This is a genomic window from Lelliottia jeotgali (assembly GCF_016771845.1).
Taxonomy (GTDB): domain Bacteria; phylum Pseudomonadota; class Gammaproteobacteria; order Enterobacterales; family Enterobacteriaceae; genus Enterobacter; species Enterobacter jeotgali.
Genome location: NZ_JAENMQ010000008.1, coordinates 1 through 57671, shown reverse-complemented (window position 1 = coordinate 57671; position 57671 = coordinate 1). Strand labels below are relative to the sequence as shown.

At 53.8% G+C, this 57671-nt stretch carries 53 protein-coding genes and 1 tRNA gene (1 of these 54 running past the window's edge); 26 read left to right on the top strand and 28 right to left on the bottom strand.

Annotated features, from left to right (window positions below):
- From rsmE to ruvX, 4 genes are all read left to right on the top strand, one after another.
- Positions 1-265, top strand: the final stretch of a protein-coding gene (gene rsmE / locus JBO43_RS15225) for a 16S rRNA (uracil(1498)-N(3))-methyltransferase (RefSeq protein WP_095283292.1). 467 nt of this gene lie to the left of the window's left edge; the window shows 265 of its 732 coding nt (coding positions 468-732); its start codon lies beyond the left edge, outside the window; it ends in the stop codon at positions 263-265.
- 20 nt (positions 266-285) lie between these two features.
- The gene (gene gshB, locus JBO43_RS15220; protein WP_095283293.1) at positions 286-1233 is read left to right on the top strand and encodes a glutathione synthase; all 948 of its coding nucleotides are present in this window, start codon (positions 286-288) and stop codon (positions 1231-1233) included.
- A 218-nt stretch (positions 1234-1451) separates the two neighbouring features.
- Positions 1452-2012, top strand: coding sequence for a YqgE/AlgH family protein (locus JBO43_RS15215; protein WP_103946638.1), 561 nt, complete (start codon positions 1452-1454; stop codon positions 2010-2012).
- Positions 2012-2428, top strand: coding sequence for a Holliday junction resolvase RuvX (gene ruvX / locus JBO43_RS15210; protein WP_095283295.1), 417 nt, complete (start codon positions 2012-2014; stop codon positions 2426-2428). Before JBO43_RS15215 ends, ruvX begins: the two co-directional genes overlap by 1 nt.
- 5 nt (positions 2429-2433) lie before the next feature.
- Here ruvX and JBO43_RS15205 read toward each other — a convergent pair whose 3' ends face one another.
- The gene (locus JBO43_RS15205) at positions 2434-3414 is read right to left on the bottom strand and encodes a type IV pilus twitching motility protein PilT (protein WP_202674655.1); all 981 of its coding nucleotides are present in this window, start codon (positions 3412-3414) and stop codon (positions 2434-2436) included.
- 18 nt (positions 3415-3432) lie between these two features.
- On the opposite strand from JBO43_RS15205, the gene JBO43_RS15200 reads away from it, so the two are divergent.
- The 6 genes from JBO43_RS15200 (at position 3433) to JBO43_RS15175 (ending at position 7176) form a co-directional block, all read left to right on the top strand.
- Positions 3433-4137: a YggS family pyridoxal phosphate-dependent enzyme gene (locus JBO43_RS15200; RefSeq protein WP_202674654.1), complete on the top strand. Its 705-nt coding sequence runs from the start codon at positions 3433-3435 to the stop codon at positions 4135-4137.
- An 18-nt stretch (positions 4138-4155) separates the two neighbouring features.
- On the top strand, positions 4156-4722 hold the full coding sequence (locus JBO43_RS15195; protein WP_095283298.1) for a YggT family protein: 567 nt from the start codon (positions 4156-4158) through the stop codon (positions 4720-4722).
- Entirely contained in the window at positions 4719-5015 is a 297-nt protein-coding gene (yggU, locus tag JBO43_RS15190) for a DUF167 family protein YggU (protein WP_202674653.1), read from the top strand. The genes JBO43_RS15195 and yggU overlap by 4 nt, the downstream gene beginning before the upstream one ends.
- A gap of 3 nt (positions 5016-5018) precedes the next feature.
- Positions 5019-5612: an XTP/dITP diphosphatase gene (locus JBO43_RS15185; protein WP_103946642.1), complete on the top strand. Its 594-nt coding sequence runs from the start codon at positions 5019-5021 to the stop codon at positions 5610-5612.
- Positions 5605-6747 carry a radical SAM family heme chaperone HemW gene (hemW, locus tag JBO43_RS15180; protein ID WP_202674652.1) on the top strand — a complete coding sequence of 381 codons (1143 nt, stop codon included), beginning with the start codon at positions 5605-5607 and terminating at the stop codon, positions 6745-6747. Before JBO43_RS15185 ends, hemW begins: the two co-directional genes overlap by 8 nt.
- A gap of 63 nt (positions 6748-6810) precedes the next feature.
- Positions 6811-7176, top strand: coding sequence for an endonuclease domain-containing protein (locus JBO43_RS15175; RefSeq protein ID WP_202674651.1), 366 nt, complete (start codon positions 6811-6813; stop codon positions 7174-7176).
- 165 nt (positions 7177-7341) lie between these two features.
- Here JBO43_RS15175 and JBO43_RS15170 read toward each other — a convergent pair whose 3' ends face one another.
- The 3 genes from JBO43_RS15170 to trmB are packed head-to-tail and all read right to left on the bottom strand — an operon-like array spanning position 7342 to position 9153.
- Complete coding sequence (locus JBO43_RS15170; protein WP_095283304.1) at positions 7342-8061, bottom strand: YggN family protein; 720 nt, start codon at positions 8059-8061, stop codon at positions 7342-7344.
- Between the two features lie 49 nt (positions 8062-8110).
- Complete coding sequence (locus tag JBO43_RS15165; RefSeq protein WP_095283305.1) at positions 8111-8437, bottom strand: YggL family protein; 327 nt, start codon at positions 8435-8437, stop codon at positions 8111-8113.
- Complete coding sequence (trmB, locus tag JBO43_RS15160; RefSeq protein ID WP_103946646.1) at positions 8434-9153, bottom strand: tRNA (guanosine(46)-N7)-methyltransferase TrmB; 720 nt, start codon at positions 9151-9153, stop codon at positions 8434-8436. Before trmB ends, JBO43_RS15165 begins: the two co-directional genes overlap by 4 nt.
- Before the next feature lie 144 nt (positions 9154-9297).
- On the opposite strand from trmB, the gene mutY reads away from it, so the two are divergent.
- The 5 genes from mutY to JBO43_RS15135 all read left to right on the top strand — a co-directional run bounded on the left by mutY (position 9298) and on the right by JBO43_RS15135 (position 14253).
- Complete coding sequence (gene mutY, locus JBO43_RS15155) at positions 9298-10350, top strand: A/G-specific adenine glycosylase (RefSeq protein WP_202674650.1); 1053 nt, start codon at positions 9298-9300, stop codon at positions 10348-10350.
- A gap of 26 nt (positions 10351-10376) precedes the next feature.
- Positions 10377-10649 carry an oxidative damage protection protein gene (locus tag JBO43_RS15150; protein WP_095283308.1) on the top strand — a complete coding sequence of 91 codons (273 nt, stop codon included), beginning with the start codon at positions 10377-10379 and terminating at the stop codon, positions 10647-10649.
- 122 nt (positions 10650-10771) lie between these two features.
- On the top strand, positions 10772-11848 hold the full coding sequence (gene mltC / locus JBO43_RS15145; protein ID WP_095283309.1) for a membrane-bound lytic murein transglycosylase MltC: 1077 nt from the start codon (positions 10772-10774) through the stop codon (positions 11846-11848).
- A gap of 315 nt (positions 11849-12163) precedes the next feature.
- Positions 12164-13420 (top strand): nucleoside permease, encoded by a 1257-nt coding sequence (locus tag JBO43_RS15140; RefSeq protein WP_095283310.1) that lies wholly within the window; start codon positions 12164-12166, stop codon positions 13418-13420.
- Positions 13421-13620: 200 nt separating this feature from the next.
- Complete coding sequence (locus JBO43_RS15135; protein ID WP_243402237.1) at positions 13621-14253, top strand: class I SAM-dependent methyltransferase; 633 nt, start codon at positions 13621-13623, stop codon at positions 14251-14253.
- 39 nt (positions 14254-14292) lie between these two features.
- On the opposite strand, the gene citG is transcribed toward JBO43_RS15135, so the two are convergent.
- From citG to JBO43_RS15095, 8 genes are read right to left on the bottom strand one after another with little or no spacing between them, the layout of a single operon-like run.
- Complete coding sequence (citG, locus tag JBO43_RS15130) at positions 14293-15093, bottom strand: triphosphoribosyl-dephospho-CoA synthase CitG (protein ID WP_202674649.1); 801 nt, start codon at positions 15091-15093, stop codon at positions 14293-14295.
- Positions 15071-15610 (bottom strand): citrate lyase holo-[acyl-carrier protein] synthase, encoded by a 540-nt coding sequence (gene citX, locus JBO43_RS15125; protein WP_202674648.1) that lies wholly within the window; start codon positions 15608-15610, stop codon positions 15071-15073. Before citX ends, citG begins: the two co-directional genes overlap by 23 nt.
- Before the next feature lie 2 nt (positions 15611-15612).
- Complete coding sequence (gene citF, locus JBO43_RS15120; RefSeq protein ID WP_202674647.1) at positions 15613-17133, bottom strand: citrate lyase subunit alpha; 1521 nt, start codon at positions 17131-17133, stop codon at positions 15613-15615.
- Between the two features lie 10 nt (positions 17134-17143).
- Positions 17144-18019, bottom strand: a complete 876-nt coding sequence (citE, locus tag JBO43_RS15115; protein WP_202674646.1) for a citrate (pro-3S)-lyase subunit beta — start codon at positions 18017-18019, stop codon at positions 17144-17146.
- On the bottom strand, positions 18016-18309 hold the full coding sequence (citD, locus tag JBO43_RS15110; RefSeq protein ID WP_103948146.1) for a citrate lyase acyl carrier protein: 294 nt from the start codon (positions 18307-18309) through the stop codon (positions 18016-18018). The genes citE and citD overlap by 4 nt, the downstream gene beginning before the upstream one ends.
- A 16-nt stretch (positions 18310-18325) precedes the next feature.
- Positions 18326-19351 carry a [citrate (pro-3S)-lyase] ligase gene (gene citC, locus JBO43_RS15105; protein WP_202674645.1) on the bottom strand — a complete coding sequence of 342 codons (1026 nt, stop codon included), beginning with the start codon at positions 19349-19351 and terminating at the stop codon, positions 18326-18328.
- A 13-nt stretch (positions 19352-19364) separates the two neighbouring features.
- Positions 19365-20228, bottom strand: a complete 864-nt coding sequence (locus JBO43_RS15100) for a fumarylacetoacetate hydrolase family protein (protein ID WP_202674644.1) — start codon at positions 20226-20228, stop codon at positions 19365-19367.
- Between the two features lie 17 nt (positions 20229-20245).
- Positions 20246-21607 carry a 2-hydroxycarboxylate transporter family protein gene (locus tag JBO43_RS15095; protein ID WP_095283318.1) on the bottom strand — a complete coding sequence of 454 codons (1362 nt, stop codon included), beginning with the start codon at positions 21605-21607 and terminating at the stop codon, positions 20246-20248.
- Between the two features lie 346 nt (positions 21608-21953).
- Here JBO43_RS15095 and JBO43_RS15090 point away from each other — a divergent pair, with 346 nt between their 5' ends.
- Positions 21954-23591: an ATP-binding protein gene (locus JBO43_RS15090; RefSeq protein WP_202674643.1), complete on the top strand. Its 1638-nt coding sequence runs from the start codon at positions 21954-21956 to the stop codon at positions 23589-23591.
- Positions 23581-24273: a response regulator gene (locus JBO43_RS15085; protein ID WP_095283320.1), complete on the top strand. Its 693-nt coding sequence runs from the start codon at positions 23581-23583 to the stop codon at positions 24271-24273. Before JBO43_RS15090 ends, JBO43_RS15085 begins: the two co-directional genes overlap by 11 nt.
- Before the next feature lie 94 nt (positions 24274-24367).
- Here JBO43_RS15085 and JBO43_RS15080 read toward each other — a convergent pair whose 3' ends face one another.
- Positions 24368-26503, bottom strand: coding sequence for an ornithine decarboxylase (locus tag JBO43_RS15080; protein ID WP_202674642.1), 2136 nt, complete (start codon positions 26501-26503; stop codon positions 24368-24370).
- Positions 26504-26693: 190 nt separating this feature from the next.
- On the opposite strand from JBO43_RS15080, the gene JBO43_RS15075 reads away from it, so the two are divergent.
- The 3 genes from JBO43_RS15075 to JBO43_RS15065 all read left to right on the top strand — a co-directional run bounded on the left by JBO43_RS15075 (position 26694) and on the right by JBO43_RS15065 (position 28640).
- Positions 26694-27407 (top strand): DUF554 domain-containing protein, encoded by a 714-nt coding sequence (locus tag JBO43_RS15075; protein ID WP_174349012.1) that lies wholly within the window; start codon positions 26694-26696, stop codon positions 27405-27407.
- 95 nt (positions 27408-27502) lie between these two features.
- Positions 27503-27578: transfer RNA gene (locus JBO43_RS15070), tRNA-Phe, on the top strand.
- A gap of 288 nt (positions 27579-27866) precedes the next feature.
- Entirely contained in the window at positions 27867-28640 is a 774-nt protein-coding gene (locus JBO43_RS15065; RefSeq protein WP_202674641.1) for a lipoprotein YafT, read from the top strand.
- 150 nt (positions 28641-28790) lie between these two features.
- Here JBO43_RS15065 and JBO43_RS15060 read toward each other — a convergent pair whose 3' ends face one another.
- The 15 genes from JBO43_RS15060 to tssB form a co-directional block, all read right to left on the bottom strand.
- Positions 28791-29270, bottom strand: a complete 480-nt coding sequence (locus JBO43_RS15060; RefSeq protein ID WP_103948140.1) for an Hcp family type VI secretion system effector — start codon at positions 29268-29270, stop codon at positions 28791-28793.
- A gap of 21 nt (positions 29271-29291) precedes the next feature.
- Positions 29292-30632 (bottom strand): VasL domain-containing protein, encoded by a 1341-nt coding sequence (locus tag JBO43_RS15055; RefSeq protein ID WP_202674640.1) that lies wholly within the window; start codon positions 30630-30632, stop codon positions 29292-29294.
- A 10-nt stretch (positions 30633-30642) separates the two neighbouring features.
- Positions 30643-34107, bottom strand: a complete 3465-nt coding sequence (gene tssM / locus JBO43_RS15050) for a type VI secretion system membrane subunit TssM (RefSeq protein WP_202674639.1) — start codon at positions 34105-34107, stop codon at positions 30643-30645.
- Between the two features lie 75 nt (positions 34108-34182).
- On the bottom strand, positions 34183-35577 hold the full coding sequence (gene tssA, locus JBO43_RS15045) for a type VI secretion system protein TssA (RefSeq protein ID WP_202674638.1): 1395 nt from the start codon (positions 35575-35577) through the stop codon (positions 34183-34185).
- Positions 35577-36266 carry a type VI secretion system-associated protein VasI gene (gene vasI, locus JBO43_RS15040; RefSeq protein ID WP_202674637.1) on the bottom strand — a complete coding sequence of 230 codons (690 nt, stop codon included), beginning with the start codon at positions 36264-36266 and terminating at the stop codon, positions 35577-35579. Before vasI ends, tssA begins: the two co-directional genes overlap by 1 nt.
- Complete coding sequence (gene tssH / locus JBO43_RS15035) at positions 36263-38887, bottom strand: type VI secretion system ATPase TssH (RefSeq protein ID WP_202674636.1); 2625 nt, start codon at positions 38885-38887, stop codon at positions 36263-36265. The genes vasI and tssH overlap by 4 nt, the downstream gene beginning before the upstream one ends.
- A gap of 8 nt (positions 38888-38895) precedes the next feature.
- Positions 38896-39651 (bottom strand): type IVB secretion system protein IcmH/DotU, encoded by a 756-nt coding sequence (gene icmH, locus JBO43_RS15030; RefSeq protein WP_202674695.1) that lies wholly within the window; start codon positions 39649-39651, stop codon positions 38896-38898.
- 43 nt (positions 39652-39694) lie between these two features.
- Positions 39695-41038 (bottom strand): type VI secretion system baseplate subunit TssK, encoded by a 1344-nt coding sequence (tssK, locus tag JBO43_RS15025; protein WP_202674635.1) that lies wholly within the window; start codon positions 41036-41038, stop codon positions 39695-39697.
- Between the two features lie 2 nt (positions 41039-41040).
- Positions 41041-41565 carry a type VI secretion system lipoprotein TssJ gene (gene tssJ, locus JBO43_RS15020; RefSeq protein ID WP_202674634.1) on the bottom strand — a complete coding sequence of 175 codons (525 nt, stop codon included), beginning with the start codon at positions 41563-41565 and terminating at the stop codon, positions 41041-41043.
- On the bottom strand, positions 41562-42848 hold the full coding sequence (gene tagH / locus JBO43_RS15015; RefSeq protein WP_331251899.1) for a type VI secretion system-associated FHA domain protein TagH: 1287 nt from the start codon (positions 42846-42848) through the stop codon (positions 41562-41564). Before tagH ends, tssJ begins: the two co-directional genes overlap by 4 nt.
- A 16-nt stretch (positions 42849-42864) precedes the next feature.
- Complete coding sequence (tssG, locus tag JBO43_RS15010) at positions 42865-43908, bottom strand: type VI secretion system baseplate subunit TssG (protein WP_202674632.1); 1044 nt, start codon at positions 43906-43908, stop codon at positions 42865-42867.
- The gene (gene tssF, locus JBO43_RS15005) at positions 43875-45698 is read right to left on the bottom strand and encodes a type VI secretion system baseplate subunit TssF (protein ID WP_202674631.1); all 1824 of its coding nucleotides are present in this window, start codon (positions 45696-45698) and stop codon (positions 43875-43877) included. Before tssF ends, tssG begins: the two co-directional genes overlap by 34 nt.
- A 4-nt stretch (positions 45699-45702) precedes the next feature.
- A complete protein-coding gene (gene tssE / locus JBO43_RS15000) occupies positions 45703-46122 on the bottom strand; it encodes a type VI secretion system baseplate subunit TssE (protein WP_202674694.1) in 420 nt (139 codons plus the stop codon).
- 8 nt (positions 46123-46130) lie between these two features.
- Complete coding sequence (gene tssC, locus JBO43_RS14995) at positions 46131-47615, bottom strand: type VI secretion system contractile sheath large subunit (RefSeq protein WP_202674630.1); 1485 nt, start codon at positions 47613-47615, stop codon at positions 46131-46133.
- A 20-nt stretch (positions 47616-47635) separates the two neighbouring features.
- Entirely contained in the window at positions 47636-48136 is a 501-nt protein-coding gene (gene tssB / locus JBO43_RS14990; protein WP_202674629.1) for a type VI secretion system contractile sheath small subunit, read from the bottom strand.
- A gap of 647 nt (positions 48137-48783) precedes the next feature.
- Between tssB and JBO43_RS14985 the strand changes: the two genes are divergently transcribed.
- The 6 genes from JBO43_RS14985 to JBO43_RS14960 form a co-directional block, all read left to right on the top strand.
- Positions 48784-49302 (top strand): Hcp family type VI secretion system effector, encoded by a 519-nt coding sequence (locus JBO43_RS14985; protein ID WP_202674628.1) that lies wholly within the window; start codon positions 48784-48786, stop codon positions 49300-49302.
- A 333-nt stretch (positions 49303-49635) separates the two neighbouring features.
- On the top strand, positions 49636-49896 hold the full coding sequence (locus JBO43_RS23005; RefSeq protein ID WP_237730075.1) for a hypothetical protein: 261 nt from the start codon (positions 49636-49638) through the stop codon (positions 49894-49896).
- A gap of 251 nt (positions 49897-50147) precedes the next feature.
- A complete protein-coding gene (locus JBO43_RS14975; RefSeq protein WP_202674627.1) occupies positions 50148-50909 on the top strand; it encodes a DUF4225 domain-containing protein in 762 nt (253 codons plus the stop codon).
- Positions 50910-51406: 497 nt separating this feature from the next.
- Positions 51407-53398 (top strand): type VI secretion system Vgr family protein, encoded by a 1992-nt coding sequence (gene tssI / locus JBO43_RS14970; protein ID WP_202674626.1) that lies wholly within the window; start codon positions 51407-51409, stop codon positions 53396-53398.
- Between the two features lie 10 nt (positions 53399-53408).
- Positions 53409-54599, top strand: coding sequence for a DUF2169 family type VI secretion system accessory protein (locus JBO43_RS14965; RefSeq protein ID WP_202674625.1), 1191 nt, complete (start codon positions 53409-53411; stop codon positions 54597-54599).
- Positions 54590-57671: PAAR-like domain-containing protein (locus JBO43_RS14960; RefSeq protein WP_237730074.1), on the top strand; the 3082-nt coding region annotated here is incomplete at its 3' end. The genes JBO43_RS14965 and JBO43_RS14960, both read left to right, overlap by 10 nt.

Sequence of the window (57671 nt, the reverse complement as noted above, 5' to 3'; positions counted from 1 at the left end):
AGAGGCGTGGTGCGCTGAAGAAGAGAGCGGCCTGAAGCTCAATCTTCACCCGCGTGCCAGCGCCAGCATCAACACGCTGCCGCTGCCGGTCGAGCGCGTGCGTTTGCTGATTGGCCCAGAAGGCGGGCTGTCGACGGATGAAATTGCCATGACCGCACGTTATCAATTTACTGATATTCTGTTGGGACCTCGCGTTCTGCGCACTGAGACAACGGCACTCACTGCCATCACCGCACTGCAGGTGCGTTTTGGCGATCTGGGTTGAAGCATTAACGGAGAAGAACAATGATCAAGCTCGGCATCGTGATGGACCCCATCGCAAGCATTAACATCAAGAAAGATTCCAGCTTCGCTATGCTGCTGGAAGCACAGCGTCGCGGCTACCAGCTCCATTACATGGAAATGGCCGATCTTTACCTGAACAACGGTGAAGCCCGCGCCCGCACGCGCATCGTTAACGTCGAGCAAAATTACGATAAATGGTACGAGTTCGGTTCTGAGCAGGATATTCCGCTTGCCGATCTCGACGTGATCCTGATGCGTAAAGATCCTCCGTTCGACACCGAATTCATCTACTGCACCTATATCCTTGAGCGCGCGGAAGAGAAAGGCACGCTGATCGTTAACAAACCGCAGAGCCTGCGCGACTGTAACGAGAAGCTGTATACCGCCTGGTTCTCCGACCTGACGCCAGAAACACTCGTCACGCGCAACAAAGCGCAGCTGAAAGCCTTCTGGCAGAAGCACGGCGATATCATCCTCAAGCCGCTGGACGGCATGGGCGGCGCGTCGATCTTCCGCGTGAAAGAAGGCGACCCGAACCTCGGTGTGATCGCTGAAACGCTGACCGAGCACGGCACCCGCTACTGCATGGCGCAGAACTACATTCCTGCAATCGTGGATGGCGACAAACGCGTGCTGGTGGTCGACGGCGAGCCGGTCCCTTACTGCCTGGCACGTATTCCTCAGGGCGGCGAAACCCGTGGTAATCTGGCTGCCGGTGGCCGTGGCGAACCGCGTCCACTGACCGACAGCGACTGGGAAATTGCCCGCCGCGTTGGCCCAATGCTGAAAGCCAAAGGGCTGATTTTCGTCGGCCTGGATATCATCGGTGATCGCCTGACGGAAGTGAACGTCACCAGCCCGACCTGTATCCGCGAAATCGAAGCTGAGTTCCCGGTATCCATTACCGGCATGCTGATGGACGCGATCGAAAAACGTCTCAAGCAGTAACGAACTCATCACGAAGTATTTATCCCCTAAATAATTCGAGTTGCAGGAAGGCGGCAAGTGAGTGAATCCCCAGGAGCTTACTAGAGTAAGTGACTGGGGTGAGCGAGCGCAGCCAACGCACATGCAGCTTGAAGTATGACGGGGATAGTGACAAGGCTCAGGATTGTCCGCATACTGGGCCTTGTCGCTTTTTAAACCAGGAATCAGAACCTCTGACAATGAATTTACAGCATCACTTTCTTATTGCCATGCCTGCTCTCCAGGACCCGATTTTCCGTCGTTCGGTCGTTTATATCTGTGAATACAGCGAAGACGGCGCGATGGGGATTATCATCAACAAACCGCTGGAAAATCTGCAAATCGAGGGCATTCTTGAGAAGCTCAAGATCACCCCGGAAGACCGCGCCCCGGAGATCCGTCTTGATAAGCCAGTGATGCTCGGCGGCCCGCTGGCAGAAGATCGTGGTTTTATCCTGCATACGCCTCCGGGTTTTTCCTCCAGCATTCGCGTCTCCGATAACACGGTTATCACCACCTCACGCGACGTGCTGGAAACCCTGGGCACGCACAATCAGCCTTCCGAAGTGCTGGTCGCGCTGGGCTACTCTTCCTGGGAGAAAGGCCAGCTGGAGCAGGAAATTCTCGACAACGCGTGGCTCACCGCCCCTGCTGACCTGAACATTCTGTTTAAAACGCCGATTGCCGACAGATGGCGTGAAGCGGCTAAACTCATTGGTATCGACATCCAGACCATGCCTGGCGTAGCGGGGCACGCATAATGAGCGGAACCCTTCTTGGCTTTGATTTTGGTACCAAAAGTATCGGCGTGGCGATTGGTCAACGCATCACGGGCACCGCGCGTCCACTGACGGCGATTAAAGCCCAGGATGGTACGCCTGACTGGACGCTTATCGAACGCCTGCTGAAAGAGTGGCAACCCGAAGCCGTCATCGTCGGCCTGCCGCTCAACATGGACGGTACCGAACAACCGCTCACCGCCCGTGCGCGCAAATTTGCCAATAAGATTCATGGCCGATTTGGTGTCGTCGTCAAACTGCACGATGAGCGTCTGAGCACCGTCGAAGCCCGTGCCGGTTTGTTTGAACATGGCGGATTCCGCGCCCTGAACAAAGGTAGCGTCGATTCGGCGTCGGCGGTGATTATCCTCGAAAGCTTCTTCGAGCAAGGGTTTTAACTCCGCTAAAGCCTTCCCTGCGCTTTGCGCTCGGCAAGGCTTTGGTCGAAGTTCTGCATCCCCACCTGCTGCCCGGTCTGAATAACACCGGGCAACTGCCACGTTTTCCCCTCACGAATCAGATTCGCTGACCCCGGTGTGTTGACCAGCATTTCGAAAAGCGCCACGCGCCCGCCCTGCACATCCCGCACCAGTTTCTGTGCCAGCACGGCGCGCAAACTTCCTGCCAGCTGGTTACGTACCGGATCTTTCTCTTCCGCCGGAAAGGTATCCACCAGCCGTTCAATGGCCTGAGATGCCCCGCGCGTATGCAGTGTCGCCAGCACGAGATGCCCGGTTTCCGCTGCCGTCAGCGCCAGCCGGATGGTTTCGCTGTCGCGCAGTTCGCCCAGTAAAATGACATCCGGATCTTCACGTAGCGCCGCCCGTAGCGCCTGAGCAAAAGTGGTGCAGTGCAGCCCAATTTCCCGCTGCTGGATCAGGCATCGCTTGCTTTGATAGACATACTCCACCGGATCTTCCAGCGTCAGAATATGCCCGTCAGTGTGGTGGTTGAGATAATCCACCATCGCTGCCAGCGTCGTAGATTTACCGCTGCCGGTCGCTCCAGTGACCAGAATCAGGCCATTGTCGCTGGAGAGCAGATCGAGGATTGCGCGCGGGGCACCAAGCTCCGAAAGTTGCGGGCACTCCACCGGCAGCAGCCTTAACGTCAGCGAGACGCCATGAATGTGCACAAACGCGCTGGCACGCAGGCGCTGGCCGCCGAGCAAAGTCACCGCAAAATCCACGTGCCCGTTCGCCCACCAGGCCCCCTGCTGTTCGTCATTGAGCCATGTTTTTAACAGCTGCGCGACATCCGGCGCGGGAAACGGTGCGTGCTCGAGTTTGCCTAATCTACGCCAGCGCGGTGGAGAATCGCTGCGCAGGTGTAGATCCGAGACATTATGCTTTACACTAAGGGCCACAATTTCTTCCATATCCATACAACCATCCTCGGACTCATGAACGACATTGCGCATAACCTGGCACAGGTCAGGGACAAAATCTCAGCCGCTGCAACGCGTTGCGGCCGTGCTTCAGAAGAAGTTTCGTTGCTTGCAGTGAGTAAAACCAAGCCTGCGAGCGCCATCGCAGAAGCCATCGACGCCGGGCAGCGTGCTTTTGGTGAGAACTACGTTCAGGAGGGTGTGGACAAAATTCGCTATTTCCAGCAAACCGGGAAGGCGAACCTTGAATGGCACTTTATCGGCCCGCTGCAGTCGAACAAAAGTCGGCTGGTCGCGGAGCATTTCGACTGGTGTCATACGGTCGATCGCCTGCGTATCGCCACACGGTTGAGCGATCAACGCCCTGCCGATATGACTCCGCTTAACGTTCTGATTCAAATCAATATTAGCGATGAGAACAGCAAGTCAGGTATTACTCTGGCTGAACTGGATGCGCTGGCCGAACAGGTGTCTGAACTGCCAGGTCTGACTTTGCGCGGACTGATGGCAATTCCGGCTCCCGAAACGAGTTATGACAGGCAGTTTGCCGTAGCACAGCAAATGGCTGTAGCATTTGAGGCGCTTAAAGCGCGCTACACCACCGTAGACACGCTTTCACTGGGCATGTCGGACGATATGGAAGCCGCCATCGCGGCAGGCAGCACTATGGTGCGCATCGGCACAGCTATTTTCGGTGCGCGCGATTACACCCCAAAATAAGGAAACCTGAGGAACGCCATGAAGACGTTGACTTTCCTGCTCTCAACGGTCATTGAGCTGTATACGATGGCGCTGCTGTTACGCGTCTGGATGCAGTGGGCCCGCTGTGATTTTTATAACCCCTTCTCACAGTTTGTCGTGAAAATCACGCAGCCTGTGATTGGGCCGCTGCGCCGCGTTATTCCACCGATGGGGCCGATCGACAGCGCTTCTCTGCTGGTGGCGTTTGTGCTCAGTATTATTAAAGCCATCGTGCTGTTTATGGTGGTCACCTTCCAGCCGATCATCTGGATCGCAGCGGTGCTAATTCTGCTGAAAACCATCGGTCTGCTGATCTTCTGGGTTCTGCTGGTGATGGCGGTGATGAGCTGGGTGAGCCGTGGCCGTAGTCCGGTCGAATATGCCATGATTCAGCTGACGGAGCCGCTCCTGCGCCCGATCCGCAATCTGCTGCCAGCGATGGGCGGGATCGATTTTTCGCCGATGATTTTGGTTCTGCTGCTGTATGTCCTGAACATGGGCATCGCTGAACTGTTACAGTCAACGGGCAACATGCTGCTGCCGGGGCTGTGGATGGCGCTATGAGTGCCGTCTGCCCCTGCGTCGATGGGCTGGTTTTACGGCTGTATATTCAGCCGAAAGCCAGCCGCGACAGCATCGTTGGGTTACATGGCGACGAATTAAAAGTCGCCATTACCGCCCCTCCCGTGGACGGCCAGGCGAACGCGCATTTGACCAAATATCTGGCAAAACAGTTTCGCGTCGCCAAAAGCCAGGTCATCATTGAAAAGGGTGAACTGGGACGTCATAAACAGGTAAAAATCCTCAACCCGCAAAACATCCCGACGGAAGTCGCGGCATTGTCACAACAGGATTAAATTATGCAGAAAGTTGTTCTCGCCACCGGTAACGCCGGTAAAGTGCGCGAGCTGGCCTCGCTATTAAATGATTTTGGTCTGGATGTGGTCGCGCAGACCGAGCTGGGCGTGGATTCGGCGGACGAGACCGGCCTGACGTTTATCGAAAATGCGATCCTGAAAGCGCGTCACGCGGCGCAGGTTACCGGTCTTCCGGCGATTGCGGATGATTCCGGGCTGGCGGTGGATGCCCTGGGCGGCGCACCGGGTATTTATTCTGCACGTTACTCCGGCGTGGATGCGACCGATCAGCAAAACCTGGAAAAGCTGCTGGAAACCCTGAAAGATGTACCGGACGCGCAGCGTCAGGCACAGTTCCACTGCGTGCTGGTCTATATGCGTCATGCAGAAGACCCGACGCCGATTGTCTGCCACGGCAGCTGGCCGGGCGTGATTGCTCGCGAATCGGCGGGTAACGGCGGCTTTGGCTACGATCCGATTTTCTTTGTCCCGTCTGAGGGCAAAACCGCCGCGGAACTGACCCGCGAAGAAAAAAGCGCGATTTCCCATCGTGGACGCGCGTTGAAACTGTTACTGGAAGCATTACGTAATGGCTAATTTGCCACCTCTGAGTCTTTATATTCACATCCCGTGGTGCGTGCAGAAATGTCCGTACTGCGATTTCAATTCGCACGCGCTGAAAGGCGAAGTGCCGCATGACGACTACGTTCAGCATCTGTTAACCGATCTGGATGCCGACGTACCTTACGCACAGGGACGTGAAGTTAAGACCATATTTATTGGTGGCGGTACACCGAGCCTGCTCTCTGGCCCGGCGATGCAGACGCTGCTGGACGGCGTGCGTGCGCGTCTGAATCTGGCAGCCGATGCGGAAATTACGATGGAAGCCAATCCTGGCACCGTTGAGGCCGATCGTTTTGTCGAGTATCAGCGCGCCGGGGTGAACCGTATTTCGATTGGCGTCCAGAGTTTTAGCGAACCCAAGCTCAAGCGTCTGGGGCGCATTCACGGCCCGGAAGAGGCGAAACGCGCGGCCCATTTGGCGACGGGTCTTGGACTGCGCAGTTTTAACCTCGATCTGATGCACGGCCTGCCGGATCAATCGCTGGAAGAGGCGCTGGATGATTTGCGTCAAGCCATTGAGCTGAACCCGCCGCATCTCTCCTGGTACCAGTTGACGATCGAGCCGAACACGCTGTTTGGTTCGCGTCCGCCGGTCCTGCCCGACGACGATGCGCTGTGGGACATTTTTGAGCAAGGCCATCAGTTGCTGACGGCTGCGGGTTATCAGCAGTACGAAACTTCCGCATACGCGAAGCCGGGCTACCAGTGTCAGCACAATCTGAACTACTGGCGTTTTGGCGATTATTTAGGGATTGGCTGCGGCGCACACGGCAAAGTGACCTTCCCCGACGGGCGCATTCTGCGTACCGCCAAAACCCGTCATCCGCGCGGGTATATGGAAGGACGTTATCTGGAGCGTCAGCACGACGTGGAAGTGGAAGATAAACCGTTCGAGTTCTTCATGAACCGCTTCCGCCTGCTGGAAGCCGCCCCGCGTGCGGAATTTGCGCTTTACACCGGCTTGCCAGAATCGGTGATTCGTCCGCAGATTGATGCAGCACTGGCGAAGGGGTATCTGATGGAGTGCGAAGCATACTGGCAGATTACCGAACACGGCAAGCTGTTCCTCAACTCCCTGCTTGAGCTGTTCCTCGCCGAAGAGTCCTGAAGACAGCTTCAGGATTTTGCATCCCGTTCTGCTGGCTAAGGGAAAGGCTGGCAGAGTGTGGGGATGGAAAAATCTAAACAACTCCGCAAATGCATGACCCCTGAAGAACTGCACCTCTGGTATTTACTCCGGGGGCGTCGTTTTTACGGGTTCAAGTTTCGTCGCCAGATGCCCATAGGGTCATACATTGTGGATTTTGCCTGCTTTGAGGCAAGGTTGATTGTCGAGCTTGATGGCGGCCAGCATCAGGATGATTATGAGTATGACTTACGCAGGACTGCGTTTTTGAACGCCAGCGGCTGGCGAGTGATTCGTTTCTGGAATAATGAATTCAGGACGAATGAGGAAGGGGTGTTGGGTGCCATTTTGGACGGTTTGAATCGTCTGGTCCCCTCACCCCAGCCCTCTCCCAAAGGGAGAGGGAGCTAAAACCGCACCTGACAGATCCCCTCTCCCACATAGGGAGGGAGTAAAAACTGCACCTGACAGATTCCCTCTCCCGTGGGAGAGGGTTAGGGTGAGGGCAACAAACCGCACATGACAGATCCCCTCTCCCTGTGGGAGAGGGTTAGGGTGAGGGCAACAAACCGCACCTTACTTAAGCGTACCCACCAGCGCCTTACGACTGTCTTCCAGCGTAACCACGCGCTGACATACGTCTTTGCCAAACTTCTGGAAATCCGCTTCCTGATTCTTCCATTCATTCTGAATCGAAGTTTGCAATCCGCCCAGGCTACCTAACACACCTTGCAGTGGATTACCGCCGCCTTTCAGCACGGCTTTCGCACCCATTTCATTGATGCTGTCCTGCAGGATACCGCCCATCGCCTGGTTCACCAGGTTCTGGCCGTCGGCGCGTACCTGATCGATAGCCTTGTAGTGGAACGTCAGGCCATCCGTACGGTGTTCGATGATGCGGTTCATCTGCTCTTTCAGCTGGGCGTCCAGCTTGGTCAGGCGGGTGCGCATATTGCTGCTCTCACCCACCTCTTTGGCGATGATCTTATCCAGCGCCACGCGGCCTTTCTCGACGCGCGTCAGAGCGCCTTCGTCGATCCACGGTAACGCCGAGCGGAGATCCGCCTGATAATCTTTCGCCTGCTCGCGTTGGGCCGCGCTCAGGGTATATTGTTTGCCGTTATACATTACGTTGCCATCTGGTGTGATCACCAGATTACCGTTCTCACCTTTTACCTGAACGGTTTGCGGGCTGAGAATCACATCGTCGCGCGGTGTGACTTCGCATTTGTAATCCGCATGGGCAGTTAACGCGGTGGTCATCAGTGCCACAGCCAGCAGCGTTTTGCGCATCATAATTATCCCTCAAGACAAAACGGGCCGGCATTTGCCGGCCCTTTGCTAGTTAGTCCCACCAAATGTCGAAAAGTTCGCTGACGCGTACCTCTTCGAATTTGCGGTCTTCCAGCCATTTGCGCACGAGTGCCTGCTGCTCTTCGGTGCATTTACCGATTTCTTGCTTGCAGATCAGGCCTTCCCAGGAGAGATAGCCGCTGCCATCAAACGCCAGTTTGTTCGGCTCGATCACTTCATCGATAAAGGCGTCAACTTCCTTATCAATGGTTTCGACGCTAGTCCCTTCCGGGAAACGCCATGCGACGGAAAAACCAACTTCCTGGAATTCCTCGATGTGCATCTTTTTACGCAGACGACGGCTACGGTTTGCCATTATTTAACCCTCTCGAACATTAAGTCCCATACACCGTGACCAAGACGATGGCCACGCTGTTCAAATTTCGTTACCGGACGTGAATCCGGTCGCGGTACATAGTCGTTGTTTTCGGACAGGTTTTTATACCCGTCGAGCGACGACATCACTTCCAGCATGTGTTCCGCGTAAGGTTCCCAGTCGGTGGCCATATGGAAGACACCGCCCAGTTTTAGCTTACTTTTCACAAGCTCAGCAAATTCTGCCTGAACGATACGGCGCTTATTATGACGTGCTTTGTGCCACGGGTCAGGGAAAAAGAGCTGAACCATGTTCAAAGAATTGTCAGGAATCATTTTGTGCAGCACTTCAACCGCATCGTGGCACATGACGCGCAGGTTCTCGACGCCCTCTTCGTGCGCGGTTGCAAGGCACGCGCCGACGCCAGGTGAGTGAACTTCGATGCCGAGGAAGTTCTGCTCCGGGCGCGCTTTCGCCATCGTCACCAGCGAAGAACCCATGCCGAAGCCGATCTCCAGCGTAATCGGCGCATCGCGACCAAACAGCTCGGAGAAGTCGACGGGTTGTTCGCTGAACTCAACGCCCATCACCGGCCAGTAGTTATCCAGCGCATGTTGCTGCCCTTTTGTCAGGCGGCCCTGACGGCGGACAAAGCTGCGAATACGGCGCAGCGGGCGACCGTTTTCATCAAATTCCGGTGAGATGACGTCGTTTTTCATAAAAGAGTAGTCTGCTTGTGAGATTGTTCGGGAAACGGGCATTATCCAAAGTTAAGCCCTGTATGCAAGCATGGGAAAGATCCGGTTTACAGTCGCAAGACGCTATGTTGCAATCTGCGTCCCTGATTATGCGAATCGATGACCATGCAAGCCTCTCAATTTTCAGCCCAGGTGCTGGACTGGTACGACAAATACGGGCGTAAAACCCTGCCCTGGCAAATTGAAAAAACGCCGTACAAAGTATGGCTCTCCGAGGTGATGTTGCAACAAACGCAGGTCGCAACGGTTATCCCCTATTTTGAGCGTTTTATGGAGCGGTTCCCGACGATAACCGATCTCGCCAATGCTCCCCTCGATGAAGTGCTGCACCTGTGGACTGGGCTTGGCTACTACGCCCGTGCGCGCAATCTGCATAAAGCGGCACAGCAGGTAGCGACGCTGCATAAGGGCAAATTCCCGGAAACCTTCGATGAAGTGGCTGCCCTACCTGGGGTGGGTCGTTCCACTGCGGGTGCTGTGCTCTCTCTTTCACTCGGTAAACATTTCCCGATCCTCGACGGCAACGTGAAACGCGTGCTGGCGCGCTGCTACGCAGTGGGCGGCTGGCCGGGTAAGAAAGAGGTCGAGAAACGCCTGTGGGAGATCAGCGAAACAGTGACGCCAGCGAAAGGCGTTGAACGCTTCAACCAGGCGATGATGGATTTGGGGGCGATCGTCTGTACCCGCTCTAAACCGAAATGCGAACTCTGCCCGGTGAACAACCTCTGCGTGGCCTACGCGAATCATTCCTGGGCGCAGTATCCAGGCAAAAAACCGAAACAGACGATCCCTGAACGCACCGGCTTTATGCTGTTAATGCAGCATGGCGATGGGGTTTACCTTGCTCAGCGTCCGCCAAGTGGTTTATGGGGTGGATTATATTGTTTTCCACAGTTTGAAAACGAAGAGGGATTACGTGAGTGGCTGGCCCAGCGGCAGATTAGTGCCGATAAACTCCAGCAACTGACGGCATTTCGTCACACGTTCAGCCATTTCCATCTGGATATCGTGCCCATGTGGCTTCCCGTGTCTTCATTCACCTCATGCATGGATGATGGAACGGCTCTCTGGTATAACTTAGCGCAACCGCCATCTGTCGGGCTGGCAGCTCCCGTGGAGCGCCTGTTACAGCAATTACGTGCCGGAGCCGTGGTTTAGCTTCGGTCAGACAACGAGGAATAATAATGGCCAGAACAATTTTTTGTACCTATCTGCAGCGCGACGCCGAAGGGCAGGATTTCCAGCTCTATCCGGGCGAACTGGGTAAGCGCATCTTTAACGAGATTTCTAAAGAGGCGTGGGCGCAGTGGCAGCAGAAGCAAACCATGCTCATCAACGAGAAAAAACTCACCATGATGAACCCGGAACACCGCAAGCTGCTGGAACAGGAAATGGTGAACTTCCTGTTCGAAGGCAAAGATGTGCACATTGAAGGCTACACGCCGCCAGAAAAATAACAGCGCGGGCTGATGCCCGGCGGCGCTTTGCTTGCACGAGCCTGCAGACGGTAGGCCGGGTCAGCGCAGCGCCATCCGGCAATAACCGCGACAAAGCAAACACAACACGCAATCCCGGAATGATGAAAAAATTATTAGCGCTAGCCCTTGTTGCGCCGTTGCTTGTGTCTTGTTCCAGTAAAAAAGGCGATAGCTATAACGAAGCCTGGGTAAAGGACACGAACGGTTTTGACATTCTGATGGGGCAGTTTGCCCATAACATCGAGAATATTTGGGGATTTAACGAAGTTCTTATCGCGGGACCGAAGGATTACGTTAAATATACCGACGCCTATCAGACGCGTAGCCACATCAACTTTGATGACGGTACAATCACGATTGAAACCATCGCCGGTACCGAGCCTGCGGCGCGCTTACGCCAGGCGATCGTCAAAACCCTGCTGATGGGCGACGATCCGGGTTCAATCGACCTCTATTCTGACGCCGACGATATCACCATCTCCAAAGAGCCGTTCCTTTACGGCCAAGTTGTCGACCAGACCGGCCAGGCAATCCGCTGGGAAGGACGCGCCACCGCCTTCGCTGATTATCTGCTGAAAACGCGCCTGAAAAGCCGCAGCAACGGCCTGAAAATTATCTACAGCGTGACGATCAATCTGGTGCCGAACCACCTCGACAAACGTGCGCATAAGTACGTGGGCATGGTGCGTCAGGCGTCGCGCAAATATGGCGTGGATGAGTCGTTGATTCTGGCGATCATGCAGACCGAATCCTCCTTTAACCCTTACGCAGTAAGCCGTTCCGACGCCTTAGGGCTGATGCAGGTTGTCCAGCATAGCGCCGGAAAAGATGTGTTCCGTTCGCAGGGTAAATCCGGCACACCGAGCCGCAGCTTCCTGTTCGATCCGGCCAGTAACATTGATACGGGCACCGCCTACCTGGCGATGCTGAACAATGTTTATCTCGGCGGAATTGATAACCCGACGTCACGCCGTTACGCGGTGATCACCGCTTACAACGGCGGTGCGGGCAGCGTATTGCGCGTGTTCTCCAGCGATAAAATCCAGGCCGCAAACATCATCAACAGCATGGCACCAGGGGATGTTTACTCGACGCTGACTACCCGCCACCCTTCCGCCGAATCTCGTCGTTATCTGTATAAGGTGAATACGGCGCAGAAGAATTACCGGCGTAGATAGGTTTTCCCCCTCACCCTAACCCTCTCCCAAAGGGAGAGGGGACGGTCCGGTGTTCTCCCTCCCCCGCTGAGGACGATTTTTCTCCCTCTCCCCGTGGGAGAGGGCCGGGGTGAGGGCAACAAACCGCACCCATCCCCACCCCATCCATACGAAAATGTTATTTGCATCACAATCTAAACTGCAAATTAATGAGGATTGCATTTTTTTGCGGGAGGTAACAAAACATAACGTTGCCTGCTGATAGAATTGCATCAAATAACAACCCTGAATGTTCCCATAAAAACATATCTCCCGCTCAATTGTGAGGAAAGTAACATGAACCTTAAGCTGCAGCTTAAAATATTGTCGTTTCTGCAGTTCTGTCTGTGGGGTAGCTGGCTAACCACGCTCGGCTCCTACATGTTTGTGACGCTCAAGTTCGACGGTGCGTCTATCGGTGCTGTATATAGCTCGCTGGGTATTGCAGCGGTCTTTATGCCAACACTTCTGGGGATCGTGGCGGACAAATGGATCAGCGCAAAATGGCTTTACGCGCTGTGTCATCTGGTGGGAGCAGGAACGCTCTTTATGGCGGCAGGGGTTACAACGCCAGGCGGGATGTTTATTGTTATCCTGCTTAACTCACTGGCCTATATGCCAACGCTGGGACTTATCAACACCATCTCCTACTACCGCATTAAATCCGCTGGTCTGGATATCGTGACCGATTTCCCGCCAATCCGTATCTGGGGCACCATCGGCTTCATCATGGCAATGTGGGGCGTGAGCTTCGCAGGCTTCGAACTGAGCCATATGCAGCTCTACATCGGTGCTGGACTGTCTGTTCTGTTAGCACTGTTCACCCTGACGCTGCCGCACATTCCGGTATCGAATCAGCAGGCAAAACAGAGCTGGAGCTCAATGCTCGGTCTGGACGCATTTGCACTGTTTAAAAACAAACGCATGGCGATCTTCTTTATCTTCTCCATGCTGCTGGGTGCTGAACTGCAAATCACCAACATGTTCGGGAACACCTTCCTGCACAGTTTCGATAACAACCCGCTGTTCTCCGGTAGTTTTATCGTTGAGCATGCATCGGTGATGATGTCGATTTCGCAGATTTCTGAAACTCTGTTCATCCTGACCATTCCGTTCTTCCTGAGCCGTTACGGCATCAAGAACGTAATGCTTATCAGTATCTTTGCATGGATGCTGCGCTTCGGACTTTTTGCCTATGGAGACCCATCGGCGTTCGGTACCGTACTGCTGGTTCTGTCGATGATTGTTTACGGCTGCGCCTTCGACTTCTTCAACATCTCCGGTTCGGTGTTTGTCGAAAAAGAAGTTAAGCCTGAAATCCGCGCCAGTGCTCAGGGTATGTTCCTGATGATGACCAACGGTTTCGGCTGTATTCTCGGTGGCGTCGTGAGCGGTAAAGTCGTTGAGATGTACACCACAAACGGGATTACCGACTGGCAGCCTGTATGGCTTATCTTCGCCGGTTACTCGCTGGTACTGTTCTTCGCCTTCATCGCACTGTTCAAATACAAACACGTCCGTGTTCCGCATGGTGCTCAGCCAATCGCGCATTAATCCTCCTGTCCCTCTCCTCTCAGGAGAGGGAAGTCCCTATCTATCCTGATAATTACCTATAAAAACAGGACGTATTTAGCGCCTCACTCTCACCCCACTGTGGCACATTTATCACTATCGACATTTTGTCATTCCTGCCGCGCAGATAAGGTTAAAAGATGCTAGATATCGCTGACTTAAAGGTTTTTTTCCAGGATCCCGTGATTAAAAACATCATTGACACAACCTGGGATAATGTTGGCGAAGCGCTTGCGCGAACCCAGGCTGAACTTCCTGAGGAGCTGGCAATGTCACGCAGAGAGCTGTCATTCCACGACCATGTGAAATGCCTCGGATATCTGTGCTGGCTGCTCGAACACAATAACGTTGCTGGCGACATCATTGAGATCGGCGTCTGGAAGGGAAAATCCACGTCGTTTATGAATGAAATCTGCCAGCATAAACGCCGTATGATTAGCATCGACCCAATGGAACTGCCACGCCAGGAAAGTGAGCTGCGTTTCTACCATGAACGCCTTTTCCCGCAAGTAAATCTGGTGCGCGGATACTCAGAACTCAGTATTGAACGTGTTCTGGCCCTTAATCCTCAGACCGTGCTGCTGCACATCGATGGGGGCCATGAAGGTCGTCATGTATTAATCGACTTCCTGCTCTATTCCCCAACCGTTGTTTCCGGCGGATTTATTGTCTTTGACGACTACCGAGACCACCAGTACTCGCCGCAGGTCGGCCCGGCAGTTGACTTGCTGCGCGCGGGAGGTTACTTCAACGGCTTCGACGTGATCGGCAGCTTACCTGGCTTTGAGAATAGCTATTTGCTCCAGAAGCGATAATCCTGTGGACTCATCTCCCGGCGGGAGATGAGTTTTTCATCAACACTCTGCCAGCACCATTCCCACCGACAGCAAATCCGCACTACCTCCTGGACTTAAATTTCGTGCAATCAGCGCGTTATCCATCTCTGTCAGCGCGGCCCGATCCCAGCCATTAGCCACGAGATGCTGAGCGTATCGCTGCACATAGCGCAGCCCTTCCATGCCACCGCGCGATACCAGATTACTGTCCTGATTCACCGCCATTAGGCGTAATAACAAGTCATGCAATTGATGACGATTCCACTGCGATAACACTTTTCTAACCGTTGCGAAGCCGCTTTGCGCTTCACCACGCGCGCCGGCTAAACCAAAATCCTGATATTGCCGCTCACCGGCGGTTGCCCTGCCCATACGCCCAGCCAGTTCGCGATCCACCAGCCCGCTGCAAATGTTACTCACCTCACAACAGAGCGTGTGCGCATTCACATTTTTAACACGCCCAGCGGCAAAACAGAGTAACCCCAGCGCGAAAACGCCGCCTTTGTGAGTATTTACACCTCCCGTTGCTGCATACATGGCCTGCTCGCAGGCCATACCCATCGGGCGAATCAGGCGCAATTGCTCCGCTGCCGGTTTCCCGGCATGTTCCGCACCCAGCTCGGCAAAGCGCGAGAACCACGGCGCGATCGCGGCAATGCTGCGAACAAAGAGCGCATGATCCATATCGCGGTGCGAACCGGTGTTGATCTTATCCACCAGCCCCGGTTTTGGCGTGAGCTCTAACTCGCGCCATAGCGCCTCTTCCGCTAGTTGCGGCACATCTTTGACGTGCGGATTAGTCGCGAGAGAACCAGTCATCAATCATCTTCTCCACGCGGGCGACAACCTGCTCGACCGGATGCTGACGCGAGCGGGAACAAGCGTGAGCGGGTTCGTCGCAGAGAAGACACCTGCGCATATTCTCACCCAGAGAGCGTCGTCCGACATGTCCGGCATCTGGGCAAATCACGTCCAAATCCCACAGCCGCCCCAGCGGGTGCGTCTGTTCCAGTTCGGCGCAGTGGGCTTTGATTTCCGGTGCCTGATGTTCCACACACCACAGAGCTTCTGGCCCCGTTGGCAGCCATAGCACCTGGCGATCCAGCACCCGCCAGCGGTGTTCCCACAGCAGTTGATCGCACATCTGCAGCGCCACACCCATAGTGTTTCGATAGCGCAGGCTATCTTTGATATCACCGGGCGTGACCAGGGTCAGCGAAATCACCGGTTGTTGATAGTGCGTGAGCCAGTCAGCCTGGCGTGCCGCGCGGCTCTCTTTCGCCGCCAGCATTTGCGCCAAGCTAACACCCGCATGCGCGGGTGTCGCAATGGTCATGATTATGACTCCTTAACCTGTCGGACAGTGTCGATCACGCTGCCATCACGGTAGCGGATCACACCGACGATTTTGTCGGTAAATTCAATCGGTTTCGGCTCACCGGTGAGCGAAATTGCCCGCGCATATAGCGCCTCGATATCAACAATTTTCAGTCCCGCCGCCTCCAGCCGCTCGCGGATCTCCGGGCGCGCAGGATTGACGGCAATGCCGTGATCGGTTACCAGCACGTCGATACTTTCACCTGGCGTTAAGCGCGTGGTCACACGTCTCACCACCGTCGGGATACGGCTACGCAGCAGCGGTGCGACGACAATCGTCAGGTTCGCGGCCGCCGCCACATCGCAGTGCCCGCCTGATGCCCCGCGCATCACGCCGTCGGAGCCAGTAATGACGTTGACGTTGAAATCGACGTCGATCTCCAGCGCACTGAGGATCACCACGTCGAGCCGATCGCAGCTGGCCGCTTTGCTGCCGGGATTAGCGTAGACGTTGGTGGAGATCTCCACGTGATTTGGATTGCGCGCCAGCGAGGCCGCTGCCTGACCGTCAAAACACTGGGTATCGAGCAGTTTTTCGATCAGCCCTTTCTCGTGCAGATCGACAAGGCTGCCGGTGATCCCACCCAGTGCGAAGCGGGCTTTCACGCCGCTGCGCTCCATTTTCTCGCCCATAAAGCGGGTGCAGGCGGTGGCCGCCGCGCCGGAGCCGGTCTGCATCGAGAAACCGTTTTTGAAATAGCCAGAGTGTTCAATCACGTCCGCCGCATAGCGGGCAATCATCAGCTCTCGAGGGTTGCTGGTGACGCGTGCCGCACCGACGCTGATCTTCGCCGGATCGCCCACACTTTCGACCTGCACGACATAGTCCACGCGATCCTGCACCAGGCTGGCGGGCATGTTCGGGAACGGCACCAGTTCTTCCGTGAGCAGCACCACTTTGCGGGCAAAATGAGCATCGACCATCGCATAGCCCAGCGAGCCGCAGCAGGATTTACCCTGAGTTCCGTTGGCATTACCAAACTCATCGCTGCACGGCACGCCGAGGAACGCGACGTCGATGTTCAGCTCGCCGTCCTGCAGAAGCTTCACGCGTCCGCCGTGGGAGTGGATCTGCACCGGCTCGTCCATCAGCCCGTGAGAGATGGCGTCAGCCAGTTTGCCGCGCATCCCGGAGGTGTAGATCCGGGAGATCACGCCGCTCTGGATATGTTCGATCAGCGCATCGTTACAGGTCATCAGCGAGCTGGACGCCAGGGTCAAATTTTTAAAGCCCATTTTAGCCAGCAGCGCGACGACGGTATTAATCACCCGATCGCCTTCGCGAAATGCATGATGGAACGAGATAGTCATCCCGTCCTGCAAGCCGCTACGCTTAACCGCCTCTTCAACGGTTTCGCAAAGCTTGCGACGCTGTTTTTCTTCAACATCAGCCAGCCACGGCGTAGCGCTATGGGCCGTATCAAAGGGTTGCAGATCCCGCAGGTGGGGGAAATTCAGGTGGAGAAGTTCTGTCTGATTCATTGTGTCATCCTTAGCGACGCACGCCAGAGGCAGCCGCGCGTTCCAGCACCCTCTGCGCGTGGTCAATAATCGGCGCATCGACCATTTTGCCGTTAAGCGAAACCACGCCCAGGCCGTTGCGCTCACCCTCTTCTGCCGCTTCGATCACTAATTTCGCGTGATCCACTTCCTGCTGAGTCGGCGCGTAGGCGTTGTGCAGCAGGTCGATCTGGCGCGGGTTGATCAAAGATTTGCCGTTGAAGCCCATTTTGCGGATCAGGTTAACTTCGCGCAGGAACCCGCCTTCGTCGTTAACGTCTGACCACACCACGTCGAAGGCGTCGATCCCGGCGGCGCGCGCCGCGTGCAGTACCGCGCAGCGGGCATAGAACAGCTCTGTGCCGTCGCCGCGTTCGGTTTGCATGTCCATCACATAGTCAAACGCCGCCAGGGCGATGCCGATCAGGCGCGGCGAGCTACGAGCAATCGCCACGGCGTTAATCACGCCAATTGCTGATTCAATCGCGGCCATCACGCGTGTGGAACCCACTTCGCGGCCACACTCACGCTCGATGCGCTCCAGATGCCCTTCCAGCTCGAAGATATCTTCCGGGGTGTCGGTTTTTGGCAGGCGGATAACGTCTACGCCCGCGCGAACCGCCGCTTCGAGATCCAGCAGGCCAAACGGCGTGCTCAGCGGATTAATGCGCACCACGGTTTCAATATCCTGATACATCGGATGCTGTAACGCGTGGAAGACCAGCAGGCGCGCGGTGTCTTTTTCGCGTAGAGCCACGGCGTCTTCGAGATCAAACATGATGGAGTCAGGGCGATAGATAAACGCGGTAGAGAGCATCGCGGCGTTCGCGCCGGGTAAAAACAGCATACTGCGACGGAGTTTATTCATGACATTTTGCTCCAGTCGATCTGCTGCGTTTCTGAGGCGCGGATCAGCGCACTTTGCAGACGGGCGCGGATCACACAGTCCAGCGCCCCTTTATCTTCAACGATAATCAGCCCCTGGCGCACGTCCATAGCGCGCAGTGTTTCGTTTACCACCAGGCGGATCTGCTCGCCAAACTGCTTAATCACTTCACTGTGGATGACAATCTCCAGCTCGCCGTCGGCGGGGGCGATTTTCACCATCAGGTCGCTGGACTCCTGCGTTCCGGCCAGCGCCTCCCTTACAATATTCATGATAAATTCCTGATAGTTATGCGACTTCCGCGCTCGCGCTGTAGTGCGCTTCGAGATGCACGAAAGTGGACTCCGGGACAATTTCCCGAATGCGGGAAAACTGCTGTGTCTTGAGTAAACGGCGCACTTCCGACGCCGAAATGGCGTTTCCTGTCGCCTTGATGCGCGGCATTTCCACCACCTCAATATCCGAGGCGAGGAGCTGATGCAGCGTCTGGTTGTACTGGCGGGTGATGTCACAAAACGGCTCCGAGCCGATAAAGCGATGGGTGATCCCAAGCGTTGGGGCAATAAAGTCGCGGAAAATCAGCACGTCGATCTCGCTCCACGCCTGCTGAACTTTGCCGGTCTCTTTGAGGAAATAGGACGGAAAAGTGGCGCGGGAGATGATGTACTGCGACCCTTCGTGCACCGAGACATTCGGAAAATGCGCCACGCCCGCACGGACCATTTCCAGACGGTCGCTAAACGGGAAGAACGACGCGTCCTCGCGCACCACGAACAGATGCAGCCAGTCGCACTGCGTCGCCGCCTGCTCCACCAGATGTCGATGCCCGAGGGTGAACGGATTGGCGTTCATTACAATCGCGCCAATTTTTTCCCCACACTTGCGGCTGCGCTGCAGCGAGCGACAGTAACGCTCGATACCCTGCGGGGTATTCTCCAGCAGCACCGCGTTGTTGCCGCTCTGGGCAATCGGCCAGAAACCGCTGCGGGCGAAGCGCTCTTTGTTACACGGGCGGGTGCAGAGAAAGAGGTGAAAATGGCCGCGCGCCAGTGCGGCATTTTCCACTTCGGCCAGCAGACGGGCGCTGAGATTTGCGCCCCTCAGCTTTTCATCAACCGCCACACACTTGATGACATTGGCAGCGAGCCCTGCGCACCCCACTAACTGCGTGCCGGACCAGGCCTCCACAAACAGCGTGATGTCGTTGTCCAGCCCCAGGCCACTGTCCGCCAGCAGATAACGAATCTGGCTTAAGCGTTCCGGGTGTTGCGTGACAATCGTCTGACGAAAGTCGATAGGGAGTTGCGAGTGCATGCCGCCGCCTTAATCAGTGCGCTGCCGCCAGGGCTTGCGCGGGTGCTTCCATAATCACATTGCTCAGATGACCGATGTTTTCGATCTCCACCTCAATGCGATCGCCCTCTTTCATAAACAGCGGCGGATTGCGCTTTTTGCCTACACCACCCGGCGACCCGGTGATGATCACGTCGCCGGGGCTGAGGCGGGTAAAGGTGCTGATGTACTCGATCAGTTCCGCGACCTTGTGGATCATGCTGCTGGTGTTGTCTTCCTGCACCATACGTCCATTAAGCCAGGTGCGGATCGCGAGGCTGTGCGGATCCGGGATTTCATCGGCGGTCGCCATCCACGGGCCAAATGCCCCGGTCTGCCGCCAGTTTTTCCCGGCGGTGAACCAGGTGTGCTGCCAGTCGCGGGCGGAACCGTCCATGTAGCAGCTGTATCCGCCGACGTGGCTCAGGGCATCTTCACGGCGGATGTTCTCGCCCCCTTTACCGATGATCACCGCCAGCTCGCCTTCGTAGTCAAATTCGCAGGAGTGGCGCGGTTTGAGCACCGGTGAGTTGTGCCCGGTCTGGGAATCCGCAAAGCGGACAAACAGCGTCGGGGCCGGGTTGTGCTGGTCAAACTCTTTGCGTTTGTCGGCGTAGTTCATGCCCACGCAGAGGATTTTTTCCGGCTGCTCAATCACCGGCAAAAAGGTGATGGCGCTCATCGGAATATCCACGGCGTCGCTGAGATAACGCGTGGCATCCGCCAGGCCGTTACCCTGCAACAGCGCTTTGAGGTCGCTGTAGCGATCGCCCAGACGGCGACCTAAATCCACGACGCCATCGGCCTGCACGATGCCGTAGCTGCGTTTACCCTGATACAGAAAACTTGCAAGTTTCATTGTTCTTTCCTGAAGACTTAGACGAGGAAGTTGCCCAGAACCAGCAGCGAGACGGAGACATTAATCGCGCCGCCAATTCGGGTAGCAATTTGGGCGAACGGCATCAGGCTCATACGGTTGCCTGCGGTCAAAATCGCCACGTCGCCGGTACCGCCCTGCCCGCTCTGACAGCAGGAGACGATGGCGACATCAATCGGGTGCATACCAATCTTTTTACCGACGAAGAAGCCGGTAGCTACCAGCGCGGAGACGGTGCTGACAATCACCAGCAGATTGCTGACGGTGAAGGCATTGACCAGTTCCTGCCACGGAGTGATCGCCACACCAACGGCAAACAGAATCGGGTAGGTCACGGAGGTCTGGAAGAATTTGTAGACTACCTGCGAACCTTCCAGCAGGCGTGGGGACGCGCCGTTGCAGAGCTTCACCAGCACCGCCACAAACAGCATGCCAACCGGTGCTGGCAGGCCAATCAGCTTGTGACCGAGCATACCCAGCATGTAGAGCAGCACCGCCAGCAGTGCGCCGGAAGCAATCGTGGTGACGTCGGCTTTGCCGGAGAAAGCCGGTTGCGACACGTTAGCGTCGGCATTAGCGCGGTTTGGCATCAGTTGGCCTTCGCCAGTCAGGTGCGGATAGCGTTTGCCCAACTGGTTCAGGCAGCCGGAGATAATAATGGCGGTTAAGCCGCCCAGCATGACCATCGGCAGTACACGACCGAGAGCCACGCCCTGATCCATGTGCAGCAGCGTGGCGTAGCCGATGGAGAGTGGAATTGCCCCTTCGCCGACCCCGCCCGCCATGATCGGCAGAATAATAAAGAAGAAGATCTGGAACGGCTCAAGGCCGAGCGCCATGCCGACGCCCATCCCGACGATCATGCCGACGATTTCGCCGCACAGCATCGGGAAGAAAATGCGCAGGAAGCCCTGAATCAGCACGGTCCGGTTCATGCTCATGATGCTGCCGACAATGATGCAGCAGATGTAGAGATAGAGAATGTTGGTAGATTTGTAGAACTTGGTGGTGGACTCGACCACCACGTCCGGCAGCAGGCCGTAATAGACCATCGCCGACGGAATAAAGGTGGCGCAAATCGCCGCCGCACCGAGTTTGCCGACAATCGGCAGACGTTTGCCGAACTCACCGCAGGCAAAACCGAAGAACGCCAGAGTTGCGACCATCACCACGATATCGCTCGGCAGTTTTCCGCCCAGACAGTCAATGGCGATCAGTGCACCGGCTAATACAAACAGCGGCAGGGGAATGATCCCGACTTTCCAGGTATCCATAATGTGCCACCAGCGCTCTTTAAGCGACGGCCGCTGAAGTTCAATCGGGTCGTGGGTAACAGAGAAAGAATCGTCAGTAGTGCTCATAATTAAGCCTCTTGGTTATTTGTGCGTTAATCCTAGAGTCTCAAAGGCTTACTTTATGTGAGGAAAGGCATATTAAAACCGAAGTTTTAATGGCCTCTATGGTTTTAATGGTTTCTTTTATTTAATGTGATTAACGCCTTATTTATTGCCGTGGTTTTTATGGTTTCTTTTCCAGAACGTACAAACAAATAACATTAATTAAATTAGCATTAAGACAAGCCTGAATTATCTATTTTTGTTTTGCGAGCCGCGCTGTGGAAATGATCACAAGTTTCAGGCAAAGCTCCTGGCAAGCGGAAAAAAGATGATATATTGGCGAAACCCGTTGATACCCTGCGTGATAGTCATGAAAGTGTCGTTTCAGATTAAGCTCTTTATTTCGCTGGTCGCCTTTTTCTCAGTGCTCTTTGCATTACTGGGCGGATATTACTATGCCGACGTCAGCAGACAGCTTTATCAGGAAATGAGCATGCGTGCCAAAATACAGGCGGAAGAGATTGCGCTTATTCCAACCTTGCGCAAAGAGGTTGAAGAAAAGGATATCAAAGCCATTCGTGAATTTATGTTCCAAATAGCAACCCGCAGCGATGCCAGCTTTATTGTGATTGGTGACAATAAAGGTCTGCACCTGTTCCATTCTGCGTTTGCAGACAGGATCGGTAAAACGCTGATCGGCGGGGATAACGAGGAGGTGTTGCACGGCAAAAGCACCACCACCATCCGTAAAGGGGGTTTGGGGATTTCGCTACGCAGCAAAGCGCCGATTTTCAACGACGCGGGAGAAGTGGTGGGGATTGTCTCTGTCGGGTATCTCACCAGCTATCTCGACACCATTACCGTCAGCAAAGTGGTAAACATTTTAATTGCTGCGGTGCTGCTGCTGATCGCCCTGTTTGTCTTCTCGTGGTTTTTCACACGCAGCATTAAGAAGCAGATTTTCTCGCTGGAGCCGCGCGAAATCGGCCTGCTGGTGCGCCAGCAAAAAGCGATGATGGAGTCGATTTACGAAGGGGTAATCGCAATTGATGATAATCACCGGATCGGGGTGATCAACCAGGCAGCGCGTAATCTTCTCGGTTTACCGCAACCTGCACGGGAACTGCGCGGGCAGCCGATTAGCCAGGTAATTACTCCGGTCCCGTTTTTCTCACCTCAAACCATGCTGGTGAAAGATACTCACGATGAGATTTGTCGCTTTAACGATCTGACCGTGATTGCCAGCCGCGTGCGGATAATGCTCGAAGATTCACTTCAGGGATGGGTGATCACCTTCCGCGATCGCAATGAGATAGACTCCCTGAGCGCCCAGTTAAGCCAGGTCAAACGTTACGTCGATAACCTGCGCATCATGCGCCACGAGCAGTTGAATCGAATGACAACGTTGTCGGGGCTGTTGCATATGGGGCGCTACGAAGAAGCAATTGGCTTTATTCAGGCGCAATCAGAACACGCTCAGGAGCTGCTGGACTTTATCTCCTCGCGCTTTAGCTCGCCGACGTTGTGTGGCCTTTTATTAGGTAAAGCCGCGCGAGCACGAGAGAAAGGCGTCGAGTTGAACTTTGATCCCGCCTGTCGGGTGGATAAGCCTTTCGCCTCGCTTCTCGAAGCGGAGCTGATTTCCATCATTGGGAATTTACTGGATAACGGCATTGAAGCCACCCAGCGTGCCCCGCTTCCACATGAGCCGGTAGAAGTGCTGATAAAACTCAACGAACGTGAGCTGATTATTGAAGTGGCGGATCGGGGCGTTGGCATTAAGCCTGAGATCCGCGAGCGGATCTTTGAACGCGGCATCACGACGAAAACGCGTGGCGATCATGGGATAGGCCTGTACCTGATCGACAGTTATGTCACCCAGGCTGGCGGTGCCATAGAGGTTGCCGATAACATGCCTCGGGGCACGATTTTTTCGCTGTTTATTCCCGCCACGGGAACTCCGAAGCGACCTGTTCAGGAACTGGAAGATACTGACTATGCAACATGAACATATCGACGTACTGATCGTTGAAGATGAGAACGAGCTGGCACAACTTCATGCGGAGCTGATCGGTAAACATCCGCGCCTTCGCCTGGTGGGTATCGCCTCTTCTCTTGCCGAGGCACAGACTCTGCTTTCCAGTCTGCAGCCGCAGCTCGTTCTGCTGGATAACTATTTGCCGGACGGTAAAGGCATCACTTTAATTAGCAATCCTTTACTGGTGCATGCCAACTGCTCGGTGATTTTTATTACCGCCGCCAGTGACATGGACACCTGTAGCCTGGCGATTCGTAACGGCGCGTTCGACTACATCCTGAAACCCGTGTCATGGAAGCGGCTCAGCCAGTCGCTGGAGCGCTTCGTGCAATTCGCCGAGCAGCAGCGAGTGTGGAAGATTGTCGATCAGCAGAACGTTGATTCGCTGTATCAGTTGCAGGCCAAAAATTACCGCCAGGATAATGGCAGTAAAGGGATTGAGGAGAACACGCTGGCGCTGGTGCAAACCCTGTTTAACGACCAGGCGGCGCACTGCTTCTCCGTGGATGAGGTGGTGAACGAGACAGGATTGAGCAAAACCACTACCCGGCGCTATCTGGAACACTGCGTGGATGCGGGGTTTTTGAGCGTGGAGATGCTGTACGGGAAGATTGGCCATCCGCGCCGGATGTACCGGCGCAGTGCGGAGTGAAAAAAACCGGGTGGCGGCTGCGTTTTATCCGACAGGCTTTGACGGTTTTAGTAGGCCCGGCAAGCTTGCGCCGCCGGGCAAAAATGCGAGCACATTACTGTAAAACATACCCATACAACCGCTTGATGCCGTCGGCATCTTTCTCGCTATAGACGCCCTGCAATTCTGGTGAGAAGCCGGGCAGCAGATTAACGCCCTCTTCCAGCGCCAGGAAATAACGTTGCACCGCGCCGCCCCAGACTTCTCCCGGCACAACGCACAGCACGCCAGGCGGGTATGGTAGCGCACCTTCAGCAGCGATTCGCCCTTCGGCTTCGCTGATACGCACCAGCTCCACGTCACCGCGAATATAGGCCTGATTCGCATCCTGCGGATTCATCACCACCGCAGGCAAACTCGCTTTGCGGAACATGGCTTTTTGCAGATCTTTCACGTTAAAGCTGACGTACAGATCGTGCATTTCCTGGCACAGGTCGCGAATCGTATAGTCGCGGTAGCGCACCGGGTATTTGTTGAAGATGGTCGGCAACACCTCGGCGAGCGGCGTATCGTCTTCGATATGCTGTTCAAACTGCCCGAGCATCGCCACCAGTTGCGCCAGCTTCTCCGCGCTTTCTGCGGGCGTGAGCAGGAACAGGATCGAGTTCAGGTCGCACTTCTCTGGCACAATGCCATTTTCGCGCAGGTAATGGGCGAGGATCGTCGCGGGAATACCAAATTCCGTGTAATCACCTGTCTCTGCGTCAATCCCCGGCGTAGTCAGCAGCAACTTGCATGGATCGACAAAATACTGCTCGTCGGCGTAACCCTCAAAGCCATGCCACTTCGCGCCCGGCTCAAAACTGAAGAAACGACGCTCGCTGGCAATCGCGTGCGTTGGATGATCCTGCCACGGCCGCCCCGCCACCACTGGCGGAATGAAGGGTTTGATCATCTTACAGTTGGCGATGATCGCTTTCCGCGCTTCGATACCCAGCTCGACACACTCCGCCCACAGCCTGCGCCCGCTCTCCCCTTCATGGATTTTGGCGTTGATATCCAGCGCGGCAAACAACGGATAAAACGGGCTGGTTGAAGCGTGGAGCATAAACGCATTATTCAGGCGCTTATGTGGACAGAACCGGGCCTGGCCGCGAATGTGGTTATCTTTTTTATGGATCTGCGACGTTTGCGAGAACCCGGCCTGCTGCTTATGCACCGATTGGGTCACAAAGATTCCCGGATCGTTCTCGTTCAGTTCCAGTAACAGAGGTGAGCTGTCGGCCATCATCGGGATAAACTGCTCGTAGCCGACCCATGCGGAGTCAAACAGGATGTAGTCGCATAAATGGCCGATCTTGTCGATCACCTGACGGGCGTTGTAGATCGTGCCGTCGTAGGTGCCGAGCTGGATAACTGCCAGTCGGAACGGGCGAGCGTCATGGGCTTTTTCGGGGGCCACTTCGCGGATTTGGTCACGCAGATAGGTATCGTCAAAGCAGTGTTCGTCGATTCCGCCGATGAATCCAAATGGATTGCGCGCGGCTTCCAGATAGATCGGAGTAGCCCCTGCCTGAATCAGCGCCCCGTGGTGGTTGGATTTGTGGTTATTGCGGTCAAAAAGCACCAGATCGCCGCGTGTCAGCAGCGCGTTGGTCACCACTTTATTGGCCGCGGACGTTCCGTTAAGCACAAAGTAAGTTTTATCGGCGTTGAACACTTTTGCCGCAAACTTTTGCGCATCTTTGGCGGAGCCTTCGTGGATCAGTAAATCGCCCAACTTGACGTCAGCGTTACACATATCGGCACGAAAAACGTTCTCGCCAAAGAAGTCGAAGAACTGACGCCCCGCCGGGTGCTTTTTGAAGAAGGCACCGTGCTGATGGCCAGGGCAGGCAAAGGTGCTGTTGTTCATCGCCACATACTGGCTCAGGGTGTCAAAAAAAGGTGGCAGTAAGTTCTCTTCGTAGCGGCAGGCTGCCGCTTCCAGTTCCAGGAACTCTTGCGCTTTGCCGCTTATGACTGCCATGACGCCTTCTGGCGCAGCATCTGTCTCCTGCGAGAAGATAAACACCGGAAGCTGGAACCCTGTGCGTTTCAGTAATGCGAGAATACCGCTGCGGCTTTCGGCCACGGTAATGACGACTGCCGCCACATCCGTAAAATCGGTGTTATCCAGTGTCACCACTTCCCGGTGCGTGGACAGCGTAGAAACCAGCTCATGGCTGACGGCAATTTTTAGTGATTTCATAGGCGTAGAGACCCGTTTCAAGGGGAGAAGAGATCCAGACTGGAGGAGAAAATTCGCGCAATAATGTCACCTTTTATTTTGAGGTGCAAGACAGAAACTTTATGCATTTCTGGCAGCGAAAGCTACCCGCTCTCCGCCTTCATCATGTAATAATAATTCAATATCAATGATTAAATAACAGGAGTGTATTTTGGTTATTGGACCCTTTATTAATGCCGGTGCCGTATTACTGGGTGGCGTGCTTGGTGCGGTGTTAAGCCAAAGATTACCTGAACGTATTCGCTCTTCTATGCCGTCGATCTTTGGGCTTGCGTCGCTGGGCATCGGTATTTTGCTGGTTATCAAGTGCGCCAATTTACCGGTGATGGTACTGGCGACACTCCTTGGCGCGCTCATTGGCGAATTTTGCTATCTGGAGAAAGGGATAAACGCGGCGGTGAGCAAAGCCAAAAACCTTATCTCTCGCCCCGGAAAAACCGCAAGCGGAGCGCAAGAGACGTTTATTCAGAACTATGTGGCAATCATTATTCTGTTTTGCGCCAGCGGCACGGGGATTTTTGGATCGATGCAGGAAGGGATGACCGGCGACCCCAGCATTCTGATTGCCAAGGCGTTTCTTGATTTCTTCACCGCCACCATCTTCGCTACCACGCTCGGGATTGCCGTCGCCGCAATTTGCGTGCCGATGCTGATGATTCAGCTGGCGCTAGCGACCTGTGCCACACTGATTCTCCCGTTAACAACACCCGCGATGATGGCCGACTTCACCGCCGTGGGCGGCCTTTTGCTGCTGGCAACGGGTCTTCGAATCTGCGGGATAAAGATGTTTGCGGTGGTGAATATGCTGCCTGCGCTGGTGCTCGCCATGCCTCTCTCAGCCCTGTGGACGCACTTTTTCGCCTAAGTTGTCAGCGAAATGGTGGCAGAGTGTGCAGTCGGTAGCGAAAACGATAAATTTCGTTGACGACGGAAGTACGATCGGGTTTAATGCGCCCCGTTGCCCGGATAGCTCAGTCGGTAGAGCAGGGGATTGAAAATCCCCGTGTCCTTGGTTCGATTCCGAGTCCGGGCACCACTATTTAAAGAACCCGCCCTAGAGGCGGGTTTTTGCTTTTGGGGTTTTGACATACTTAAGACCTGTCCTAGCCCTGGCCTCAACCTCCTCGATTGAATTAAATCCGATTTACGCAAATCTGCAAACGAAATGCCAATAATATAGATACCATCTAAAATCATTCCACTTAAATGCATTGAGCAAATGAATGTATTTATTCCATTTTGCCAACGACAGACGCAGGTATATAATCAACACAACACATAAAACACCAGCGGAATAATATAATTATCATTCAGGGAGCGAATCATGAATTTCAGGTCAATAGTATTGTTATATATTTCAGCACTTTTACTCACGGGATGCGCAGTACACTCCCCTATTGATGCAAAAAAAACAGGTGCGTCAGGCTCGGAGAGTAACGTCAGTAAAAATGCTTCTTTCCAATTAACGGATAAAGATATTTTTGGCAACGAAACCACACTGGCAGTGACTGAAGAGGATATTCAGGCAGCACTCGAAGAAGACGAATTCCATGTGCCCTTAAATTCAAAAATCATTCTGGTACAATCCGGTAGTCGCGCACCCGAGACGCTTATGCAGCAGGAGATGAGTCAGTATTATTCCGTGGCAACGTTCTCAGGCATACCTGACCGACAGAAAGTGATTTCCTGTAACAAAGAAAAAGATGAAAACAATGAAATTGTCGTCGCAGAGAATATGAACTGGATGCAGGCTCTGCGCTACGTGGCGGCAAAGGGCCATCAGAAAGTAATTATCATTTATCAGGATTTACTGCAGTCGGGTAAATATGACGCCACCAGCAAAACCACGATCTGGTCAGACTATAAAAATGAAAAGGTAACGAACACAGCCTCACTGCGTTACCTGGTGCGATTCACCCTTGTGGACGTGGCAACGGGCGATTGGGCAGCCTGGTCACCAGTGAACTACGAATATAAAGTGATGTCACCTCTTACGGATAAAAAAGTCAGTACGGATACTATCGACCAGCAAATAACCCAGCTTAAGAAAAACACCTATTCTGCTATGGTTAAGGATCTGGCGAATAGGTACAGGTAAATACGTTTTTCCTATCGCCAGTAATTTAAACTCTCACAAAAAATTGGACATATCTCCTCCGCGTCACAAAATGACGCGGGGGGATTTAGTTATGTAAGATGATTTACACCCTCACACCACACCTCTACGCCTCATCTCTTTAATTATTATTTAGAAAATTCGCTCTTCCCACAAACTGTATGCACTGGTTCCTGCGATGCAGTGCTCTTGGGTAATGCTTTCATAGGTGAACGATATTGTTTCTTCCGGCTGTCCTTGGCTGTTGGTGATCGTATGAGGCACATCAGTATGAATACTCGAAATACGAGCCTTAATCAGCTTCACTTTATAATAGAGTTCATTAATACCAAAACGGTTGGTTCGATAGTACTCAAAATCGCAGGTCAGGCATTCATTTTCAGTAATAGATTTACTCAATAAAGGGGAAGATTTATCCACGGGTTTATGAATGCTCAGGGTCAGATGGTTAACATTCTGTGACCTTGTTAAACCATGGCTCAAAGCCAACACCATAATCTGATCCGTATGCGCAATCTGCGCTTTATTACCAATAGAGTCCTGCGATGAACAGCCTGCCGAAATCAGTCCCTGCAGGTCACCGTTTAGTGTGAGATAAACAAGATTTGCCATAATAAACTCCTCCGGCCAGGGTTATTCCCCGGCACCCGTATTAGTCGTCGCCGCTTCCGGCAGGGAATGGGTTTTCAGCAACAGCCAGCGGCTTAATATTCCATCAAGCCGCTCGTTGATTTGTTTTTCCAGCGTGTCGGTATTCTGGCCCTGCGCCTGCGCGTCCTGGTATTGCGTTAACAGGGATTCCAGTGGGGTTTCTTGGCCTAGCCCTCGCTCCGCCTGCCAGACCACGTTTTTGATATACGAAAGTGTCAGCCCCTCTTTTTCACGTCTCATTACCAGATCGGCAAAAGCGCGTAGATCCTGCCGCGTCTGCAACCAGCCCCTGAGCTGCGGGCTGTTTTGCGCGCGGGTTTTTAGCGTCTCATTCCACCTGGCAGTCGCCTGCTGCTGTTGCTGGCTTTCAGGCCATCGGCTGTCTGCGGTACGCACGATTTGCATCCCGATCTCCAGCGGCTGTAGCGAGGAAGAACCAAGCAGTTGCTCAAGTCTGCGTTGATAACTATCCAGTTCTGGCGAGGCCAGCCAGACCGTCGCCGCCCCCGGCACGCTGTCATTGACCTGTGCGAGCATCTGCTGAGTGGGGTATACCTGCCACCACCAGAGTGCAGCAGCAATCGCGACGCTACTGACCATACCCGCGATAAAGCCTTTGAAGGTACTGCCCTCTTTCACGCGCTTGCCGCCTGTCAGTCCGCGCACCTGCACCTTCATTTCAGGTAGGTCGGGCAGCGGGGGAATGACCTCTGCCGTGGATGGCGCACTCTCGGGGGCATAAACCAGCGTTCTGACGGGGTTTTGTCCTGCTGTCTCTGCACTCTGCCTGAGTTGTGGCTCGAACTTTTTGCGCGTGTTCTGCACAAAATACAGAAGGTTTTCCACGCGCGGTTGCCGTTTGAGTTCCACCTGCTGAAGTTTGTCGCAAATAAGCTGCAATGCACGTTCGGTGCGGTATAGCAGCGACAGGTCAGATTCCGAAAAGGCGATTTGCTGACGCAGAATAGTGCCGGTGCGAATATTGAGCCAGTCCAGCATCTCGGTGCGTGCCGGGCCGCTTTGCGGCCAGAAGGTCTCCCACTCATGGCTGATCATCGCCGCCAGCAGCTCGGCGCCTTCGCAGAAGCCTGCCAGGCCCTGCGAGCGGGTCCGGGCCAGGGTGTAGTAAGTTGCGGTATGCAGATCCACCCCGTTGGTTTTAAAGATCGTCAACGCCAGCGACTCCACCAGCTTCCAGTTCAGCTCCGGCTGCGACGGATGGTTGGCCTTATTAATCTCCTCCCGAATGGCGCTGAACTCCGGCAGATCCCGCGGATCGCTGCCGGTCATGATGGTCTGTGTCAGTGCGTGATTACTACTCATCCCTGCCTCCTCAGTACAGCGTGTCCGGCAGCCGGAACTGGCTGAAAAGCCCACCGGCAAACGGGTTGTCTTCCATATCGGTATGCACCCGGTAAACCATCGCGCCGCCGTCGACGTTGAAACGTACGCTGAATGTGCCGTCCTGAACGCCGGTTAACTGCCCCGCTCCCAGTAGCCTGAACTGCGCCCACGGTCCACTGAAGCTGATACTGCGCGGCGAGCTTCCACTCGTGCCAATTAGCGTCAGCTTGCTTTCATTCCCTTCGCGCATATTGTTTGGCCATACCAGGTGCGCGGTATAGTTGCGCCCCTGACTGTAGTCGACTAACTGGCCGTCAAGATTAAGCACGCTGCGGCGTTTATTGCCCGAAAGCGATACGGTTTCTACCGCAAACTGTGCTTCTAACCCGTTCTGTTTGGTGAAGAAAATGTCGCGAATTTTCTGCGCGGCCTCCAGTTGTTGGCGGATGTCCTCGCGAATGATGACCGCATTATCGCCGTCCTCAAGGCTGAGATCGTTTTCCATAAATAGGCGCAGGTTCTGCTGATAAAACGTATCCAGCACCCCATCAGGTTTAAAGAAACGTTCAAACGCATCCAGCGATGCATCCTGCTTCGAGCGAGGATCAAACGGATAGCCGTTCGCCAGTTGCTCGTTAAAGGGTTTCACCACGCTGTCACGCCAGTCCACTTCCATATAGTGAACAGCTTCCACCATCACCACATGCCAGGCCTGGTCGGCGAGTTTACCCACCCAGCGGTTGAGCGGTGCAGGTAGGGTTTTCGCCATCTGACGAGTGGCAAAAATCGGGTCACTGCTGTTCTGATCCAGCCTGAGCTGTACCGCTTTCAGAGCCGATTTCCCAGGCACCGGTGCATTTTGTATCGCCAGCAAATAACGATGTAACTCGGTTAACTGCTGATACACCGCCTGCATCGTGTTTTCTTTCTCTTTTTGCACGGTCAATGCACTGTTTTCAGACGCAAATTCATGCCCCAGCCGGGTCAGTAGGCGGTAATCCGGCTCAGCCAAGGCCTCTTCGCGCTCCGAATCTGAGAGCTTTTCCGACAATACGATGGGCTGGGTGTTGTCACGCAGAGCGGTTAACGCCCGCTGGAGCGGCTGGTCGCCGCTAATCACTTGCTCAAGCGCGCCGGTCAACTCCGCTATGGACTCATAATCACGCACATTGAGATTGTCCATCGCGACTCGCCAGGTCGCGGTGTAATCGCTGAGATATTGTTCGGTAAGCTGGCGCTGGATTTCTGTACGGTCAGCATCGCTGTACTTCACGCTTCGGGTAAGGTTCAGCACCCAGCTGTCCATTGCGGTGAGTTCCACGAGTTCATCCCGCTGTTTCACAAAGTAGCTTTGCAGGCCATAGCGAGTGAGGAACTGAGGGACAACCAGTTTGTCATCTTCAGCAGAGGTAAAAACCCGCTCAAAGCTTGGACCAACCTGATCGCGCAGGTTCAGGTCGGCAGGTAATACTCCCAAGGCCCGCGTTTTCAGGCTCTGATAAACGCGCTGGTAGACCGGCAATTTACTGAGTTCTTTCTGAGCGGCAATCACCGGGCTGTCGTAAGGCATCCAGCGGCTGATGGCATCGCCGTCGCCCTCCTCGCGCTCTGCGTGCCAGTTCGTGTGCGCCAGCGCGTAATCAAGATGGGACATCAACTGTGCCTGGAGATCACGCTGGCCGTGGAATTTTTCACTCCAGCGCGTCGCCATGTACTGCTTCACCACTTCGTTATTGCGCCCGCTTTTGTCTTCGAGCATGCGAATCACGCGCAAGATAACGAGTTTTTCCTCGCTCTCCGGCGGCGCCGCATTCATATCCTTCATCAGCCCGTTGAGTAAGGACGGCAGATACCGCTGCTCCAGCAGTTGCAGGTAAGTTTGTTCAACATACGGTCCGATGCGTCTGCCCTGGTACAGCCCCAGATCGGCCAGACGGCTGCGGTCGCCCCAGTCGCCGTAGGCCAGAGTGGCTTCGCGGACCGGGTTCAGCAGTGGCAACTGCAGATTGCCGTACTCATCCATGCCCTTCGGTGCCTGAACTGCCATAAAGGCGTTTGCCTGCTTCAACACCTGAATGCCCGACGCATAGTTGTCATTGTAATAATGGTGCCATCCGACGGTCAGCAGCACGACGACCATACCCGACGCAACCGAGAACACCGTCATACGACGGCGGGCGTTAGTCAGCCAGGAATAGCTCTCGCCCGCCAGGTTAGGCTCTGCGAGCAGCACCTGCGGAAACAGGTTACGCGTAAAATAGGGAGCCATATCCACCAGCGGCCAGGCAGCCAGCGGGCTGCTGCCAAGCCCATACTGACGGGCTGCAGACTGCATAAAAATGTCATCAATCTGGCCGCGCTGCAGCGATGACGTGAGATAGACGCCGCGAAGCATGACATCCATGTTTTCGCCATCCAGCAGGCCGTTAAGCATAGCCACCAGCGGCTCCCGGCTGCCCTGCATCTGACGGGCGAAACTGAACAGAGCACTGCGAGTGTGGTTCTGCGCCAGCATCAGGTCGGGCAGAGCATGATTGAGTTGCTCGCTCCATGTCTGCCAGAAACTGTTCAGCTCGCCGCGCCAGCCATCATTCTCATGGGCGCGACGGGTGAAGGTGACGCCAAGAATGGCGTCACGCCCCTGCTTATCCAGCGACTGAAATAACGCGGAAAATCCGTGCAATAAATCGAGTCGGGTCAGCACTACGTAGACGGGTAATTGGCAGTGAAGATGCTGGCGCACGTCCTGTAAACGGCTGCGCAGCATCTGTAGCAGGTACTCGCGGCGGCGTTTATCAGCCGTCAAAAGATCGGGAAAATCCAGAGTCAGGATGAGACCATTCAGTGGCTGGCGGGCGCGTTTCTGCACCAGCCACTCCAGCAGATGCTCCCACAGGCGACGATGCAGAATGTCCACTTCAGGCTGTTCGCACAGTGCGCCGCTGATATCAAAAATCACCGCCTGTTTTCCGACGTGGGGGGTGAGATACAGCCGGTGCTCGGCTCCTCGCACCGTTTCTGGGGTATAAATAATATCCGACGGAAATCCTTCACGCAGCAGCGCGGTTTTCCCACTGCCCTCCGGGCCGATAACCATATACCAGGGCAATTGCCATAGGTAACGACGGCTGTCGAGATGCCGTTGCAGACGCAGCAGCCAGCGGTCAAGGTAACGCTGCTGCGCATTGAGTTCGATGCTGAGAGGATCTTGCGTCTCCTCACGTTGCAGCTTCTGCTGCCGCTCAAGCTGTTGCAGACGCTTCATTACTCTGACGGTGAGCCATGCGAGGGCAATAATTCCCCACACGGCCGTAGCCAGCCAGCGACGGGTCAGCGGCTGTAGCCAGTGCTCTTCGTAAAGCGTCCACGTCGGGCCTTTCCACCAGATCCATACCAGCAGAAAAATCCACGCCAGTACCAGCAACCAGAAAGCGGAAACCTTAAAACGGGGCATAGCCGGCCTGAGGACAGATTTGAGTCCGCTGAAGAGTCGGGGTGTCGGTAATCTCACAAAAGCTCCTGTTCTATCTTACTGTTCTGCCATGAATTTATGTTCAAGCTGCGCCAGCAGGGAGGGTTCCCAGTCTGCAAGCATCATTCGTGAGCCCGTAGTGAAAAGCATCCGGTACTGTTGCTGAGCCAGTTTTTCCATTCCGGCCTCTTCCATAAGCTGTGCGCCAGAATACTGGCGGTAGAAGCGCTCGCGGGGCGTGCCTTCAGGCAACGAATCCAGATAGTGCAGCGCCGCTTCCAGCCCCTGCCCGGCAAAGCATGCCTGGGCCGCCTGCAACTCTTCGCCGCTCTGCGCAACACCACTGACAGGCGTGGAGGCCAACCACTGTTTTGTCTGATCGCTGATAAACGGCGTTCGGTCGTTGAAAAGCAGGCTGGAAAGCAGAGGCAGACGCGCGTGAAAGCGAATGACTTCATCGCGAATAGCCTCTGCCACAGCGCTATAGCCCAGATGCCGCGCAATCTGCGCTGAAAGGTAATGACCGTCAATCCAGTACGGCGCCAGCAACAGGCTGTTTTCGACCTGCTCCCAGAGCGCCAGGTCTGCGCTGGTAAGCCGGGCCTGATATTCGGCAACCCTGTCCACCGACACGGCGGCCAGCGAAGTACGCCCGTCACTTTCGGCCTGCGGCGTAGCGGTAATGGTCTGCCAGAGGGCATGGCGGCGCAGACAAAAACCCAGAGGGGAATCGGGTTCACGCTCACAGAGGATCGCGGCGACATTCAGCTGTGAATCGCGCCAGGCAATATCATCATGGCTGTCGACAATCACCTTCGGAGCCAGAGTGATGGCAGAGTTTTTTACTGCTGGGAGGGGTTGCGCGATGTCGTGCAAGGGAACGACGTCCGCCGAAGCTGACGACGCCGCGTCACGGAATTCCCGCTGATACAATGCAAACAGGTCGTCGGTGGCTTGCGCCAGTTCCGGGAGGTTGTGCGCCTGCCAGCACTGGGCCAGTGTTGCCAGTTCCCCCAGTAAGGCCTCGCGCTGCGCAGTATCCGCGCACTGTGCAAACCCGGCGATCCCCACTTCAAAGCGTTTGAGCACCTGTCCGGCAAAGCGTTTTTTATGTGCTACATTCTGCGGAGCAGCCACCGCCCAGTAATGTTCTACATAGAGCGACAGCAGACGCACCGCCAGCTGCGGATTACCCGCATGCTGCAAAGTCCTGAGCAGATGCGCCAGCAGGCGAAAATCTTTGCTCTCGGATGCCAGAAGGATCAGCCCGCGGCGCTGAATTTCCGCGATATCCAACTGGCCGTGGGCCAGTGAGCCCAGTTTGACGATTTCGCCGTCGATATACTCCCAGTCCGGGCTGTCGTCTTTCAGGGATGAAGCGCTTTTTTCTTCCGGCAGTGTTTCCAGCAGATGTGAAATCCAGGTATCCGGGTTGCGTAAATCCAGAGACATCAAAAATCCCCCGCCCAGTGGCAGGCATCACGGAGCGGATCGATGGCCCGTGCCAGCCCGCTAATATCAAAGGTCAGCTTTCCGGCAACACTGTCTGATCCGGTATCTACCGTTAGCGTTTTGGCCCCGAAAAGTTGCTTAATTTCGCCAATACCCGAAAGCCCACGGCTGGATTCCAGCAGCACACCGTTCTCGCGGACAAACCAGCGACTGTTGAAGGTTCTGTCATCCGCATTCAGCGTGACAGCGATATCGTGAGCGTCCAGCGGATGCGTCAGCGCCACCTGCATCCTTGTGATGTTGTCCATACAACTGAACATCAGCACCGGGCGCGGCGGGACACTGCCAATAGCCGGCGTGGTGATAACGACAGTCGGATGATCGCCAGGCGTCTGCACCACCATCAGGGCTGTGGTATTCCCCTCACGGCGCTTTTCCTGTTCTATAGCCAGAGTCCAGGCTTCGCCCTGATAGCGAGCTTTAACCAGCGCTCCATCAAAACTTCCGGATGATGCTGGCGCCAGCAGATGGTCGTAGCAGTCGAGACGCTCCAGCGCGGCAGATTTCAGGCGGCAGGATTGCATCGCCTGCAGGGTATCGGAAGCTGGGGGGGTGTCTGCGAGTGCAAAGCCCGCAGATAAACCGGACATCAGCAGACCGGTATGCCAGAAAAAACGCATCCAGCTCATGAAACGGCACCGTCTTCTTGTTCGGCAGCATCTTCAACACAGGTCGTAAACGCGCCCTCTGCGGCGGACAGGCGGATTCGGGCCACCTCTGTGTTTGACGCCATTTTCTGCAACAGCAGCAGCGAGAGCGGCGGCAGCATCTCACCGTCAATGACCGACTCCAGCATCCTGGCCCCATTCTCAGCGCGGGTGACACGTCGCATAATTTCATCGGTGACGTCAGGTTCAATAATGACCTCAGCACCGAAGCGGCTGCGCAGCACAGCATCAAGTCGCGCCAGTTTCCCGGCGATGATGATGGCAAGGGTCTCCTGCGACAGCGGCAAATACGGCACCACTTCCATGCGCGCCAGCAGCGCTGGTTTAAAGAAATCAGCCAGGATCGGGTACAGCATCTCCTGCATCAATGCCGGATGATCTGCGTGTTCGACAATGACCTGATAGCCCAGGTTAGAAGTGAGAAAGAAGACAATATTTTTGCAGTCAATCAGCCGCCCCTCGCCGTCCGCCATCTCTCCCTTGTCAAAGGCCTGGTAGAACAGATTCAGCACGTCCGGATGCGCTTTTTCCACTTCATCAAGCAGCACAACCGAGTAAGGTTTCTGACGGATAGCCTCGGTTAAAGCGCCGCCTTCACCGTAGCCGACATAGCCCGGAGGCGAGCCAATCAGTCTTGATACGGTGTGTTTTTCCTGGAACTCGGACATATTGATGGTGGTGAGATACTGACGCCCCCCGTAGAGCAACTCCGTCAGTTGCAGTACGGTTTCGGTTTTACCGACGCCGCTCGGTCCTGCCAGCAGGAAAGCTCCCTGCGGCCTGCCTGGTCGGCGCAAATCAGCGCGAGCGGTGAGCAGGTGCTTATGCAGACTGGCAATCGCCAGCTCCTGGCCTTTGATGGTCTCACCCAGCCACAGGGGCAAATCGGTAATCACTGACAGCTCATTCTGCGACAGGCGATTGAGCGGCACACCGGTCCACTCGGCAATCACCGCCGCAATCTGTTTTTTATCGACGTGCGGAGAAACCAACAGCTGGTCGTGATGCAATGCGTCCAGTTCCGCCGTCAATTGCTTCAGGCGCTCTGTGGGAGAATGGTTTTTTTGCCCTTCACTCAGCAACTGCTGGCGCAGCGCGATAATCTCCTGTACTAACGCCTGCTGCTGGTGCCAGGCCTCTTCCAGCGTCCGCAGCTCCTGCTGCACCGTCTCGTACTGAGTGTGAATCTCATCGAGCCGCGCCGTATCCGTGCGCAACCCGATGCGTATCTCGCGCTCAAGCTGGCGGATTTCCGCATCACACTGATGACACTGGGTCGTCAGCGCTGAAATCTTTTTTGGGGGTGAGGAAAGATTAATCGCTACCCGCGCGCAGGCGGTATCCAGAACGTCGATAGCTTTATCCGGCAGCTGACGCCCGGAGAGATAACGCTCGCTCAGGGATGCTGCTGCCTGTAGTGCTTCATCGTCAATCAGCACACCGTGCGACTGCTCATACACCGCAGACAGACCGCGCAGAATAATGGTGGCCTCCGCCGCGTTGGGTTCGCTGACCTTTACCAGCTGGAACCGGCGCGACAGTGCGGCGTCTTTCTCAAAGTACTTTTTGTACTCGCTCCAGGTGGTCGCGGCGATGGTTTTAAGCTCGCCCCGCGCCAGCGCTGGCTTGAGAAGGTTCGAAATATCCAGTCCCCCCTGCTGATTGCCTGCACCTATCAGCGTGTGGGCTTCATCAATAAACAGAATGACCGGCACGGGCGATGAAATGACTTCCGCCATCACCCCTTTAAACCGTTTTTCAAACTCGCCCTTGACCGAGGCTCCAGCCTGCAATGCACCTAAATCCAGGGTCATGATGTGAGTGTTTTTCAGCTTGTCCGGCACTCGTTCGGCCACGATACGCAGCGCCAGCCCTTCGATTAATGCGCTTTTGCCGACCCCCGCCTCCCCCACGACTACCGGATTGTTTTTGCGGCGGCGACAGAGAATATCGATCATCAGATCGATTTCGCGGTCGCGGCACAGCACCGGGTCAAGACGTCCCTGCCGGGCATCTTCAGTCATGTTTTTTGCATAACAAGCCAGCAGGCTGTTGCCATAGTCAGCCGTGGCAAGGACACTTTTTCCGTCTGCATCATGCATGACGGTTTCTGCCGAATCCCGCGTCCACTGCGCAAAATCCTGCTTCAGGCGGTCGCGGTTAATCCCGGTCAGAAGACGCGCGGCGGCGGGCGGCAGGTAACGCAGCGGTGAATGCAGCAGGGCCAGCAGCATCACGCCACCGCGCAGCTCCGTCATCTGCATTTCCGTTGAGGCCAGCAGCCACGCCTCTTTCAGCCACTCCGCCAGCATGGGGGAGAACGCCGGATAACTATCAGCAGAGCGCGACGTGGCATAGTTTTCTACCGTTAGTACCTGGCGCAGTTTGCCCATATCAAGGTCGGCCTGATCTGCAATGACCCGCAGATCGCTGCGTATCGATGCCAGCATATGCAGAAGCACATGCGCCACGGTGATTTCCGCTGCCTGTTGGGCCATACACTCCGCAGCAGCGGCTTCCAGCGCCTGCCGGGAAAACAGGTTCAGCCGCTTGACCAGCACGGGAAGATCAATCTGGATCATAAACGTCCTTATCGCAGTAATTTATTCAACTGATGCAGAATGTCCTGCGTCTGGCTGTCCAGGCGCAGCAGATAAAAGAGATAAAACAGCGCTAACACGATCACGCCGCCGAAAAATACATGCTTGATGGTCAGGCGATTTATTAAGTGGTAACGCCCGCCTTTCGTTTTTTTGTCCTGATGCAGAAGAGGAAAAGGCGCATCACCGCGCAGCTGGTGCAGTACGTGGTACAGACGACGGTAGATCTGCTCAAATTCGTTCTGATTCGGGACCGAAACCTTGTAGCGCCCGCGAAAGCCGAGGGAGAAACAGAGGTACAAAAATTCGAGTAAATCCTGGTAACGTTTCGGCTCACGCATCAGGCGTTCGAGCAGAATGAACACCTTCTCACCGCCCCAGGCTTCATTGTGGAAATGCACCAGTAAGGACTGTTTGATCCACTCGTTTTTATTCGACCACCCGTTGCCAAGCGCTGCCTCATCGATAAAAGTACAGAGGACATAGCGGAAGGAGACAATCACGCCTGGCTCGTAACCCTGCTCCTGAAGCAGTTGCTCCACGGCCTGCACATCCGTGACGACTCTGGAAAACAGATGTTCAGGCATTGACTGGCTGTTCATCACCGCCACGCGCATGACCATCCCTAACAGCGGCGTTGCGGCATCGATCATCGGGTTGAGGCTGCCACCGCGCAGGGCAAGCCGGTACTCGCGGCGGGACGTTTCACCTGCGGTTTCATCAGAAAAGTTGCCCGGAGGATTCATCGCCGACGGGCTGGAATAAGGCACTGGATGATCACTCATTGCCTTAACCCCTTATCGCCCAAAGCTGCATATCCAATTCCGGGAAGGTGCCGGAAATATGCAGCGCCATCGCCCCAGCTTTCACCACGTCCTGCCAGGCTCCAGCCCCTTTATCCAGATCGAAATAGACGTAGCCGTCATGGTAAGGAAGCTGACGCGGTGCGGCGGTACGTGGGGTGAGCGGTACGCCAGGAACCTGGACGCTAACCACGTTACGGATCTTGTCCGTTGCGGCGATTTTCGACTGCTGAGTGAACTGGAGAATAATTTGGTTCTGCGGCATTCGCGCGCGGACGGCCAGCACAAAGGAGCCAGATTGCAGCAGCGTCGGATCGTTGACCGTGGCGATATACACACCATCGGAAAAGATCAGCGGCAGGTTCTGCGCCCGTGGCATCAGCACCGTATTGAGCGCACGGCGCAGTTCGGGAATCACCGTTTTGAAGGACTGAGTGAGGTCGCGATGGTTGTAAACTTCAACAGGACAGGGCAGACGACTGTTTTCGGTAAACGTCATCAATTCACCCAGCAGACAGACCAAATCCAGATAAAAGGATTCTGGGTGCAAGGTATGCAGATGGGTGCGATGAGTGAAATGCATCTGATTGCGGTTCAGCATCTGCAGCATCATAAATTCTGCCACGTCGGCAATACCGCTCTGCTCCGGCGAACCAATGCGTTTTGCCAGTTCGCTGGCACGATTACTGATGAGCCCCTGAACGTCGCCCGCAAACCCGTTTAGCACCTGGCTGACCCGGATGGCCTGACAGGTGGGGATAAATTGATCGTCCAGTACCAGCGCGCCATTTGGCAGCTGGCTGCGAATGCGACACAGGGGAAGCGTGACCAGCGCGCTCAGATCGTCTGCGCCGCTGACAATTTTGGGTGCCAGTTGGCCCAAAACAAGCTGCTGCACATCACCCTCGTCAGAGTGCAGATCGCGAATATCACTGCATGTCAGGCTGTAACGCTCCGTCCCCTGCCCTGCGCTCCGGCGGCCCTCAATTTCACAGGTGATATCGCTAATAACCGGCAACGCCAGATAGATATCATGGCTGCCGGGCTTTGCCAGATCAACGGGTTGGTACGGTGCGGGAAGTTGATCCTGCTCTGGAATGCTAAACACGGTGCCATCAGGCATACAGCCCGCCGCGTGATCGAGCATCAGTTTCCCCTGGGCCAGCAGTTCGGTATTGACTGACAGCGTTATAAATCCCCAGACAAAATCCCCTTGCGCGTTGACACGCTGGTTCAGCAGGTATTCCTGATTGCGCTGCTGCTGCTGGAAATGCTGTGGCTGAGCGAATAGCCCCTCCTGCCAGATCACCTTATTTTTCGTCGTCGCCATAATCAGTCATCCTCTTTTTTCATTTCGATGCTTCCCTGTCGGACATGCACCAACACACGGTAGTGGTGGCCCGTACCTTCCACCGGTTCGATCTGTTTCCACTGGGTGGACTGGTCGTCTGAGAAGTACGCCACAATGCCAATAAACTGCGTTTTTTCGTCCAGTTTTACCGGCGGCAGGGTTTTGATCGTGTCCGGCAGCAGACTGAAATCCTGGTGATCGATATAGTTTTTTCCCAGCACATCCGGCAGCGGTGTACTGGATATCTGGTCATAATCGGCGGCCTGTAATTTCGAGTCGTCGCTCATAAAAACCATTTGTACGTCTACGGGAGCGGCTTCACCATCCGCATTGGTGTTGGTGTCCGGCTCCGTCAACAACGTGGCGGTCACTTCAGAAGGTTGTTCAGCCTGTTTACCGACCTGAATATCTGGGTTACTGATCACCTGGCCGAGTTTCTTCGCCGTTTCGCAGCCGGTTAACAGCGCGCTCATCAGAACGCAGGCCAGAAACGCCCTTGTGTTCATGCTTCCGACTCCCGTTGATTCTCTCGCAGCACCCGGTCATAAACCTGGGCATAGACTTCGTTAAACAGCATTTCAAAACCCTGCTGACGGCTCGACGCCAGTTCGTCGTAATAGTGGCTGTACATCTGCCATGCCCCGGCATCATCCAGCCGCTGGCGCAGCTCATGGCTGCGGCGATACTGCACAAAACGGCGCATCAGGCTCTGGGGTGAGAAAGCATCCAGCAAAACGCGTAAAGACTCGACAATCGCTGCCCGGTTGGCCTCCTCATGGTGGCGGATATTGCGCAGGCTCTCTTTGACTGCCGCAGGCGCCGCAAGGTGGACTGGACTTTTACCTTCGGCGAACATCACATCCAGCGCAGTGGCGTAGTCCATATTCAGACGCAGCGGGTTATCTTCCAGCGGGCGTAAATGCTTATCTGACAGGCTGTTACGTTGATGCTGCAGATCAAGCAGTCCTTTTATTGCCGCCTGCAGCGTCCGCCCACTCTCCTCCAGAAAATCATCGGCTTCCTGAGAATTGCGTACCACAAGCGAACTTCCCAAACCGCGCAGCAAGGGGGTGACAGCAAGATGGCGATGCGCCATTTCCGCCGGAGAAGCATCTTCACTACGGCTGTCATGAGGGTCGGCATACATTGGCGGCAAATCCATATATTGATTATCGATTCCACTATTGCTGGCGGGAGAAGATTGCGGGACGGCAGGGGCGCCAGAGAGCAGGCCACCCGCCGTCGTCAGGCTTTCCGTTTGTAATGCCTGGAGCGGATCGGTGGAAAAACCATTAACTACGGTATCCGCGAGCTGGTGTCTGTGAGGCATTCCCGGATAAGCAGGCTGCCCGTCGGTGGTCAACAGCGCATCCGCCAGACGATCGCGATTGGTGACGATGGTTTCAGGGGCAGCCATTTGCTCGCTGTAACTGACCAGTTTTCCCTGATGGATAAAGACCTTCAGCGCCAGCGCCCCTAGCCCAATCTCATCCCCTTGACGCAGGCGTACCAGCCCGGCGTCTACGGACACCGGGGCCAGGTTGATCATCAGCCCCGGCATCAGGCTGCGCAGGCAGAAAGTACCGTCATGCAAAACAATCTCGCATGCGCGACCGGCAACTGACCCAGCCCGATCCTGCACCGCCCAGTGGCACGCCGCGGCATGGCCGATATCACCGCCTGCCGCTGAAAACAGGCATTTTGCGGCTCGGCCACTTTCCAGTTCGTTACCGTTCATCACCTGCAACGTAAGTGACAGTGCGGAGGACGATGTTTTTTCCTCAGTCATATGCGATTCCATAAAATTAATCCCTGATGTGGAGGGTGACGGATGGCGGCATTTTCGGTTCTCCGATAAATGCCGTTCGCCCGATACAGGATCGGGAAACGTCTCCCAGCCGCATTCCTTTCGCCTGCTCTGGAGCCAGATCCAACCGGAGATCCCAGGCAAATTGATCGCGAAGCAAGAAGGAAACGAACATGGTTAGCGCCTGGTGGTGCTCACCGTCCGGTAAGAATGAGAGATAACGCGCCATGGAAAGATTGCTGATCCGCAGCAAAAATTTCCCGCTACGATCGGACACTCGGGCACCGAGGGTAAAATTCACGCCTACTACTGAGCGCCCCGGAACATATCCGGAAGTTTTATTTTTTGGGTTTCTTACGCCAAGCCGGTTCTGCTGAGCGGGGTCAATCGGCACTTTGCGCAGTTGCCAGCTCTCAATGCTGACCTCAGGCAGATCGAAACAGTGGGAAACCAGATTGCACACTACATCCGGCGATCGCCCTGGCGTCGCAAGTATCCCGGCATAAGCCAGCATCTTGCTGTGGTTGATGGCGAGTCTGCCCCGCACACTGGCGTTACCCAGCCCAACCAAGGCATACATCCGCTGCGAAAAAGCATCAGTACCGCCATTGCGAAAACAGATGTGATAGCGGTATTTACGCCAGGCATGGTAGGCAAACTGCGTCCAGCGGTGGCTAAACAGATCGAGGAACTCTTTCAGCCCCTCTTCATTCTGGGCAGATTCTTGCGCCATCCTGTCCAGGTAGTAACCGGGCAACGGCGACTGACTGCCGGAGAACCCGAGAAATTGGGTGGTCAGAATAAACTGCCCCGCATCACTGCGCGCAAGCCAGCTCAGGTCGCTGCCTGGAAAAGCAATGCTGGCATCAGATTTGAACAGTGCCACTTCCTGCTCAGGGTCAGTGCGTAAAGATGGCTCCCGCTCGGCGCCGCCATAACGGCGGTACAACGAGTCCATCAGCACAAAAAAATTCGTCCCGCGCACATCCGGGAGTGGCGCCTTTTCTCTTACATCAGGGCGTGCTGGCCGGTATGTTGCCATTCCCAGGACTCCTGACTTTCGGTGTTAATAATTCTGAGGCAGTGAAACGAATTGATGCTGGCATACAGGGCGAAAAAGTATGACAAGACCGTCCCCAGCAGATAGATCTCACCTTCACAGACAAAAGGGGCGGGGTTTATCCACAGCGTTGTGGACAGACCGCGAACCGGTACGCCTTTAAATAGGCGATCAACTGGACAAGATTCCATCTTTTCGATGGCATCCAGCTTTTGCGAGGAAAGCCTGGCCTGCTGCGGATGGTGTATCCCGGGCAGATCAAAAGTGTGCAGCACCTGAATCAACGCTTCCCTGTCGAGCAGGGAGAGATAGTTTAGGTTCATGCAGGAGATGAGCGACCAGTGCATATTGCCGTCCGTCATCGGATACAGGGGACGGGTCGGACGCATAACGTTGCTAAAGGAGGCGACCGCTGGATTTTTGTTGACCGCCTCGCAGATATCTCCAGAGTGCAGAGAGGCGGGCAACATCCGGTTTGTGCACACCATTGAGGCTGTGAATATTTCACCGTTAAGATGGGATCGCTCCGGCATATCGCCATCGGCGTGGACAAAGGCGATGGAGTGATCCAGACCAGAATGGAACAGCGAGGTCTTTGTCCGGTGGTGCCAGTAGATCACCTCCCGCTGACGACTGTACTCAATCTGATGCTGAAACCCTTCGAACTCTGGCCAGACACGGAATTTCTGGCCCTGCCCGCTTTCATTCACTTTGCTGGATACCGCTTTTATCTGGAAGATATCGCAGGATTCCGGATGCTGCTGACTGGCAGAAAGCGGGTAATGTGGCGCAGTGCCATCCGGTCTGACGGGCTCGGAATGTTGAGGGAACAGATTTACTGCCGGCGTACAGTAGAGCCGCAGAGAATTCTTTCGAAGTTTGATGTCTGCGGGCAGCGGCAGATTAAAATGCAGGCGCAGCGTAAAGGCGCTAACCGGAAAATCTTCCGGCAATGGTGCAGCATCCCGCAGATGGAAGAAGAAAAAACTCTCCGGGTAACAGAAATATTCCTGCAGCACGCGATACCCATTATGAACGTTTTTCGGCCACGGCAGCAATGCATCTGTTGGTTCGAATCCTGCGGCTTCAAGCCTGAGTTCCGGCAGCGCTAAACGGCGGTCACCGGCAACCAGTTCGGCATCCATCAGATGTTCATTGAACCACAGGTAGAGCTGATGTCGGGTATAGTCATCCTCGTTACCCAACCAAAAGGTGAGCTTATTGAGATCCAGCGCATTGGGAGGAACGTTATCCTCGGTCGATAGGTCAATTTCAATGATCCCTGATTTGAGGCTACTGCTGTTCCTCACCTCCCGAACCGAAAGCGGCTGCAGCCAGATATCACGCGCAAGTGTGAAGTGGCAAACAGGCGGCGCAACTCGGGTATTATCCCCGAGCAACGCTCCCTGACCGAAACTCTGAGCATGGCTTCCGGTCCGCGTCTTCACGAGCTCATCGCGGCAAACCTGAACAATGGACTTCAGCTCTTTTCGCGGTTGATATTCAATCACGGTCATTGCCGGAACCGGGCGCAGGTAGTTAGGCCACAGCATATTGATGATGCCATGCGTAAATTCAGGAAACTCATCCTCCAGCTTTTGCCGCAGGCCACCGGAGAGAAAGGCAAAGGCTTCCAATAGCCGCTCCACATCCGGATCGCCCTCTTTCTCCGCCAGGAAACGGGCCAGATAAGGTTTCTCATGTGCCAGTAATTTGCCAAGCTGGCGCAGATAATCCAGCTCTTCGCGGTAGTAACGCTCTTCGAAGGCCATAGGATTACTCCACGCGCCATTGACGGTGGTTATCCAGCAGGATGTCAAATTCCAGAACATCCCGGCTGTTGCTAAAATCTATCGTTGCCACAATATGAAAACGCAGCTCCAGCGGCATACTGGCGTCTTCTGCAACGGCAGCAACGGACACATCCGAAATCCGAGGTTCGTAACCCAAAATACACTCCCTGATAGCCTGAACCATCCAGTCTCGTATGTTCATGGAATCAGGGGATTGATCGTTAAAATCATCAATCCCCAACTCTGGCGAACCATAACAGCTACCGGAACGGGTATTGAGTACGTTGCGCAGCGTCTCGCGCACAGAGCGCAACAGCGCCGCCTTTGAGCGCTGCTGCGAAGGCGTAATCGCCGCCTCGCGAATGCGCTCAAACAAACTGCTTCCGGACTCCCGCTCCGTTATCATGGCGCTTATTCCCTGTCTAAACGTCCGACTAAAGACAATTCAAACGACGCGCCCATATATTTGAAATGCGGACGGACGCTCAGTGCAACCTGGTACCAGCCCGGTTCGCCATCGACATCTGAGACTTCGATTTTCGCCTGACGCAGCGGTTTGCGACTGCGGACTTCAGAAGGTGGATTCTCTTGGTCTGCGACATATTGGCGAATCCAGGTATTCAGCTCGCGCTCCAGATCGCCGCGCTCTTTCCATGAACCAAGCTGTTCACGTTGAAGCACTTTGATGTAATGCGCTAATCGATTGATAACAAAGAGATAAGGCAGTTGAGTACCTAGTTTGTAATTGGTCTCTGCCTCCTTCCCTTCCACTGTGTTCGGGAAAACCTTTGGTTTCTGGACTGAGTTTGCTGAGAAAAAGGCTGCGTTATCAGAGCCCTTACGCATGGTTAACGTAATGAATCCCTGCTCCGCCAGCTCGTACTCCCGGCGATCGGTGATGAGAATTTCGGTCGGCACTTTTGCCTGAAGCTGTCCCATCGCCTCATACAGATGCACCGGCAAATCCTTCACAGCCCCACCGCTTTGTGGGCCGACAATATTCGGGCACCAGCGGGTCGACATGAAGCTTTCGGCCATATTGGCAGCCAGAAGAAACGCAGTATTCCCCCACAGATAATGATCGTGGCTCTTACTGACATCCTCATGATAGTTAAAACTTTTTATTGGGTTTTCATGCGGAACATAGGGGTGACGCAGTAAAAAACGCGGCGCTGTCAGACCAAGATTTCGGGCATCTTCCGATTCGCGTAGCGAACGCCATTTGGTGTAAGCCGGACCTTCAAAGATAGCGGCAACGTCTTTAATGCCGGGCAGCTCGGTAAAAGAGTCCAGTCCGAAAAATGCCGGAGATACTGAAGAGAGGAACGGGCTATGGGCCATCGCACTGACGGCACTAACGTGCTGCAGCAGCTTCATATCAGCCGTCGTATTGTCGAAACTGTAATTGCCAATAACTGCGGCGACAGGTTCACCGCCGAACTGCCCGAAACCGCTGGAGTAAACGTGGCGATAAAATCCGGATTGAGTGATTTCAGGAGCAAACGAGAAATCATCCAGAAGTTCTTCTTTCGTCACGTGCAGCAGGTGGATTTTGATGTTTTCACGTGGATCGGCATGATCTACCAGCAGTTTGAGGGAACGCAGGAAAGATTCCAGTTCCTGAAATTCCGGCGCATGCAGGATCAAGTCCATTTGACGGCTCATACGCGTGTCTATGTCTGCAATCATGCCGTTGACCGCCAGAATATCGACAGACTCAACCTCTTCGTCATTTTGCAGCAGCGCAGTAATAAAGGCTGTTACCCCCTGGCGAGCGATATCGTAGCTTTCTGATTCAGGTTTAAAACGAGTCTGCGCCATGATGTCATCAAGTAATGTGGGCGCTGCGACCTGTGCGATAGAAGCTGCCGCTTCAGGTAGTGTGATATCTGACATAGTGAAATCCTTGTACAAAGTTATTTCCGACCTGCGATGCCTAATTCCGTAATCAACTGCTCACGGCTAGCTTCGTTATCCAACAATGCCTTCAGCTGTGCCCGAAAGGCAGGGATATTGCCCATCGGCCCACGCAATGCGACCAGTGCTTCACGTAATTCCAGCATCTTTCGCATTTCTGGTATCTGGGCGGCAATATTGTCGGGCGCCAGATCAGCCAGCGATTTCACTTTCAGATTGATGCTCATGTTTGCATCCGGACTTTCATTGAGTATGGAAGTAACTGCGAAATTACGGCCAATATCCGCCTGCTCCAGTACTGCGTTGAAATTATTACGATTGATGGCAATAGGATGGCGTTCATCCAGCGGTGTATCATCCACAATACCCGTCAGATTACCGGTAACCAGCAGATTAAGGGGTAACTCAACCTCCGCAGTCTGGGAGCCTGTCTTAGGAGTAAATTTAATATTGACGCGCTCCCGTGGAGCAATGCTGCCGTCATTTTTTTGGCTGCTCATACAAATAGTCCTTCAGGTAATTGACCAGGCCATCAATGCAGCACATTCCGTACCACGAAACACACCGGAAATGCCGCCGCAGTGGCGGTTAATGAAATAAGAATGCCTTTATCAACTCACATCCTACGCGAATACAACATAGCAAAAATACTTCGATTCCGGATAAGCAATGGCTATTTGTCAGATATAAAATGCGTGTTATAAACGATTTAAAAGCCGTGGACAACCCAAAGGCAATCGCACAACCCATTGATTAAAATGCAGATGTAATAACTTCATAATTTTATTTGATAATTGCAGACTTATATATTCATGTCGCAGATATCAATTTAAGGAATCTCTCATACATCATCAGCGGAAAAATACACAAAGAGATTGACACGATATTTTCTATGATTCAGTCTCGCCCATTGGGTTTATCATGACAAACTATAACTACGGATTATATATACCGTTAACTCATATATTCATGATGGGCATTTAAAAGTGACTGAAAATTATTTAACGGCGACTATTTCTTCTCATAGCCAGTAACCGGGATGCAGAAACTGAAAACTTCAGGAATGAGTCGTTTCGCTATTTACCTGTCGAGGATAAACGGCAGGTGATCATCAGCAGTCATTGAAACATTAACAAGGAGTTTGAAAATGCCTACACCGTGTTACATCTCAATCACGGGTCAGACCCAGGGAAATATTACCGCAGGTGCATTTACCGCACCGTCGGTTGGCAACATCTATGTGCAGGGTCACGAAGATGAAATGCTAGTACAGGAATTTCATCACAACGTGACAGTCCCTACGGATCCGCAGTCTGGACAGCCATCTGGCCAGCGCGCTCACAAGCCATTCATTTTTACCGTGGCGCTGAACAAAGCCGTACCGCTGCTCTATAACGCACTGGCGTCCGGCGAGATGTTACCAACCACTGAACTTCACTGGTGGCGTACCTCCATTGAGGGTAAGCAAGAACACTTCTTTACCACCCGCCTGACCGACTCCACCATCGTGGATATCGACTGCAACATGCCACACTGTCAGGACACGGAAAAGCGCGAATTTACCCAATTAATTCAGGTCTCTCTCGCATACCGTAAAATCGAGTGGGAGCACGTGAAGTCAGGTACCTCAGGTGCCGATGACTGGCGTGCACCACTGGAAGCATAAGTTAAACCAACAGCATCCAGCCCATAGGGCTGGATGCTGTTTTTGTATCGTGCAGTAGAAAAAGAGCGTTGTTAATAGGTGACGTTTTATGGGAGATGGCGGATGCCGGAGACTTCGGCGGTAGCGTGTCTGAGAAAAACATATTATGAGCAAAAATGAACAAAGTATTTCAAGTCATCATGTTCGTAAACTTGCTCAAGGAAAGAGCGTTTAGCAAGGAGATCTTTCAACACGTGCAGGGGAACACAGAAGAGATACCAGCGAGACTGTTCCAACACAATATCTGAGTGTCTGGAAAAATAATCTTCCCGGATTTTGACCTTCGAGCTGTTTATGAAAATGATTAAAAATATTCTATTTATTTTAACCATGATGTTATCTGGCGTTGTTGGTTGTATTGCAACTGAACCTGGTAGCATACCGTTAGATGGACTTAACAATAATAGTTTCGACGTTGGTGAGATTGCTGATAATGAGATTCCTGATTTGAAACACTCCACTTGTACATTGCGCCTTGCTGATAATAAGAAGGAGAATTTCTATAACCGTGTCGAAGGCGCAATTTGCCCAGTAGGTGGGAAAGAGTGTACATAGTCAGCCATTATGAAATTGAATGGAACTTTAACCACATTAAAACAGATATCATAAAATAATAACACTTCCATTTTTCAGGGGGGGGGGGCGGAATTGTTATTACAATACTACTAAACCCATTAAAAAAATAGAAATGAATGAAGAAGGATATGACACTAAATTCGCGATCATTATAGAAAAACAATAGTCAAATGAAGGTAGAAATGTCTGGATACTGCGGCCTCTAAAAAATAAAAACGAGATAAATCATCATGAATCTGGCTGTAAAGCAAAATGAACTTATACAAATAATGAATTGTGTCGCAAGCAAATACATGGAATGGAGTCTTGCCAAAGACCAATTTATCAGTGAAGTGATTAATTACTCATCGCAAATAAATTCGAATGTATTTTCGGGAAACTTAACTGAACGCGAAGCCATCGAAGCTATTGATCTTGAAATTACATCCCTGAGAAGGCAGGATGATGAATTATCTAAAAGCCAGGTTAAACAGGTTATTCTCCTTCACCCAACATATCATGAGAGGACCAGAGGAAGCGGTGGAAGGGAAACCATAAATGTTGACCTGTTCATCGCTGGTGCTGGATTTATTGCCGGAGGATTACAGGTTGTCTCTGGAATTGGAATGATTGGCACAGGTGCAGGGATGATTCCAGGAGCATTATTGACAGCTCATGGGATCAACAATCTTATTGAGAATGGCTATTATTTGCTTTATCGGCAAACTTGCACCGGCCCCTTACGTTTTGTTTATGAGGGATTGGGAGAGCTATTTGGCTTGGATGCTAGAGATTCTGATATTTTTTATACTTTTGTAGATGTTGCTCTGTCAATAAATGGTTTACTCGAATATAAATTGACTGAGGATGCACAAAGACTCTACCGTTATATCAATGCAGATCTGCTTTGGGGTATGAAGAAAATGGGAGTAACTCTAATGGGGCCGGGTGATTTATTTATTGAGATAGTCGGCGACCTGAATACAGTAGTAGGACAATGGAGAGGATATTAATGATCATTGATTTTGTTTTCGAGGCGCTTGGGAATAAAACAAATCTCTTATACATTGCTTTCTCACTGCTCGGATTGCATATTAATTTCACCATTGTAAATAAAATATTAAAATCTGAAAACCCTGCATCCCACCTTTACGCGATCATAACATCATTGGCATTACCATTATTCCATTTCTATGTGTTTAATTTTGGAAGAATACCTTTTGTGGATATCTATATTGATAACAACATTCCACTTTATTACATTTCATTCGGTTTAGCATGGTTAAGTTCATTACCCTACATTATCGCAAGAAAACTTCACTCATAGGAAACACCACTATTTCTAGCAATACAGATTGTCTGTCATCATTCTCAAAATAAACAATTTAAAAATCTAAAATATAAAAAACCACTTCACACTCAAAAAAATCACAACCCCATAATGTTTCCAACTTAATTAATCCATTGCCGAATCATTCACTAATATTTTATTTCTCTTAAGGATAAATATATGCCATTGAAAGGACTTCGATTTACGCTAGATGTGGATGGTCAGTCATCTGATACATTCGCTGTAGTCAGTTTCTGGTTAAAGCAGAGACTCTCATTTCCATTTGTATTAGATGTTGATGTAGCGAGTAAATCCTTTAACCAAGAAGCGCATAATTTATTAGAAAAAAAAGCGACACTAACCATTTGGCAAGGCCCAAAGGCTCTTCGCTATGTCACTGGTGTAGTCTCCAGTTTTGGAATGAAGGAAAATAATCGCTGGCAAATGCAGTATCGTTTTTGTATCCAGCCCCCTCTCTGGCGCTGCGGCCTGCGACAGAATTTCCGCATCTTTCAACAGCAAGATATCCAGACGATCTCTGCAACGCTTCTGAATGAAAGCGGGATTAGTGACTGGGCCCCATCTTTTAATGCCAGTCACACTTCCCGTGAATTTTGCGTGCAGTACGGCGAAACCGATCTGGCATTTTTATCACGTCTCTGGGCTGAAGAAGGCATCTTCTTTTATGACAAACACTTCCCTGGCGGCCCAAACCAGAAACTGATGCTGTGTGATGACGTGGCCAGCCTGTCTTCACTCATTGATACGATGATCTTCAACCCAAATATAACGACTGAAGTGAGTCGTGAATGCATAAGTGAATTCCATTATGACGCAGGAGTACGCCCTTCATCAGTTCTGAGTAAAGATTTTACATTCAAAGTACCCGGCTGGAACGGCACATTTACCCAGCACGGCGAGAATCTGAATAATCAACTCACACAGTATGAAATCTATGACTATCCGGGGCGTTTCAAAGATGAGCAGCACGGTCAGGATTTTTCCCGTTATCAGATGGATGGTTTACGTAACAACGCAGAGACGGCCTACGGTCTCAGCAACTCCCCCAAACTATGGCCAGGTTCCAGCTTTGCGCTTGAAAATCATCCGCAAGAAACGCTTAACCGAGAATGGCAGGTTGTGCGGAGCACTATTGTAGGGCAGCAACCTCAGGCATTGCACGGAAACTCGGGCACGGGTACCACATTGAATAATCAATTTTCCGTCATCCCGGCAGACCGCACCTGGAGAGCTAAACCCCTCCCCAAACCCAAAGTCGACGGCCCACAAAGCGCCATCGTCACTGGCCCTGCAGGAGAGGAAATCTTCTGCGACGAGCATGGCCGCGTACGTGTGCAGTTTCACTGGGACAGGTATAACCCTAAAGATGAGAGCAGTTCCTGCTGGGTGCGGGTATCGCAGGCGTGGGCAGGCGCAGGATTTGGCAACCTGGCTATTCCGCGCATCAACCAGGAAGTGATTGTCGATTTCCTCAACGGCGACCCGGACCAGCCCATCATTATGGGGCGCACCTATCACGCGGATAACACCTCCCCCGGTGGCCTGCCTGGCACAAAAACGCAGATGACCATCCGCTCGAAAACGTACATGGGCAGCGGGTTTAACGAGCTTCGTTTTGAAGATGCGACCGGCAAAGAGCAGGTCTACATCCATGCCCAGAAGGACATGGAAACCGAGGTGTTGCATGACCGGAAGACGACGGTAGACCACGATCACACTGAAACAGTGAAGAACAATCAGGCGATTACGGTCATCGTCGGTCAGACAGTGAATGTCGGCAGCAAAAAAGAAGGCGGGCACGATCAGAAAGTCACCGTTGCCAATGATCAAACCATTACCGTGCAGAACAACCAGACGCTAGATGTCACTGAGAATCGCACGAAAACCGTTGGCGGCGATCAGGAGACCACTATCACCGGGAATGATACTGAAACCGTAATCAAGGATCAGCAAATCACCGTGAACAAGAGTTACTCACTCGACGTTACGAACGCCGCCACCGTCCATTCTGCCGAGAAAATCGAGCTGAAGTGTGGCGCCAGCTCTATCACGCTGGAGGCTGGAGGGAAGGTCACTATTACCGGGACAGCATTTGAATTTACGGCCAGCGGTCCGGCCACTATCAAAGGCAAAGACGTTCTCATTAACTAAGGCGTGAAAAATGGAATTTCGTAATCTGACGCCGTTTTCAGTAATGGAATACGCCATGGATGACAAACATAATGAACGCCATCGTGTCGTTGTCATGAAAACCGGCTTCAAACTTAAGCAGGATGAGAGTGGACAATGGCAGCCACAACTGATGGAAAATCCTCCATTACCTTTGTGTGTGGAGGATGAGTTTGTCGGGGAAATGAATAACTCCCCTGTGCTTCGTGAAAGCGACCTTGCCCCCTTTAAACCCGCCTGTGACATCATCATCAACGGAACAGCTTACACACCGGGCGGCGGCCCCGTATCAGAAATGACAGCGGGCGTGCTGATGCGTTCACCCACGGATGAAGTCATTCTGGACAAAAAATTACGGGTGACGGGTAAACGTTTTTACCAGCGTCATGCACTCACGGGCCAGTGGAGTGAAACAGAACCCGAGCCGTTCACCTCCCTGCCACTGGATTACCGCCATGCCTTTGGCGGCGAATGTCGCGTGGTGGCTGACAGTAAAAATGCCAGCCGAATCCCTGAACAATACTGCCTTACCGAGGCCCAGCTCAGCAAACATCCTGACCAGGATAACCCGACAGTGGCACACATCGCCTGCGCAGTGAATCCGCTGGGGTTGGGTTATACACAGCCGTGGTACCTGAAAGCCTGTGACATTCACCAGGTAGAAGCGCCGCGTATTATCGCCACTGACAGCCCGTTCACTCTTGATCATTTTTTTGCCTGCCTGGACGGAAAAGCCGACTGGTCTGCGCCTCAATTTCAGCCTGCGGGTTTTGGCTGTATCACCCGAACCTGGTTGCCGCGTCTGCCGCTGGCCGGCACTTATGACCGGAAATGGCTGGAAAACCGCCATCCCAACCTGCCTGAAGATTTCAATTTTAGTTACTGGAACAGCGCACCGGGCAATCAGCAAATCCCCTTTCCTGAACCCAGTTCAACAATCACCCTCCAGGGGCTGCATCCTGGTGGGGACATCACCTTCACGCTGCCCGCAAACCAGGCCGTTATTTTGCTGCGGATGAATACGGGGGCGTTAGCACCCCAGAATATGTGGGTCGACACATTAGTCATTGATACCGATGCTCTCACGGTAGCACAGACATGGCGTTATTTGCTGCCAGCCAATTCGCCAGTGCGGGTAATGGAAGCGCGCTACAGCATGGAAGGAGAATCATTATGGCGCTGAATTATATCGCTCGTCAGGACGCATCGTGGACGGTCGTCAGCACCACTCCGGATGTCTGTAAAACCCCGATTGGACCGTCCGTAGTGCCCATCCCTTATCCGGTAACCGCCGACATGGTGAGTTCAGTACTGACGGTACCTACTGTATTGGCCAACGACTGCCCGGTTCTGGTGCTGAATCAAAGTTTTATTCCCACGACTAAAGGTGATAAAGCAGGTGTAGCGAAAGGAATTAAAAGTGGAACGGTTGAAGATATTTGCGAACCCCTGGAGTCGAGCACAACCGTTCACGTCGGGGGAAAACCCGTTCTGCGGCACAACGATGCATTCTGGATGAATGCCCGCAATACAACAGGGATTATTTTGGGTCAGCCTCCTGCCGCTAGCGTGCCCGCCAGTCAGGCCGATCCGGCTGTGGTGCCCGAAACAGCAGACGAACAAAGCTACATTAATGGCCTGATAAATCACTACAGGAAACAAGCGGAGTCACAGCCTGACGACGAGCAGGCCAGGGAAGCCTTTAAGGATTTTACGACTGACCATACGCCAGACGGGGTGATGAACAGCCATGACATTGGCGCAATGCTCTATTCGTCCGGTTACTATCACACTGCTCCTGAAGCTGCACGGAACATGGCAGAACAGATTGGGGGGGAGGCTCTCGAGACCTATAATGCAGCGGATACCCCTCAAAACAGGGCATTGATGACTGCAGCACAAAGTCTGGTCATGGGCTTTGCGCTAAGAACAGTCGGTAGTGCAGCAATGGACGGCGCCAATATCAGTGGGAAAATCAAAGTACTGGAAGGTGAAGGGAAAGGTGTTTTCAGCGGCATCTGCACCAAACCCGGTGAACCCGTCGATGCCGGAACCGGTGATTTTCTCCAGCATTTCAGCGTCCTTTCCCTGCCCGGTTCACTTCCCCTGTCAATTTCCCGCTTTTATCGCTCACAGGCAAAAGGCAGCGGTATTTTCGGTCCTAAATGGAGCGATGAGTGGTCATGCTCACTGTCCTTGCACGGTGATAATCTGCACTTCACTGATGCCGAAGGCGTGGTGCTCTATTATCCCATTCCGCAGGACGGCATTTTCCGTGATGCAGTAAATGGCCGTCAGGCCCACTACCGGCTTTCCGGAAGTCTTAGCGACGGGCTGTCAGTCCTCGACCGCCGTTCGCAGCAGACGCAACAGTTTACGCTAACGCAAAATGGCATCTGGCGGCTCTGTATCCTGCACGACCGCCACGGCAATCGGGCTGAATTCCTTTACACCGACGATTTGCTGACGGGCATCCGCCACAGCGACGGCTACACGCTCGAACTTGTCTGGCAACAGTCCCGCCTTGTGAACATCGACCTTGCCACCCCGCAGCGCCAGCGCATGGTCACCTGCCATTACGATGAGCACGGGTTTCTCAGCGAATGTGACACCTTCCAGTTCTCGCATTTATGGCATGAATACTCACCAGAAGGGTATATGACTTTCTGGCGGGACACCGATAAAACCCGAGTTGATATCCGTTATGACACACAGGGTCGGGCCATCAGCACGCTGTCAACGGAAGGCTATTACGACGACCGTTTCGTCTATGACGACGAAGAGCACTGCACCACTTATCTCGACGCCGAAGGTGGCGAAACCCGCTTCTGGTATAACGACGACGGACTCGTCACGCGCAGCATCGACCCGCTGGGGCGCGAAGAGCACTCCATCTGGGACAACACCCGGCTTCAGTCCCGCACCGACGCGCTCGGGCGCATCACAAAATATGATTACAACCGTGAAGGCGGCATCCGTCAGGTCGCTCTCCCGGGCGGATACAGTCTGTATTACGACTACAACGAAAACGGCCAGCTGACCCGCCTGAGGGGCCCGGGCGACCAGGTGTGGCTGTGGGACTACGACGACAACGGCAGCGTGGTCACTCTCACCGATCCGCAGGGCCGCAAACAGCAGTTCAGCCACAGCACACAGGGCGACCTGCTGACCCACATTCTGCCCAATGGCGCCACCTGGGTATGGCATCATGATGCCCTGCACCAGATTCAGGAAACCGTGGCCCCTGATGGCGGTGTCACTCACACCGAAACCGATTTTCTCGGCCGCCTGCTGAGTGTGAAAGACCCGCTGGGATTCACCACACAGTTCCGTCACAGTAAAACCCACGCGGGGCCACAGGGCAGCGTTGAGGAAATCAATCGGCCCGAAGGCGTGCGCGAACTGATGTGCCAGAACAGCGAGAAACTGCCGGAGAGCTTCACCGATGGTGAAGGGAAAACCACCCGATATGAATACGGTGCCTTTGACCTGCTGGCCGCCGTCATCCGCCCGGACGGCGAACAGCTGACATGTCGCTACGACAGACTCACCCGTTTAACAGAAGTCACCAGTGCCGCAGGTGAGCGCTACCGGCTGGAATACGACAAAGCCGGGCAGCTTATCGCAGAAACCGACTTCACCGGCCGCACGCTGCGCTATGAATACGACGCCGCAGGTCGCTGCATCCGCACCACCTTCCCGGATGGCACGCATCTCAACCGCCGCTATAACGTAACCGACCAGCTCACCGATGAAGAGGTCACGCGCGGCGACAGTGACCGCATCCTCAGCGCCACGTCTTTTCGCTATGACACTCTGTGCCGCCTGGTCGAGGCTAAAAATAACGATGCCACCGTCACGTATGAGTACGATGATGCCGGGCGTATCACCGCCGAAACCCTCAACGGCAGGCGCACCGAGTACGGCTACGATGAACAACGTGATTACGTCACACGGCGTACCACCGGCGGCATCACCGAGCGCTTCACCCGTGGGTTAATGGGCGAACTGAAAACCTGGCAGCTTAACGACCACGCCCCGCTCACATTTGAGCACGACCTGCGCGGCCAGGAAATATCCCGTTGCAGTGACGCCGGGTTTTACCAGCAACACGGCTACACACCGGCCGGCATGCTGGCAAGGCAGAGAGCCGGGGACCATAGCGCCGGGCCACATGACCGGAACAAAATCCTGACGCGGGAATGGCTGTACGACAAAGCGTTCAACCTCACGATGATATCCGACTCGCTGCGCG

Excerpts from the sequence above, each read along its gene's own strand:
- JBO43_RS14965 (WP_202674625.1), top strand. The coding sequence starts at position 53,409 with ATGGAATTTCGTAATCTGACGCCGTTTTCAGTAATGGAATACGCCATG.
- citC (WP_202674645.1), bottom strand. The coding sequence starts at position 19,351 with ATGCACTCGCAACTCCCTATCGACTTTCGTCAGACGATTGTCACGCAA.
- mutY (WP_202674650.1), top strand. The coding sequence starts at position 9,298 with ATGCAAGCCTCTCAATTTTCAGCCCAGGTGCTGGACTGGTACGACAAA.
- JBO43_RS15060 (WP_103948140.1), bottom strand. The coding sequence starts at position 29,270 with ATGGCAAATCTTGTTTATCTCACACTAAACGGTGACCTGCAGGGACTG.
- hemW (WP_202674652.1), top strand. The coding sequence starts at position 5,605 with ATGGCTAATTTGCCACCTCTGAGTCTTTATATTCACATCCCGTGGTGC.
- JBO43_RS15150 (WP_095283308.1), top strand. The coding sequence starts at position 10,377 with ATGGCCAGAACAATTTTTTGTACCTATCTGCAGCGCGACGCCGAAGGG.
- trmB (WP_103946646.1), bottom strand. The coding sequence starts at position 9,153 with ATGAAAAACGACGTCATCTCACCGGAATTTGATGAAAACGGTCGCCCG.
- JBO43_RS15055 (WP_202674640.1), bottom strand. The coding sequence starts at position 30,632 with ATGAGTAGTAATCACGCACTGACACAGACCATCATGACCGGCAGCGAT.
- gshB (WP_095283293.1), top strand. The coding sequence starts at position 286 with ATGATCAAGCTCGGCATCGTGATGGACCCCATCGCAAGCATTAACATC.
- JBO43_RS15095 (WP_095283318.1), bottom strand. The coding sequence starts at position 21,607 with ATGAGCACTACTGACGATTCTTTCTCTGTTACCCACGACCCGATTGAA.
- JBO43_RS15195 (WP_095283298.1), top strand. The coding sequence starts at position 4,156 with ATGAAGACGTTGACTTTCCTGCTCTCAACGGTCATTGAGCTGTATACG.
- tagH (WP_331251899.1), bottom strand. The coding sequence starts at position 42,848 with ATGACTGAGGAAAAAACATCGTCCTCCGCACTGTCACTTACGTTGCAG.
- JBO43_RS15085 (WP_095283320.1), top strand. The coding sequence starts at position 23,581 with ATGCAACATGAACATATCGACGTACTGATCGTTGAAGATGAGAACGAG.
- vasI (WP_202674637.1), bottom strand. The coding sequence starts at position 36,266 with ATGAGCTGGATGCGTTTTTTCTGGCATACCGGTCTGCTGATGTCCGGT.
- citG (WP_202674649.1), bottom strand. The coding sequence starts at position 15,093 with ATGACTGGTTCTCTCGCGACTAATCCGCACGTCAAAGATGTGCCGCAA.
- JBO43_RS15175 (WP_202674651.1), top strand. The coding sequence starts at position 6,811 with ATGGAAAAATCTAAACAACTCCGCAAATGCATGACCCCTGAAGAACTG.
- JBO43_RS15200 (WP_202674654.1), top strand. The coding sequence starts at position 3,433 with ATGAACGACATTGCGCATAACCTGGCACAGGTCAGGGACAAAATCTCA.
- tssG (WP_202674632.1), bottom strand. The coding sequence starts at position 43,908 with ATGGCAACATACCGGCCAGCACGCCCTGATGTAAGAGAAAAGGCGCCA.
- yggU (WP_202674653.1), top strand. The coding sequence starts at position 4,719 with ATGAGTGCCGTCTGCCCCTGCGTCGATGGGCTGGTTTTACGGCTGTAT.
- tssA (WP_202674638.1), bottom strand. The coding sequence starts at position 35,577 with ATGTCTCTGGATTTACGCAACCCGGATACCTGGATTTCACATCTGCTG.
- ruvX (WP_095283295.1), top strand. The coding sequence starts at position 2,012 with ATGAGCGGAACCCTTCTTGGCTTTGATTTTGGTACCAAAAGTATCGGC.
- tssM (WP_202674639.1), bottom strand. The coding sequence starts at position 34,107 with ATGCCCCGTTTTAAGGTTTCCGCTTTCTGGTTGCTGGTACTGGCGTGG.
- citE (WP_202674646.1), bottom strand. The coding sequence starts at position 18,019 with ATGAATAAACTCCGTCGCAGTATGCTGTTTTTACCCGGCGCGAACGCC.
- JBO43_RS23005 (WP_237730075.1), top strand. The coding sequence starts at position 49,636 with ATGAAAATGATTAAAAATATTCTATTTATTTTAACCATGATGTTATCT.
- JBO43_RS15080 (WP_202674642.1), bottom strand. The coding sequence starts at position 26,503 with ATGAAATCACTAAAAATTGCCGTCAGCCATGAGCTGGTTTCTACGCTG.
- JBO43_RS15065 (WP_202674641.1), top strand. The coding sequence starts at position 27,867 with ATGAATTTCAGGTCAATAGTATTGTTATATATTTCAGCACTTTTACTC.
- JBO43_RS14985 (WP_202674628.1), top strand. The coding sequence starts at position 48,784 with ATGCCTACACCGTGTTACATCTCAATCACGGGTCAGACCCAGGGAAAT.
- citX (WP_202674648.1), bottom strand. The coding sequence starts at position 15,610 with ATGACCATTGCGACACCCGCGCATGCGGGTGTTAGCTTGGCGCAAATG.
- JBO43_RS15140 (WP_095283310.1), top strand. The coding sequence starts at position 12,164 with ATGAACCTTAAGCTGCAGCTTAAAATATTGTCGTTTCTGCAGTTCTGT.
- icmH (WP_202674695.1), bottom strand. The coding sequence starts at position 39,651 with ATGAATCCTCCGGGCAACTTTTCTGATGAAACCGCAGGTGAAACGTCC.
- JBO43_RS15185 (WP_103946642.1), top strand. The coding sequence starts at position 5,019 with ATGCAGAAAGTTGTTCTCGCCACCGGTAACGCCGGTAAAGTGCGCGAG.
- citF (WP_202674647.1), bottom strand. The coding sequence starts at position 17,133 with ATGAATCAGACAGAACTTCTCCACCTGAATTTCCCCCACCTGCGGGAT.
- citD (WP_103948146.1), bottom strand. The coding sequence starts at position 18,309 with ATGAATATTGTAAGGGAGGCGCTGGCCGGAACGCAGGAGTCCAGCGAC.
- tssI (WP_202674626.1), top strand. The coding sequence starts at position 51,407 with ATGCCATTGAAAGGACTTCGATTTACGCTAGATGTGGATGGTCAGTCA.
- tssC (WP_202674630.1), bottom strand. The coding sequence starts at position 47,615 with ATGTCAGATATCACACTACCTGAAGCGGCAGCTTCTATCGCACAGGTC.
- JBO43_RS15215 (WP_103946638.1), top strand. The coding sequence starts at position 1,452 with ATGAATTTACAGCATCACTTTCTTATTGCCATGCCTGCTCTCCAGGAC.
- tssF (WP_202674631.1), bottom strand. The coding sequence starts at position 45,698 with ATGGCCTTCGAAGAGCGTTACTACCGCGAAGAGCTGGATTATCTGCGC.
- mltC (WP_095283309.1), top strand. The coding sequence starts at position 10,772 with ATGAAAAAATTATTAGCGCTAGCCCTTGTTGCGCCGTTGCTTGTGTCT.
- JBO43_RS15090 (WP_202674643.1), top strand. The coding sequence starts at position 21,954 with ATGAAAGTGTCGTTTCAGATTAAGCTCTTTATTTCGCTGGTCGCCTTT.
- JBO43_RS15100 (WP_202674644.1), bottom strand. The coding sequence starts at position 20,228 with ATGAAACTTGCAAGTTTTCTGTATCAGGGTAAACGCAGCTACGGCATC.
- tssH (WP_202674636.1), bottom strand. The coding sequence starts at position 38,887 with ATGATCCAGATTGATCTTCCCGTGCTGGTCAAGCGGCTGAACCTGTTT.
- JBO43_RS15205 (WP_202674655.1), bottom strand. The coding sequence starts at position 3,414 with ATGGATATGGAAGAAATTGTGGCCCTTAGTGTAAAGCATAATGTCTCG.
- tssB (WP_202674629.1), bottom strand. The coding sequence starts at position 48,136 with ATGAGCAGCCAAAAAAATGACGGCAGCATTGCTCCACGGGAGCGCGTC.
- JBO43_RS15170 (WP_095283304.1), bottom strand. The coding sequence starts at position 8,061 with ATGATGCGCAAAACGCTGCTGGCTGTGGCACTGATGACCACCGCGTTA.
- tssJ (WP_202674634.1), bottom strand. The coding sequence starts at position 41,565 with ATGAACACAAGGGCGTTTCTGGCCTGCGTTCTGATGAGCGCGCTGTTA.
- tssK (WP_202674635.1), bottom strand. The coding sequence starts at position 41,038 with ATGGCGACGACGAAAAATAAGGTGATCTGGCAGGAGGGGCTATTCGCT.
- JBO43_RS14975 (WP_202674627.1), top strand. The coding sequence starts at position 50,148 with ATGAATCTGGCTGTAAAGCAAAATGAACTTATACAAATAATGAATTGT.